The organism is Desulfobotulus pelophilus (assembly GCF_026155325.1).
Taxonomy (GTDB): domain Bacteria; phylum Desulfobacterota; class Desulfobacteria; order Desulfobacterales; family ASO4-4; genus Desulfobotulus; species Desulfobotulus pelophilus.
On sequence record NZ_JAPFPW010000021.1, the window covers coordinates 1 to 50,876 of the forward strand.

The 50,876-nt window shown below is 48.8% G+C and carries 47 protein-coding genes, 1 tRNA gene, 1 other RNA gene and 1 pseudogene; 44 read left to right on the forward strand and 6 right to left on the reverse strand.

Annotated elements, in window-relative coordinates; all coding sequences use genetic code 11:
- The 19 genes and pseudogenes from OOT00_RS13800 to OOT00_RS13890 form a co-directional block, all read left to right on the forward strand.
- Window positions 1–211 (forward strand): annotated as a pseudogene (locus OOT00_RS13800) (IS3 family transposase); the annotation flags it as partial.
- 122 nt (window positions 212–333) lie between these two features.
- On the forward strand, window positions 334–1,395 hold the full coding sequence (locus OOT00_RS13805; protein ID WP_265425974.1) for a hypothetical protein: 1,062 nt from the start codon (window positions 334–336) through the stop codon (window positions 1,393–1,395).
- Between the two features lie 31 nt (window positions 1,396–1,426).
- A complete protein-coding gene (locus OOT00_RS13810; protein WP_265425975.1) occupies window positions 1,427–2,095 on the forward strand; it encodes a GNAT family N-acetyltransferase in 669 nt (222 codons plus the stop codon).
- A 128-nt stretch (window positions 2,096–2,223) separates the two neighbouring features.
- Entirely contained in the window at window positions 2,224–3,264 is a 1,041-nt protein-coding gene (locus OOT00_RS13815) for a glycosyltransferase family 4 protein (protein ID WP_265425976.1), read from the forward strand.
- Window positions 3,265–4,332 carry a polysaccharide deacetylase family protein gene (locus OOT00_RS13820; RefSeq protein WP_265425977.1) on the forward strand — a complete coding sequence of 356 codons (1,068 nt, stop codon included), beginning with the start codon at window positions 3,265–3,267 and terminating at the stop codon, window positions 4,330–4,332.
- Between the two features lie 2 nt (window positions 4,333–4,334).
- A complete protein-coding gene (locus OOT00_RS13825) occupies window positions 4,335–5,486 on the forward strand; it encodes a glycoside hydrolase family 88 protein (RefSeq protein WP_265425978.1) in 1,152 nt (383 codons plus the stop codon).
- Window positions 5,487–5,502: 16 nt separating this feature from the next.
- Window positions 5,503–6,516 carry a DUF354 domain-containing protein gene (locus OOT00_RS13830; protein ID WP_265425979.1) on the forward strand — a complete coding sequence of 338 codons (1,014 nt, stop codon included), beginning with the start codon at window positions 5,503–5,505 and terminating at the stop codon, window positions 6,514–6,516.
- 1 nt (window position 6,517) lies between these two features.
- Entirely contained in the window at window positions 6,518–7,540 is a 1,023-nt protein-coding gene (locus OOT00_RS13835; RefSeq protein WP_265425980.1) for a Gfo/Idh/MocA family protein, read from the forward strand.
- Window positions 7,540–8,394, forward strand: a complete 855-nt coding sequence (locus tag OOT00_RS13840; protein WP_265425981.1) for a hypothetical protein — start codon at window positions 7,540–7,542, stop codon at window positions 8,392–8,394. The genes OOT00_RS13835 and OOT00_RS13840 overlap by 1 nt, the downstream gene beginning before the upstream one ends.
- A 39-nt stretch (window positions 8,395–8,433) precedes the next feature.
- Window positions 8,434–9,522, forward strand: coding sequence for a non-hydrolyzing UDP-N-acetylglucosamine 2-epimerase (gene wecB / locus OOT00_RS13845; RefSeq protein WP_265425982.1), 1,089 nt, complete (start codon window positions 8,434–8,436; stop codon window positions 9,520–9,522).
- Between the two features lie 201 nt (window positions 9,523–9,723).
- Window positions 9,724–10,101 (forward strand): PilZ domain-containing protein, encoded by a 378-nt coding sequence (locus OOT00_RS13850; protein WP_265425983.1) that lies wholly within the window; start codon window positions 9,724–9,726, stop codon window positions 10,099–10,101.
- Window positions 10,102–10,190: 89 nt separating this feature from the next.
- Window positions 10,191–11,033: a UTP--glucose-1-phosphate uridylyltransferase GalU gene (galU, locus tag OOT00_RS13855; RefSeq protein ID WP_265425984.1), complete on the forward strand. Its 843-nt coding sequence runs from the start codon at window positions 10,191–10,193 to the stop codon at window positions 11,031–11,033.
- Window positions 11,034–11,324: 291 nt separating this feature from the next.
- Window positions 11,325–12,764 carry a sugar transferase gene (locus OOT00_RS13860; protein WP_265425986.1) on the forward strand — a complete coding sequence of 480 codons (1,440 nt, stop codon included), beginning with the start codon at window positions 11,325–11,327 and terminating at the stop codon, window positions 12,762–12,764.
- A gap of 16 nt (window positions 12,765–12,780) precedes the next feature.
- Window positions 12,781–13,341: a hypothetical protein gene (locus tag OOT00_RS13865; RefSeq protein ID WP_265425988.1), complete on the forward strand. Its 561-nt coding sequence runs from the start codon at window positions 12,781–12,783 to the stop codon at window positions 13,339–13,341.
- A gap of 76 nt (window positions 13,342–13,417) precedes the next feature.
- Entirely contained in the window at window positions 13,418–14,695 is a 1,278-nt protein-coding gene (locus tag OOT00_RS13870; RefSeq protein ID WP_265425989.1) for an outer membrane beta-barrel protein, read from the forward strand.
- Between the two features lie 73 nt (window positions 14,696–14,768).
- Entirely contained in the window at window positions 14,769–15,581 is an 813-nt protein-coding gene (locus OOT00_RS13875) for an SLBB domain-containing protein (RefSeq protein WP_265425990.1), read from the forward strand.
- 96 nt (window positions 15,582–15,677) lie between these two features.
- Window positions 15,678–17,852, forward strand: a complete 2,175-nt coding sequence (locus OOT00_RS13880) for a GumC family protein (protein ID WP_265425991.1) — start codon at window positions 15,678–15,680, stop codon at window positions 17,850–17,852.
- Window positions 17,849–18,532 carry a tyrosine-protein phosphatase gene (locus tag OOT00_RS13885; protein WP_265425993.1) on the forward strand — a complete coding sequence of 228 codons (684 nt, stop codon included), beginning with the start codon at window positions 17,849–17,851 and terminating at the stop codon, window positions 18,530–18,532. Before OOT00_RS13880 ends, OOT00_RS13885 begins: the two co-directional genes overlap by 4 nt.
- Window positions 18,532–20,892: an O-antigen ligase family protein gene (locus tag OOT00_RS13890; protein WP_265425994.1), complete on the forward strand. Its 2,361-nt coding sequence runs from the start codon at window positions 18,532–18,534 to the stop codon at window positions 20,890–20,892. Before OOT00_RS13885 ends, OOT00_RS13890 begins: the two co-directional genes overlap by 1 nt.
- A gap of 31 nt (window positions 20,893–20,923) precedes the next feature.
- On the opposite strand, the gene OOT00_RS13895 is transcribed toward OOT00_RS13890, so the two are convergent.
- From OOT00_RS13895 to OOT00_RS13905, 3 genes are all read right to left on the reverse strand, one after another.
- Window positions 20,924–21,448: a hypothetical protein gene (locus tag OOT00_RS13895; RefSeq protein ID WP_265425995.1), complete on the reverse strand. Its 525-nt coding sequence runs from the start codon at window positions 21,446–21,448 to the stop codon at window positions 20,924–20,926.
- 76 nt (window positions 21,449–21,524) lie between these two features.
- Window positions 21,525–22,112 carry a hypothetical protein gene (locus tag OOT00_RS13900; protein ID WP_265425996.1) on the reverse strand — a complete coding sequence of 196 codons (588 nt, stop codon included), beginning with the start codon at window positions 22,110–22,112 and terminating at the stop codon, window positions 21,525–21,527.
- A 15-nt stretch (window positions 22,113–22,127) separates the two neighbouring features.
- Window positions 22,128–22,817 carry a hypothetical protein gene (locus tag OOT00_RS13905; protein ID WP_265425997.1) on the reverse strand — a complete coding sequence of 230 codons (690 nt, stop codon included), beginning with the start codon at window positions 22,815–22,817 and terminating at the stop codon, window positions 22,128–22,130.
- 145 nt (window positions 22,818–22,962) lie between these two features.
- Here OOT00_RS13905 and galE point away from each other — a divergent pair, with 145 nt between their 5' ends.
- The 3 genes from galE (at window position 22,963) to OOT00_RS13920 (ending at window position 27,185) form a co-directional block, all read left to right on the forward strand.
- A complete protein-coding gene (galE, locus tag OOT00_RS13910) occupies window positions 22,963–23,982 on the forward strand; it encodes a UDP-glucose 4-epimerase GalE (protein ID WP_438266401.1) in 1,020 nt (339 codons plus the stop codon).
- Window positions 23,983–24,050: 68 nt separating this feature from the next.
- Window positions 24,051–26,027 carry a U32 family peptidase gene (locus OOT00_RS13915; protein ID WP_265425998.1) on the forward strand — a complete coding sequence of 659 codons (1,977 nt, stop codon included), beginning with the start codon at window positions 24,051–24,053 and terminating at the stop codon, window positions 26,025–26,027.
- A 132-nt stretch (window positions 26,028–26,159) separates the two neighbouring features.
- Entirely contained in the window at window positions 26,160–27,185 is a 1,026-nt protein-coding gene (locus OOT00_RS13920) for an SPM autocatalytic domain-containing protein (RefSeq protein ID WP_265425999.1), read from the forward strand.
- 7 nt (window positions 27,186–27,192) lie between these two features.
- On the opposite strand, the gene OOT00_RS13925 is transcribed toward OOT00_RS13920, so the two are convergent.
- A complete protein-coding gene (locus tag OOT00_RS13925; RefSeq protein ID WP_265426000.1) occupies window positions 27,193–27,849 on the reverse strand; it encodes a hypothetical protein in 657 nt (218 codons plus the stop codon).
- A 390-nt stretch (window positions 27,850–28,239) separates the two neighbouring features.
- On the opposite strand from OOT00_RS13925, the gene OOT00_RS13930 reads away from it, so the two are divergent.
- Window positions 28,240–29,946, forward strand: coding sequence for an FAD-dependent oxidoreductase (locus tag OOT00_RS13930; RefSeq protein WP_265426001.1), 1,707 nt, complete (start codon window positions 28,240–28,242; stop codon window positions 29,944–29,946).
- Window positions 29,947–30,031: 85 nt separating this feature from the next.
- Here the strand turns inward: OOT00_RS13930 and OOT00_RS13935 are convergent, their stop codons facing one another.
- The gene (locus OOT00_RS13935) at window positions 30,032–30,355 is read right to left on the reverse strand and encodes a PilZ domain-containing protein (protein ID WP_265426002.1); all 324 of its coding nucleotides are present in this window, start codon (window positions 30,353–30,355) and stop codon (window positions 30,032–30,034) included.
- A gap of 219 nt (window positions 30,356–30,574) precedes the next feature.
- Here OOT00_RS13935 and OOT00_RS13940 point away from each other — a divergent pair, with 219 nt between their 5' ends.
- On the forward strand, window positions 30,575–31,333 hold the full coding sequence (locus OOT00_RS13940) for an SDR family oxidoreductase (protein WP_265426003.1): 759 nt from the start codon (window positions 30,575–30,577) through the stop codon (window positions 31,331–31,333).
- A gap of 51 nt (window positions 31,334–31,384) precedes the next feature.
- On the opposite strand, the gene OOT00_RS13945 is transcribed toward OOT00_RS13940, so the two are convergent.
- A tRNA-Pro gene (locus OOT00_RS13945) sits at window positions 31,385–31,461 on the reverse strand.
- 63 nt (window positions 31,462–31,524) lie between these two features.
- On the opposite strand from OOT00_RS13945, the gene OOT00_RS13950 reads away from it, so the two are divergent.
- From OOT00_RS13950 to tyrS, 20 genes are all read left to right on the forward strand, one after another.
- Window positions 31,525–32,481, forward strand: a complete 957-nt coding sequence (locus OOT00_RS13950) for a S66 peptidase family protein (RefSeq protein ID WP_265426004.1) — start codon at window positions 31,525–31,527, stop codon at window positions 32,479–32,481.
- Window positions 32,468–33,538, forward strand: coding sequence for a serine hydrolase domain-containing protein (locus tag OOT00_RS13955; protein WP_265426005.1), 1,071 nt, complete (start codon window positions 32,468–32,470; stop codon window positions 33,536–33,538). The genes OOT00_RS13950 and OOT00_RS13955 overlap by 14 nt, the downstream gene beginning before the upstream one ends.
- A gap of 377 nt (window positions 33,539–33,915) precedes the next feature.
- Window positions 33,916–34,959 (forward strand): rod shape-determining protein, encoded by a 1,044-nt coding sequence (locus OOT00_RS13960; protein ID WP_265426006.1) that lies wholly within the window; start codon window positions 33,916–33,918, stop codon window positions 34,957–34,959.
- A 4-nt stretch (window positions 34,960–34,963) separates the two neighbouring features.
- Complete coding sequence (gene mreC / locus OOT00_RS13965) at window positions 34,964–35,815, forward strand: rod shape-determining protein MreC (RefSeq protein WP_265426007.1); 852 nt, start codon at window positions 34,964–34,966, stop codon at window positions 35,813–35,815.
- Window positions 35,812–36,321 carry a hypothetical protein gene (locus OOT00_RS13970; RefSeq protein ID WP_265426008.1) on the forward strand — a complete coding sequence of 170 codons (510 nt, stop codon included), beginning with the start codon at window positions 35,812–35,814 and terminating at the stop codon, window positions 36,319–36,321. The genes mreC and OOT00_RS13970 overlap by 4 nt, the downstream gene beginning before the upstream one ends.
- A 15-nt stretch (window positions 36,322–36,336) precedes the next feature.
- Window positions 36,337–38,181 (forward strand): penicillin-binding protein 2, encoded by a 1,845-nt coding sequence (gene mrdA / locus OOT00_RS13975; RefSeq protein WP_265426009.1) that lies wholly within the window; start codon window positions 36,337–36,339, stop codon window positions 38,179–38,181.
- A 46-nt stretch (window positions 38,182–38,227) separates the two neighbouring features.
- The gene (rodA, locus tag OOT00_RS13980) at window positions 38,228–39,331 is read left to right on the forward strand and encodes a rod shape-determining protein RodA (RefSeq protein ID WP_265426010.1); all 1,104 of its coding nucleotides are present in this window, start codon (window positions 38,228–38,230) and stop codon (window positions 39,329–39,331) included.
- A 381-nt stretch (window positions 39,332–39,712) separates the two neighbouring features.
- The gene (locus tag OOT00_RS13985) at window positions 39,713–40,141 is read left to right on the forward strand and encodes a F0F1 ATP synthase subunit B family protein (RefSeq protein ID WP_265426011.1); all 429 of its coding nucleotides are present in this window, start codon (window positions 39,713–39,715) and stop codon (window positions 40,139–40,141) included.
- A gap of 2 nt (window positions 40,142–40,143) precedes the next feature.
- Window positions 40,144–40,704 (forward strand): F0F1 ATP synthase subunit B, encoded by a 561-nt coding sequence (locus OOT00_RS13990; RefSeq protein WP_265426024.1) that lies wholly within the window; start codon window positions 40,144–40,146, stop codon window positions 40,702–40,704.
- On the forward strand, window positions 40,701–41,252 hold the full coding sequence (atpH, locus tag OOT00_RS13995) for an ATP synthase F1 subunit delta (protein ID WP_265426012.1): 552 nt from the start codon (window positions 40,701–40,703) through the stop codon (window positions 41,250–41,252). Before OOT00_RS13990 ends, atpH begins: the two co-directional genes overlap by 4 nt.
- On the forward strand, window positions 41,252–42,769 hold the full coding sequence (gene atpA / locus OOT00_RS14000; RefSeq protein ID WP_265426013.1) for a F0F1 ATP synthase subunit alpha: 1,518 nt from the start codon (window positions 41,252–41,254) through the stop codon (window positions 42,767–42,769). Before atpH ends, atpA begins: the two co-directional genes overlap by 1 nt.
- 52 nt (window positions 42,770–42,821) lie before the next feature.
- On the forward strand, window positions 42,822–43,718 hold the full coding sequence (atpG, locus tag OOT00_RS14005; protein WP_265426014.1) for an ATP synthase F1 subunit gamma: 897 nt from the start codon (window positions 42,822–42,824) through the stop codon (window positions 43,716–43,718).
- Window positions 43,719–43,758: 40 nt separating this feature from the next.
- Window positions 43,759–45,174: a F0F1 ATP synthase subunit beta gene (gene atpD / locus OOT00_RS14010; RefSeq protein ID WP_265426015.1), complete on the forward strand. Its 1,416-nt coding sequence runs from the start codon at window positions 43,759–43,761 to the stop codon at window positions 45,172–45,174.
- 17 nt (window positions 45,175–45,191) lie between these two features.
- Window positions 45,192–45,614 (forward strand): F0F1 ATP synthase subunit epsilon, encoded by a 423-nt coding sequence (locus OOT00_RS14015; RefSeq protein ID WP_265426016.1) that lies wholly within the window; start codon window positions 45,192–45,194, stop codon window positions 45,612–45,614.
- 115 nt (window positions 45,615–45,729) lie between these two features.
- On the forward strand, window positions 45,730–46,509 hold the full coding sequence (locus OOT00_RS14020; RefSeq protein WP_265426017.1) for a sugar phosphate nucleotidyltransferase: 780 nt from the start codon (window positions 45,730–45,732) through the stop codon (window positions 46,507–46,509).
- Window positions 46,510–46,560: 51 nt separating this feature from the next.
- Window positions 46,561–46,791: a cell division protein ZapB gene (locus OOT00_RS14025; RefSeq protein WP_265426018.1), complete on the forward strand. Its 231-nt coding sequence runs from the start codon at window positions 46,561–46,563 to the stop codon at window positions 46,789–46,791.
- 49 nt (window positions 46,792–46,840) lie between these two features.
- Window positions 46,841–47,149, forward strand: coding sequence for a cell division protein ZapA (locus tag OOT00_RS14030; RefSeq protein WP_265426019.1), 309 nt, complete (start codon window positions 46,841–46,843; stop codon window positions 47,147–47,149).
- Window positions 47,150–47,152: 3 nt separating this feature from the next.
- A non-coding RNA gene (gene ssrS / locus OOT00_RS14035) (6S RNA) lies at window positions 47,153–47,331 on the forward strand.
- Between the two features lie 465 nt (window positions 47,332–47,796).
- Entirely contained in the window at window positions 47,797–49,359 is a 1,563-nt protein-coding gene (rny, locus tag OOT00_RS14040) for a ribonuclease Y (protein WP_265426020.1), read from the forward strand.
- Between the two features lie 117 nt (window positions 49,360–49,476).
- Complete coding sequence (gene tyrS, locus OOT00_RS14045) at window positions 49,477–50,757, forward strand: tyrosine--tRNA ligase (protein WP_265426021.1); 1,281 nt, start codon at window positions 49,477–49,479, stop codon at window positions 50,755–50,757.
- Window positions 50,758–50,876: the final 119 nt, after the last annotated feature.

Genomic DNA, 50,876 nt, shown 5'->3' on the forward strand with positions numbered 1-50,876 from the left:
CGGGGTTCACCGGATCAAGCGGATCCGCAGGAACCTGGGGCTTCGCTGCAAACAGGTTAAAAAATTCAAGGCAACCACGATTCAAACCACAAGCTGCCGATTGCCGAAAACCTTTTGGAGCAGAGTTTTGTAGCGGAGGCACCGAATCAGGTCTGGGTAACGGATATCAACGTACATTCCTACGGCAGAGGAGGCTTGGTTATCTCTCTCCTGCAGCCCATGAGAAACAATTTTTCAAAGCGCAGCAGGCGGCTTAAATATTTTGGTGTCCGCTATTGACGACCGACCCTAGAGGTTGTGTTTTGGATATGATTTTATAATGAGGCCATCGCAATGTATTTTAATACGAAATTGATGCAAATTGTGGTTTTGGGTTTGTCACCTCAAGGATTAGCGCTTTTGAGAGCATATGCAAGATCCGGTTTTAGCGTTGTTGCTGTCGGGTTCCCCGAAGATGTAGGTATTTATTCTAGATATGGTAAAGTTGTGGTTATACATCACTGTAGTGAAGTGCCTATGGTTTTGAGCCGATTTGCACGCAGTGGGTGTAAAATCCATATAACAAGTGACATTATGTTGAATTATATCATTGATAGTCTCGTTGAATTGTTTGATATATATAATATTTCTCCTCCTTTAAATGCAGCCATCTTGCTAAGAGATAAGGCAGAAACATATAAGTATTTTAGTGTCTATGGAGTTATCGCCTGTCCAAAGTCATATACATTAAACGATAGTATAAATTGGCATTTCCCAGTTATAGCAAAGTGGAATAGAACGAATAGAGTAACTTCATTTAAAACAGCGACAATAGAATCCCATAAAGATTTAACAAAATATCGATATATTGACGGTTTGATTTTTCAAGAATACATTGAAGCAGAGAGGAGTTCAAATGTAAGTTATTGTGGTTATTATGAAAATGGCACAAAAAAAATAGATGCTCTTGTTTGTCAAAAGCGCCAGTATCCAATCGGTATTTCTAGTTGTGTGGTCCTGCTGGGTAATGAGCATAGGATTGTAATTGATGTATCGAGGCGAATTCTTGAAGATCTCAGATTTGATGGTTTTGTTGAAATTGAATATAGAATTTCTTCTCTGGATCAGAAGTATTATTTGATAGAAGTTAATCCAAGGGCGTGTGGTTGGATTAAATTTTTAATGCCATCCTTTTCACATAAAATCTTGGGAAATAGTTCAGAAAAGTTTAATAGCAAAAAAGTTTGGATTAATATTATAAGGGATATAAGGGCAATATGGCACTCAAAAGAAATGTCTCTTAATAACCTGAGAATGTACTTCAGGGAATACTTTATTGATTCAATCAAGGATATATATGATGTTAAAGACTTTAAGCCTTTTCTTTTTCAATTTTTTAAAAGGCTAAAAAAATAAAATTATAATTTTGGCGAAGGAGGGAGGAGGAATGGTTTTTTTTTTGAAAAGAGCTTTTATAAGTATTAAAGATGAAGGGCTTCTGAATTTTTTAAAAAATATTATAAATTTCATTTTATTTCAAATGGGTATGCGTCCATCTCATACATTTTTTTTTGTTTACGACTTCCAAGATAAAGATTTAATCCCGACTGAACAGAATAATTTGCTTTGCTTAAATTTTTCCTTGTCTATAGTAAACACGGTAGATGCCTGTAATGATTATGAGATACCTGATAAGTTAAAGCAATTGCCTCTGAGAGAATGGTTTGAAAAAAAATCTATTCTTTTTTTTGTCTTGCGCAACAATAAGATTGCCGCGTATGCGTGGGTTCACTTTGATTTTTATGATAATCTCGGTCCAGCTGGTACTCTCTACCTGGATTCTCAAGAAGTTTTCATAGGGCCATTTTTTACGGTAACAGAACATAGAAAAAAGGGGCTGTATGATTTGCTAATGAAACAGATACTTTGTTTTTTGAGAGTGCAAGGGATTCAAAAAGCCTATGGGTCGTCAAATATTGAAAATATGGCCACCGTTCGTGTTTTATTGGTTAAGAATAAATTTAAATTGATAGGGCTTGTTACTGCAGGATCCCAAAAAAAGAACATTATTGATTTTGCAGCTTCTGATAAACCTTTTTCAGAGAAAGTCATATAATTGTCATGATAAGAATCATTTTTACTAGATCTTTTGAATCCTTGAGGATCGGAGGGGTAACCGTTTATGTCAAGATGTTACTGAAACAATTTGATGATAGCAAGTTCAAGGTCTTGAATTATAATAGTATGAATAAAGAATCTTTTCTTGCTGATGAACCTTTAACAAGATGGAATGAAAAGGTTGTTAGAATAAGACTTCTTTTTTTTATGCTGTTGTTCCCATTTAGGCTGGTTTTTCAAGGTGCTGATATAGTGCATGCAAATCCATCTATGAATCAAAGAGCTATATTAAGGGATGGTATTTTTATTTTAATGTCTAAGATTTTTAGAAAAAAAATCCTTGTATTTATTCATGGGTGGGATGATCGAGAGTTTGAGAAAATCAGTACCTGCAGGTTAAGAAAGTTTCTTTTTTTAAAGGTTTATAATTATTCGGATCTTTTGGTCGTTTTATCGGAACAGTTTTCAGAAAAGTTGTTGAAAATTGGCATAAATAAAGAAATTTCGGTAGAAACTACGATGTTGGATGAATCTTTTATTGTAGATGCAGAGATTAAAAAAAAGATTGATAATCTTTTTGATAAAAAAACAATTAATATCCTTTTTTTATCCCGTATAGAAAAAACGAAAGGTATTTATGAGGCTATTGATGCCTATACTATTTTAAAATCAAAGGGTTTTGATGTTGCTCTGACTGTTGCTGGAGACGGGAATGAGCTTGCAAAGATTAAACTATATGTGTCAGGAAAAAAAATTCAAAATGTTACTTTTGCAGGGTTTGTTTCTGGGCGAGATAAGCATCGGGTTTTTATGCGGGGGGATGTATTTCTATTTCCAACTTATTTTGAAGGTATGCCGATATCTATGCTTGAGGTAATGGCTTATGGAATGCCTGTCATTTCAAGATCTGTAGGCGGTATTCCAAGCGTTTTGTCTGATGGAATCAATGGATTTATGACTTATTCTAAAGATCCTGAGATTTTTTCTTCGTTTGTAATTAAATTATTAGAAAACAGGTGTCTTTTTCACTCGATTGCACGGAACAATGCTAGGCTGGCAAAAGAAAAATTTTATTCTGCGGTAGTCGGCAAAAGAATTGAAAAAAGATACGAAAACCTTCTTGGCGAAAACATACCTAAATCATCTGAATGTAAGCGATTGTCATAAATGTTAGAATTGATAATTAGCCTTGATTATGAAATTCTTGGTAACGGCGGCGGTGATGTCCGCACCATGGTTATTGAGCCTACCCGTCGTATTTTGGATATCTGTGACCGGCATGAAGCTAAATTGACTATCATGTTTGAAGTTGCAGAATATCTTGCTTTTAAAGCGGCTTCTTTAAAAAAAAAGAGGGCCTTTGGGTATGATCCGGCATTTTTGATGGAGGAACAGGCCAAGGATGCAATACGCAGGGGGCATGATGTTCAGCTTCATATACATCCACAGTGGATGGGAGCTGAATTGCATGATGGATTATGGCATTTAAATATGCAGCATTACCGAATTGCGGATTTGCCAAATGGCTATGGTAGTGAGGAAGACCCTTTATCTATTCTTGGTGCTTTGTATATTGGACGCAAGACCCTTGACGATATGCTCAAACCAATTAAGCCTTCCTATGAGTGCCGGATTTTTCGTGCGGGAGGTTATTATGTGCAGCCTGCTTCTTTAGTAATTCAAGCCATGCGCCATGCCGGTTTATGGGCGGATAGTTCTGTGGTTAAGGGGCTGCATATAACAGAACCATGGGAACTGGATTATAGAACCGCAGAAAGTTGCTGTAATTATTGGTGGACAGGGCTGGATGATGTGGCTGTTAAGGGTGAAAAGGGTAAAGGGGTTCTTGAGTTTCCAGTTTATTCCTTTGCTGCTCCTTATTATAAAAACTTCACATTCCCTAAGCTTTTTTCTACCCTTAAACGCAGAACCATAGAAAAAAAAGACCCTCATTTAAAAATAAATAAGTTTCAAAGCACACCGCCAATAAACTCTTTGCGGGATAGATTCTTTGGTGAGCATACCCATGTTTTTGATTTTTGTAAGCTTTCAGCGTCTGTCATGGTAGATATTGTGAAAAAAGAACATGAATCAGAAATACTTGTGGTTAATGGGCACAATAAGGATTTCTGGAATGACAAAAATTTTGACAGGTTTCTTTATGAAGTAAAAAATATGAGCCTTGTTCGTTTTGCCACGTTCTATGAAAGTGTTTACCCGATTTATAATGGATGAAAATGGAAATTAAAGAGTTAGTAACAGAACTTTCTGACTATTGCCGCTCCTACAGCTACGCAGGCCATGACCCCTACGATGCCCTGAACAGCCCACTTATCCAGCGTCTGACTTTTAAAAACAAGTATCTGCGTATCATCGCAACCCAGCTTGTCCGGCGTTCTCCCATAAACATCCGTCCGCTTCTGGGTATTCAAAAGGGTGAAAACCCCAAAGGCATCGGTTTGTTTCTGTGGGGCTATACCAAGCTTCACCGCATGGATCCAAAGAAGGAATATAAAGAAGAGATGGGCTATCTCTTCTCAAGGCTGGAAGCTTTGGAATCTCAAGGATATTCTGGTAGCTGCTGGGGTTATAATTTTGACTGGCAGTCTCGTACTTTTTTCAGGCCCAAGGGTACTCCCACCATAGTAAATACATCCTTTATCGGTCATGCCCTTCTGGATGCCTATGAAACCTTTGGTGAAAAGACTTATCTGGAAAAAGCTCTTTCCATAAGGCATTTCATGCTGAAGGATCTTAAGCGCACCCGTCTGGATGAGGACAGTTTCTGCTTTTCCTATACGCCAGTGGATACCGCTGTGGTGCATAATGCCAACATGCTCGGCGCATCCCTTCTCATCCGCCTTTATGCCCATTGCAGAGAAGAAGAGGTGAAGGTTGCCGCCCTTTCTGCCCTTTCCTATTCCATGAAACATCAGCGTGAGGATGGTTCATGGTATTATGCGGATACATTTTCAGAAAAATGGATAGATTCCTTTCATACGGGCTTTAATCTCCAGGCCCTTCGTTGGTTTATTCAGGAAGGTCACGGAGAAAGCTACCGGGAAGCTTATAATAAAGGGGTGGATTATTACGCTAGTAATTTTTTTCTGGAAGATGGAACGCCCAAGTACTTCCACAATCAGGTGTATCCCATAGATGTCCATGCCCCTGCCCAGGCCATCGTCTTTTTTTCCGGTGAAGGTGAAGAATATCGTGACCTGACGGAAGGAATACTCCGTTGGACAGTAAGGCATCTTTATAGTGGAGAAGGTTGGTTTTATTTTCAGAAAAACCGCCATTGGATGAACCGGATTTCCTATATGCGCTGGACACAGGCTTGGGCCTTTCATTCTTTGACTGAGTATCTTCGTAGAAAGACAATAACATGAAATGATAGGTGTTAGAATGAAGATTTGGTTTGAAATAACAAACTCACCACATATCAATCTTTTTATCAATATCATGAAGGAATTAGAAAAAGATCATGAAGTGATGATAACATGTAGGGATCTTGCCAATACTATAGATCTTTTAAAACTGCACGAGCTAAAATTTGAAATAGTCGGTTCGCATTATGGCAAAAGTCTATTTAAGAAAATTTGGGGTTTTCCTATCCGTGTTTTAAATCTGATATCCTTTATTAAAAGAAAAAGGCCTGATGTTGCCATAGGGCAAAGTTCGTTTCAGCAGCCAATAGCTGCAAGATTAATGGGTGTGCCTGTCATATACATGAACGATAATGAGCATGCGTGGGGCAACATACCGTCATTTCTTTTTGCGAATAAAATACTGATCCCTGAATATTTAAGCATGCAGACGGTAAAAAAGCAGCTCGCCTTTCCAGGAAAAGTGACGAAATACCCTGGCTTGAAAGAAGGGATTTATCTTTGGCGATTAGTGTCCAATCGCAATAAGGCAAAAAAGAACGGCAGAAAAGTAGTCTTTTTTAGGCCAGAGCCTAGGACAGCCCAGTACTATCATGGTGATACCTCTGATTTGGATGCTTTTCTTATCAAGCTTAAGGATATTTTTGATGTTGTGATTTCTCCAAGGGATTTATTCCAGAAACAGTATTATGAGCAGGAAAAGTTTTATGGAATTTATGTTCTGGATAAACCCTTGCCAATAAAAAAAATAATAGAAATATGTGATGTGTTTATTGGTGCTGGCGGGACTATGTCCAGAGAAATGGCCGTAGCGGGCATTCCAACAATATCCGTTTACCACGGTGCCATGTTGGAAGTGGATAGTTATCTTTTGAAAAACAAAATGCTGTTGCATAAGACATCGCTTGACATTGATTTTTTTCAATCGTTTATTGCTGAATATAAAGAAGATAAGAATTTTAAGCTTTTAGCAAAAGGGAAAGAAGCAGAAATGCTTATAATAAAAATAATTTTGAATAAAGGAGACGTTTAATATGCTTAAGGCGGGGGTGGTAGGTATAGGAAAAATGGGACTGTCCCATTGTGCCATTTTGAGAGCGCATTCTGATATTGGCTCTCTCGCAGTTTGTGATACTTCAGGTTTTTTATTGTCTGGAATAAAAAAATATACAGACTTCAGTTGTTATACTGATTATAAAAAAATGATTAAAGAAAATAAGCTTGACTGTCTTTTTATTTCGACGCCTTCTAAATTTCATAAAGAAATAATTCTATTTGCGTTACAGAATAATATCAACGTTTTTTGTGAAAAACCATTAACTCTTTCCCATGAAGATTCTGAGGAAGTTTCTGAACTTGCTGAGGCCAGGGGGCTTGTGACTCAAGTTGGATATCATAATAAGTTTATAGGTACGTTTCAGGCAGTTAAGAGATTTCTTGATGCAGCACTTATTGGCGATGTCTATCATATTAATGGATCTGCCTATGGTCCAGTGGTTATAAATGAGGAAGGTGAAACGTGGCGCTCTGACCCGAAGGAAGGGGGGGGGTGTCTTCTTGACTATGCGGCACATGTCGTTGATTTAATGATTTACATGGTTGATATGCCAGAAAAGGTTTCTGGTACGATTTTAAAAAAAGTGTACTCTAAAAAAGTAGAAGATGCTGTTTATTCGAATCTTTTCTATGCAAATGGCATGACGGGCCAGCTTTCCGTAAACTGGAGTGAAGAAACGTACCGGAAAATGACTACAAAGATAGAAATTCTTGGGAAGAGAGGGAAAATTGTTTCCGATGCTCAGGAATGTCAGGTGTATTTAAAGGATCAATCACCATGCGGTAAATTTGAAAAAGGTTGGAATAGTTTTTGGATAACGGATCAGACGGAGCCTGTATGGTTTAATTTAAGAGGTGAAGAATATTCCGCACAGATTGATTGCTTTGTCAAAAGAGTTGTTGAGAAGAATTCGGCAGGGGTGAATTCTTTTAAGAACTCTTTAAAAACGGACAAGGTTATTTCAATGCTGCAAAATGACGGGGCAGGGGGGAAAGCTTGATGGATAAAGTTATTTTTGGTGATAACCAGTTTTTTGGTGTCAATCATCTGTCGGAGGAAAAAGCCAGGCAGCAGATGAAAAAATTTAAAGATATAAAGAATATATTGAGAGTTCTTGATGATGTAAATGATATGGGAATCAAGACTTTTATGGTGACAACCTATGAAAGCGTAGAACAGATTTGTGACCATGTCCGGATTAATTCGGATCAGTATAAAGATTTTAAAATTAACCCCTGCCTTCCTTATGCCCATAAATATGCTAATTCCGTTGCAGCTATGGGCATTTTTGGTACTTTAAAGAAATATTTAAAAGGAAATATTGTTCAGTCAATTTCAAAGGGGGGGGTTGCCTTAGCTAGAAAAGATTTTGAGAAAATAATGGAAATTCTAATAGATGCGGAACTTTCGATTTTTAAGGGAGTCACTGTAGAGGCTGTCTTTTTGCAAAATGTTGTGACGGATCTTTTGCTTGGTCTTGGTATGTTCGATTTTTTTGAAGCCTTTGTTCGTTATGTCGAAAACAGATATAAGGTCAGGGCTGGATTTATTACTATGAATATGCCGATGCTGTACGATGTTCTTGAATCCAGGGGTATCAGCAATCCTGTTATTTGTTCTTCCATCAATAAAATAAACTTTAGGATGTCGGGCGGTATAGAACAATATAAAACATATCTGGCTGAAAAAGAGTTCCATGCCATTGCCATGCAGGTCTTGGCAGCAGGTGCCTTGAGGCCTAAAGAAGCAATGGAGTTTATTGGAAGCCTTGAAGGGGTAGATTCTGTGCTTTTTGGTTCATCGACAAAAGAACATATTTTGGATACCAAGCTGCTTATAGAGCAGTACCTATAATGCAATAATACTATGACGATATAAGGATTTGTAATCAAAATGAAAATCTGCATTATAGCCGGTGCCAGGCCCAATTTTATGAAAATTGCTCCCCTGATCCGAGAGATTCAGCGTCATGATACCTTGGATTTTATTCTGGTCCATACCGGCCAGCATTATGATTATGAAATGTCCGAGGCCTTTTTCAAGGATCTTGAAATTCCAAGGCCGGGTTATTTTCTGAATGTGGGTTCTGCCAGCCATGCAAAACAGACAGCCGCCATCATGTCTGCTTTTGAAGATGTCTGCCTTGCGGAAACGCCGGGTCTTGTGCTTGTGGTGGGCGATGTGAACTCCACCATGGCGGCCTCCATTGTGGCCAAAAAGCTTGAAATCAAAGTGGCGCACATAGAGGCAGGTCTGAGAAGCTTTGATCTTTCCATGCCCGAAGAAATCAACCGCATGGTCACCGATGCCATCACGGATTATTTTTTTACCACGGAAAAAGCGGCGGATGACAATCTTGTCAGGGAAGGCAAGCCCCTGTCTGCCATCCATTTTGTGGGCCATGTGATGATTGATAATCTTCTCTATCAGAAAGAACGGCTTGGAGATCTGCCGGGTTTTTTGGGTAAGGAATTTAAGGAAAAGTATCCGGAATATTTTTTCATGACCCTGCACCGGCCTTCCAATGTGGATGACAAGGCGGTTTTGCAGGGCATTTTTGATGCCCTGAATGAGATTGCAGAGGAAACGCCCTTTATTTTTCCCGTGCATCCCAGAACAAGAAAGCAGCTGGATGCCTTTGGTATAAGGGTTTCGGAGCGCATAGAACAGGTTCCTCCTTTGGGCTTTAAGGAATCCTTGTATCTGTGGAAGGATGCAAAGGCGGTGTTTACGGATAGCGGCGGTCTTCAGGAAGAAACCACAGGCCTTGGGGTACCCTGTTTCACCTTGCGGGATAACACGGAGCGACCTGTCACAATTGAGGAGGGAACCAATCTGCTTGTGGGTAGTAAAACGGAAGATATTCTTAAGGCATGGCAGGATATGAAGGAAGGCCGGATAAAAAAAGGCCGGATTCCTGCCTTGTGGGATGGCAGGGCTGCGGAGAGGATTGTGGATGTTTTGTTTGAGCATAAGGTATAGGTCGTATTTTTGTGTGCTGGTCTTTTGGTTGCCGGGGTGAGTTTTCGAAAAAAGAAGTGTTCAAAAATAGGGTTGTGCTTTTAACATAACATGATAAAAATACTTCATTGTGATTTGGTTTATAATTTTTTGTTGTAAAATAAGGTAGCGTTTGAATTGCTGTATCCCTTCCAATTTTTGAGATAGAGAAAGGGTAAAGACATGACCGAAGCTGGATCGTCTGGCGTGGAAAGGCGGCGGGCTCCGCGTTTTGAGGCTAAGCACAAAGCCATTGCCGTTTTGAACGCAAAACCGGTTCGCATAGGGCAGGTGCTGGATATCAGCGATATAGGGCTTGCCTTTTCCTATATGGAAAATATTGAATGGCCCCCTCTGCCCTATTACGATGATGCTTATCTGGAGTTGAGTTGTGAGGATCTGTATCTGAGCATTCCTTCTTCTCAATATCGTGTAGTGGCGGATATGCCCATGAAGCCACAGAGCCCGGCATGCAGCATACCCATGCGCAGGGTATCCATCGCGCTGTGCGATCTTGCTCCTGAAGATACGGCCTTCCTTGCCTGCTACAGAAGCTATTGATTCACGCTGCTAAGGGGTCCGGAGTTGTGGAGCCGGAGTTCTCCTGTTCTCTTTTGCGTACTGTTTGCTATAACAAAGAAAGGTTGCTCATGATTCAGAAGTGTCTGTTTCCGGCTGCTGGGTACGGAACCCGTTTTCTTCCCGCAACCAAAGCCATGCCCAAAGAAATGATGCCCGTTGTCAACAAGCCGCTCATTGAGTACGGTGTTGAAGAAGCACTGCAGGCCGGTATGGTGGATATGTGTATTGTGACGGGGCGGGGTAAAAATGCCATTCTGGATCATTTTGATATGAATTATGAGCTGGAGCACCAGATCTCCGGCACCAGCAAGGAAGACCTTTTGGCCGGTATTCGTGCTGTTATTGAGAAAGCCAACTTTACCTATATCCGTCAGCGGGAAATGAAGGGGCTGGGGCATGCCATATTAACAGGCCGCGCCCTGGTTGGGGATAACCCCTTTGCCGTGGTACTGGCGGATGATCTCTGTATTCATCCGGAAGAAGGCGTGCTGGCCCAGATGGTTGGGCTGTACAGGCAGTTCCGGTGCTCCATTGTGGCCGTGGAGGAAGTGCCGGCGGATGAAACCCATAAATATGGTGTTATTGCGGGGAAGGCACTTACCAACTCCCTTGTGTGTGTGGAAGATATGATAGAAAAGCCGGAGCCGGGCAAAGCCCCCAGCAATCTTGCCATCATCGGTCGCTATATTCTTACGCCGGATATTTTCGATATCCTGGAACAGACCCCACCCGGTAAAAATGGTGAAATACAGATCACAGACGCCCTGCTGCAGCAGGCGAAAACGGGGTGTGTGCTTGCGTACAAGTTTAAGGGAAAACGATTTGACTGCGGAACCGTAGACGGCTTTATTGCCGCAACCAACTATTGTTATGAAAGATTTTGTTCCTGTCGGCCGAACGGACACGGCTAGTTTTTCTGGTAGTTTTTCCTGCCTCCCATTATTCTGATTTTATGATTGACATGCTGCCTTCTTTTGCATTATCGTCATGGTAATCAATGTAAAAAGTGCGCTGAAAAGGTTCGTTTGCGTACAATAAAAACTTCTGAATGGTTTTCTATAGCCCTGAAACGGCATCTGTCCTGTTTGATGTATACATCCTGTGCTGGCGGTTTGTTGGTCGCCTGTGCCTGTAATGCCTTTGGGAGAGCTTTCGCCGTGTGTTGTTTTTTTGTCGTAGCCTGGAAGTGAGGGTGCTGGCTTATGCTGCGTGAAAATTCCGATACCTTGAACAGCTTTCACAGGCTTGCGGATCTCGTTTTAACGGCGTTTTCGTTTTTGATTGCCTACGGGATTAAAAAGAACGGATTTTTTGGCTTGGGAGGCCTGTCTCAGGAGCCGGATTACAGGCTCGTAGTGCTGTTTATTCTTGTGATATGGTATTTTGTCTTCGATTGGAACCGGGTGTATGCACCTTTCAGGAATCAGAATATCGCAGAAATTCTCCTGCGTCTTTATAAATCTGTTTTTGTTTCGCTTATGGTGTTTTCTCTTGCGATCTATCTCTTGAAAATAGAGGGGTTGAGCCGGGCACTGATTCTTCTTTTTGTGTCTGTGAACCTGACCCTTCTGACCTTTTCTAAGGTTGCCGTATTTCGCATGCTGGCATCTGTGCGATCAAACGGATATAATTATAAAAATATACTGGTGGTTGGCAGCAGGACAAGGGCAGCCATCTTCATGCGTTCCATTCTGGATAAGGCGGAGAAAGGGTACAGGATCTGCGGGTGTCTGGAAACAGACCGCGACCGGCTGGGTGTCTGGGTTGCCGGTTCCATTCATGTGACGGCCCACGTAGATGAGCTGAAAAACATTTTGGAAACCCAGGTGGTGGATGAGCTGGTTTTTGCCATGCCCCTGAAAAAAATAGACAACGCGGATGAGCTGATTGTCATGGCAGAGGATATGGGAGTAAAGTGCCGTATCATCCCGGACTGGCAGCTTCATTATCTTATGTATAAACCGGATACGGCAACCATACGATTTGAGTCCTTTCTGGGAACTCCCAGTATTGCCCTGCACATGATCACCGGTAATGACAGGTTACTGATGTATAAAACGGCCATTGATTACATATTCTGTGTTCTGGCCTTTATCTTTTTGCTGCCCCTTTTTGTGCTGATCGGGGCAGCCATCCGAATTTGTTCGCCGGGCCCGGTTTTCTATAAACAAAAACGGATAGGACTGCACGGCAGGGTATTTGAGGTCTATAAGTTTCGGACCATGGTGATGGATGCGGATGCCATGCTGGATCAGTTGAAAGACCTCAATGAGGCGGATGGACCGGCTTTCAAGATCAAAAACGATCCGCGAATTATTCCATGGGTAGGAACCTTTCTGAGAAAAACCAGCTTGGATGAATTGCCCCAGATTATGAATGTGCTGAAGGGAGAAATGAGCCTTGTTGGGCCACGTCCGCCTTTGCCCTCAGAGGTAGGCGAATATTCCGTGTGGCAGCGCAGACGCTTATCCATGAAGCCGGGGCTTACCTGCATCTGGCAGATCGCGCCCGGAAGAAATGATATCCGGTTTGACGACTGGATGCGGATGGATCTGGAATATATCGATAACTGGTCCTTGTGGCTGGATATGAAGCTGGTGATGAAAACCATTAAGTCCGTGCTGTTGGGTGCGGGGAGATAAAACAAGGGAGGTAGTTATGAAACAGTTTATCGTCATACTGGCCGTGTGTTTTTTGGTTGCCGTACCGGTTTGGGCGGCGGAAACCTGGCAGCAAAATTTTTTTAACACGGTGCAGACGGAAGGCTATGATGCAGCCCTTATCAATGCCATTCAGGATGGTGTGCCATTGGAGGACGTGTGCCAGCTTTCTTCGCAGCTGGGGTTCGATAAGGTCTATATTCTTGCCAAGGTTGTTGTGATTACGGAAAGCATGGGTATGGATTCCACCGCTGTTCTTGCAGGCCTTCTGAACTCAGACTTTGGAGCGGGCGTGGATGCGGTTGCGGTGACGTCTCTGGCCGCTTCCAATATTGAGTCTGCTGTGGCCGCTGGTGTGGTCCGTGCCCCCAGCAGCAATGAGGTAGCCATGAACTTTGCACGGTTTTATGGCGATATGGGAATGGGCGAAGGAGCACCCGGTGGAGAGCAGGGCCTTGGGTTTGGGGATGAACCGGGGCTTGGTTTTGGAGATCTTGTCATGGGTGAAGTGGGTTTTGGTTCCGGTGGTAATATTGAGGCATCGCCCTCGGCATTCTGAGTGCGTTTTGCCTGCTGAGGCATGAGGGCAAGGGCCTTACAATCAACGGCTGGATTTATTGGGGAAGGAAGCTGGGATGAAAAAGTTAATGATAACAGGTCTTCTGGCCTTTATCTTTGTGCTGCCCGTTATGGCGGAAGAAGGTCGTTTTCCGGGTGTTTCCGGTGATGGCATCTCCGGTGATGTATTGGGCATGCAGCGGCGGAATGTGCATTCTGCCGTGGCCCTGGGTTTTCAGTATACGGATAACCTGTATAATTCTAAAAATAATAAGGAAGCTGACACATCCTTTATTTTTTCACCTTCCATCGCCCTTGCATTGCCGGGAACCCGGCGGGTGGATGTGGCTCTTTCACCGGATACGGCAGCACCGGGGGGGCTTGGTTTCTCCAGAGAACGGGTAGATTCCACGGACCGCTACCTTGCCTACCTGGTGTATAACCCCAAGGCGGAGTTTTATGCGGATAACAGTGATGAAAATTTTACCAGCCACAATGTGAAAGGTGCTGTGCAGTACAATGCTCCCGGAGGGCTCACCCTTGATCTGGCAGCCAAATATGCCAAGGCCAGTGAAGCCAGGGGAGAGGTGGGTAACCGGTATCTGGATGAGTATGAGGACATGCTTTATGATTTTATTGTTCGCTACGATTTTTCTCCCAAACTTTTTGTAAGGGGCACGGCATCCGGTTATAATCTGGAATATGACCGCACGGAATCAGACTTTAGAAACCGTACGGACATGGCCTGGTCCATGGCAGCGGGTTACAAGTTCAGCCCGAAAACCGAGCTTTCCATGGAATACCAGAAGGTCTGGGTGGATTATGATAAGCTGCTGGAGAACCCCGGTACCCATTTCCGTAGAGACAGTGATGAACAGCGGTATGCTCTGAATCTGGCATGGCGCATGACAGCCAAATCCCGTGGTCGCTTTAAGATTGGTCAGGTGGAAAAAAGTCTGGATGGAGGCAAGGATGATACGGCCCTTTTTATGGAGCTTCAGCTGGTCCACAACATAACCACAAGATCCCAGATTATGCTGGAAGCATCCCGGCGATTTTATGAAACAAACTTTAAGGAAGCCAGTTATTATATTTCTGAAAGAATCAACCTGGCCTATCGCCAAGAGTTTACACCGCGCATCACCGGCAAGGTTCGCCTGGGCTGGAGTGCGGATGATTATTCCGGAATTACCCTTGAAAACGATACCTATCGTTTCAATCCTTCCTGCGAATACAGTTTCAATAACTGGCTGGCCATAGAAGGCGGGTACTCCTATGTAAAAAGAACTTCCGACAGGAATGATCTGGAATATGACACCAATACCTTTACCCTGACCGTAATCGGGCGTTTTTAAAATGCCGTGAGGGTTATGAATGATCCGGCTTGCCGCACGTTCTGCGGCAGGCTTTTTCTTTTAAGGAACAGGCATGTACGTGAGATGGAATGTAGTTGTTTTTTGTGTGCTGTTGTGGTGTTTGGGCTTTTCCGTTCCAGCTCCGGCTGATGATTACACCGTTGGCCCCGGAGATACCCTTGACATCCGTGTGTATAATCACGCGGATCTTTCCGTAAAGGCCAGTGTTTCCGGAGAGGGAACCATCCGTTATCCCCTGTTGGGTGAATTCAGAATCAGCGGTAAAACCCCTTCAGAAATTTCTGTGCTGATCGAAAACATGCTGGCAGACGGGTACATCCTGAATCCCCAGGTATCGGTGTTTCTGAACGAGTACAGAAGCCGGAAGGTAACCATTCTGGGCGAGGTGGATAAGCCGGGACTCTATGAACTGGCGGGTCGTATTTATCTTCTGGAGCTGATTTCAAGGGCGGGCGGCCTGACTCTGGATGCCGGGCGCTCCGTTTACGTTACGCGCTCCAACGGGACAACAGAAAATGGAGATGCCGGGCAGGAAGTGCTGCATGTGGATCTCCACCAGCTCATTGAGCAGGGTGATGTGGGCCAGAATATCCTGATACGAAACGGAGACAGTGTTTTTATTCCCAAGGTGGAAAAGATTTATGTGACCGGCGAGGTCCGGCGACCGGCTGCCTACAGTTACGATGCGGATCTTACCCTGATTAAGGTTCTGACCAATGCAGGCGGTTTAACGGATAAGGCCTCTTCCAGAAACATACGGATCATACGGGATGTGAATGGAGAAAAAGTGGTGCTCCAGCGGGTCTCCATGGATCAGAGGGTGCAGCCCAATGATGTGATTGTTGTGCCGGAAAGTTTTTTTTAGTCGGAAGTTTTTGTATTCCCTGCCCGCTGGAAAAGGTTCCGGCCTGAAACCGCTGGAGCTCAACTGGTCTTGATCAAATAAGGATGTGTTCTGATTATGGAAGTGAAGGAAAAGGAAATTCATTTAAAGGATTATCTGCGGGTTGTGATGAAAAGGAAAAAAATGATACTTCTTTTCTTTTTCATTACGGTGGTCACCGTAGTTCTGGGAACCATAGGCACAACCCCCCTGTACAAGGCATCCGTTAAGCTGAAGGTGGAAAAAAATGATGCCAACCCCCTTTCCGCAAACTATGGATATTCCCGATATGATCCGGAGTTTCTGCAGACACAGACAGAAATTATCCGCTCCAAGGCCGTTGCCGAGAAGGTGGTGGCCTTTCTGGATCTTGAAAACACCTATGGCTCCTTTTTTCCGGAAATGGAAAATCCACCCTTTTCCCTGAGCGTGTTTGTGAAAGATCAGATCCGGATGGTGAAGGGGTGGCTGATCAGTTCGGAAGAGGAGGAAGGCGCTGCACGGAACCTGCGGGCCCTTTATTTCGGGGAAGAAGCTTCCCCTGCCTCTGTCATTGCCGAAGCCTTGCGGGAGAATATTCGTGTGGCACCCGTAAAAATGAGTCGGGTGATAGATGTTTCCTATGCATCGGAACATTCTGTCTTTGCCGCTCTTGTGGTGAATTCCATTGCCAGGGCCTATATAGAGCGCGTTCTTGAAATGAGAATGGAGAATATCGGGTATACGCTGGACTGGATGAAGAAAAAGGCAGAAGAGGAAAGGGGGCGGCTGGAAAAATCCGAAAGACGCCTGCAGGAATATCTGAAAGATAATAATATTATAACCATAGAAGACCGTATTGCCATTATTCCTCAGAGAATCAACCAGCTGAGTGCCGAGTTGACCTCCCTTGAGTCCGAGCGGAAACGGCTGGCAACGGTTCTGGATATGATTGCCGCCACCTCTGCGGATATGCTGGAATCCATTCCTGTGGTAGCGGCCAATCCGAGATTTCAGGAAGTGAAGGCCAATCTTTTTACCAAGGAGCAGGAGATTCTGGAGGCCAGCCAGCAATATGGCCCGCGTCATCCCGTGATGATGCGGCTGGAAAAGGAGATTGCTGCACTGAAGGCCAATCGGGATCAGGAAGTAAGAATGATACTGCAAAAATTGAGAAACGAGTATCAGCTCACCCTGGCCAATGAAAAAAATCTGGAAGAACAGTTTAAGCGAACCACGTCCGAAGCCATGAGGCTGAATGAGGCCTTTGGTCAGTATAAGATTCTGCAGAGGGAAGTGGAAACCAACAGCCAGCTCTATCAGGCCCTTGTGGCAAGAATAAAAGAGCAGACCATTACGGAGCAGATCCGCGATGTGGATGTATGGGTGATTGAAAATGCCGAAGTTCCGGAGCATCCCTTTAACCGGGGATTGAAAAAGAATTTTCTTCTGGCTCTGGTTCTCGGTGCCTTTGGCGGTATTGGGCTGGCTTTTTTTCTGGAGTATCTGGATAACCGAATCTCCCTTGCCGAAGATGCCGAAGAAAAAACAGGTCTCCCGGTTTTCGGTTCCATAGGCATGCTGACCGGTGATGAAATGGCCAGGCAGAAGGTTCTTATCGAAGCGCCCCATTCGGTGGAGGCGGAAGCCTATAAAGCCATTCGGGCCTCTCTTTTACTGGCTACCTCAAAGGGGCTTCCTTCATCCATCATGATTACAAGTTATACTTCCGGGGAAGGAAAAACCCTTACCTCTTCCAATCTGGCCGTTGCCATAGCCCTTTCCGGTAAACGAGTGCTGCTGGTGGACGCGGATATGAGAAAACCGAAATTGCATAAGGTGTTTAACCTCAGCAATGAGAAAGGGTTTTCCGGTATTCTTGCTGGTGAAGACTGTAAGAAAGGTTTTATTGTGAATACCGGTGTGGAAAACCTCTATGTCATTCCTTCCGGTAAAAAACCAGTGAATCCATCGGAACTCATTTCCTCGGATCTGGTAAAAGATATGGTTGCCGCTTTTGAAAAGAATTTTGATGTGGTCATTTTCGATGCTCCGCCGGTGGGACTGGTCTCTGATCCCATTGTGCTGGGGCAGAGGGTGGAATCCATTCTTCTTGTAACGAGGTCTGAGGTTACAAAGTATGATGATGTGAAAACCTGTATCCGGAAGCTGGGCGGTCTGGAAACCAGGATACTGGGGCAGATTGTGAATGCCGTGGACCTGAAGAAGCAGGGGTACTCGGAGAGTTATTACTATTCAGAATACTACAAATGATTGATATACACTGCCACATACTGCCCGGTCTGGATGATGGCGCAAAAGATATGGCAACGGCCATTGAAATGGCTGCCATTGCCGTCCGTGACGGGATAGATACGGTGATTGCAACGCCCCATGTGAACCCTTCCCTTTCTCTGGAGAAGATCCATGGGGCGGTTGCAGGCCTGCAGCAGGTTCTGGATGGGGAGGGGATTCCCCTGAAGCTGCTGTCCGGCGGAGAAGTTCCCTTTGGTCTGCTGAGAGAAGAAAAAAGCCCTCTGACTCTGGGGGAATCCAATGCCATTCTGGTGGAGTTTTTGCCGGATTTTATACCTGACGATGCAGAAGATGTACTGATGGGTCTGATTCGCCGTGGTTATGTCATCATTATAGCCCATCCGGAACGAAACAGGGTCTTCATGCGCCATCCGGATACCTTGAACCGTCTTCTGGTTCCTGGCGTTTTCCTTCAGGTAACGGCCATGGGATTCAAGGGAAGTTTTGGGCCGGATGTGAGCATATTCGCCCATACCCTGCTTAAAAAGGGGATGATCCGTTTTATTGCATCCGATGCCCATGATACGGCGTTTCGGAGGCCGGAATTTTCCTGGCTTCTTTCTTCTGCCAGTAAGAAAAAATACAGGCAAGCCCTGTATGCAATCATTCACCATCATCCGGAGACGATGTTCTGCTGATGCAAGCTGCCCGTACAAGAGCCTGGTTTTTCTATATGCTCTCCCTCATGTTTGCCCCTCTGGCCTTCGGAACCACCGAAGAGTGGTCTTTTTTTCTGCTGCTGCTGTTTCTGGGGCTTTCTTTTGTTCTGTATATGGTTGCCATATGGAAGGAAACGGGTACTTTATACCGGGTACCGGGTACCCGGTTCTTTGCTCTGGGCTTTCTGTATGTTGCGCTGCAGCTTCTGCCCATGCCCGAAGGGGTGCTGCGACTTCTTTCGCCTTCCGCATCGGATATCTGGTGGGGGCAGCTGGGGGAAGATATTTCCGGAACTATGGGAACCCTTTCCCTGCACATCCATGGAGGCTGGATCACCCTATCCCTGCTGACAGCTTTTTTTCTTGTTTATTTTCTTACCATTCAGTTCTGTGCCGACTACAAAACCCTGAAAAAGACCCTGCACATTCTGGCTGTCTTTGCCGGTCTTCTTGCCATTTCCACCATTTTTCAGGCCTTGTTTACCAAAGACACCGCTTTATGGTTTCGACAGGTGGAGCGCCATTCCATGGTGTTTGGTCCTTACGTGAACCATAACCACTATGCCGGTCTCATGGAAATGCTGCTGCCTCTGGTTCTGGCACTGTATCTTCTCCATAAGCCGAGCTTTGATCAGCTTTCCCTGCGCGAAAAAATCATTCTTTTTTTTGAAGGGGAAAGGGCTCATATTTATATTTTATACCTGTTTTTTGCGGTTATGATCATGCTGTCCGTATTCATGAGCCTTTCCCGTACAGGTATTGCCGCCATGCTGGCATCCCTTTGTCTTTTTGCCATACTGATAGGGAGAGTGGGCGGAAGAAAAAAGCATGCGGCGGGGTCTGTGATGTTTCTTTTTGCCGCCATGATGATAACCCTTTCCTGGTATGGATGGCAGAGTTTGGATGTGCGTTTTGGAAAGGGTATCGCCCAGTTTCAAAATGATCATTTCTGCCGGATGAATTTTTGGGTTGATGCGGTGAGTATCTGGAAGGATTTTTTCCTTACCGGAAGTGGAGCGGGTAGTTTTCGTGAAGTTCATCCGGCCTATCAGTCCTATGTCTCCAGTGTTCTGGCCGGTTATGTCCACAACGATTATCTGGAGCTTTTGTCTGATACGGGTCTTGTGGGCTTTGGACTTTTCTTCTGTTTTCTGTTGTCTGTTCTGCGGAGCATTGTCAAAAAACTGCGCACCCGCAAAGAACCGTATGCTGGGATGGGAGTGGCGGCGGTGCTGACCGGTGTTGTGGCCATGGCCATTCACAGCGTGATGGATTTTAATCTGCAGATACCAGCCAATGGTTTGATCTTTATGGTACTGCTGGGCTTGGGTGTTTCCTTTTCCCACACAAGGTTCCAAAGACGCCTTATACCCAGTTATCTTGCAAAATCAGACGGTCCCTATGCCGTATGGCTTCCCCTTGTGTTTTTTGTGCTGCTATGGACCCCCGCTGTTCTCTTCAGTGGCAGCTCTGCCATGGCCAGGGCCTTTGCCTCTGGCCTGCCTGCCGAAAAGGTCACAACCGGTCTTTCGGCCGAGGTTCTGCAACGATATGCCATCTCTGCCGGGAAAGCGGCTTCGTTTAATCCTGTTTCGGCGGATTATGCGGTTGCCATGGGGGATGTGTATTTTTTCACCGGTGATTTTTCCGCTGCAGGAAGGGAGTATGCCCGCGCCATCAGGCTGCAGCCCCTTTCCGGAGATCTTGTGCAGAAACTGGGGCTTGTGGAGTATTCGGCGGGAAACAGGGAAAAGGGAGAAAAGCTTCTGGAACTGGGGCTTGTGTTTCGCCCAATGGATGTTGCCATGTACCGCAGGCTGGCAGCTTTTTATCTGGAAACAGGGGAAAAGGAGAAAGCGCTGGCAGCCATTGCCCGTGGCATTACCATGCGTCCGGGCAGTACCGGATCCTTTCTGGAAATTATGTGGAGGGCTGGCTTGAGTTTTACGGATATGGGCAGGGCCATGCCGGATCTTTCCGAGGCATGGTTTCGTTATTATGCCTTTCTCCATGGCAAAGGTTACAGAACGGCTTATCTTACGGAGCTTCTTGAAAAAGGGTTCCGTGCCGCGCGGTCTGAAGAGCGCCCCCACAGAAATCTGTATTCCCGGCTTTCTGCCCTGTATCTGGAAGGCGGCAGAGGAGATGATGCCTTTTATGTCATTGAGGAAGGGGTGCGGCTCTACCCGGAAGATCCCTGGATACTGTATCAGGCAGGTCTTGTCTGTGAACGCCTGCATCTGTATGCGCGGGCAAGGGAGTATTACCAGAGAGCTTTGAACATACGGCCCGCCATGACACAACCCATGCAGAGACTGGAGCGTTTGCGGGATACCTGAAAACGCAGTACGAAGAAAATGGGGTGGAAACCTAGTTTCCGAGATGCCTTTCCGCAAACTGGGCCAGTACTTCGTGAATTCTTTCCGGCGGGCTGATATCAAAAAAATTCTCCACCACAACATGGCCGATTTCATGGGCCAGGATGGTGATATTCAGCCTGTCTGGAGAAATATATACCGTATTGAGCTGGGGAGAGTAAAAAGCCGTGAAGTTTCTCTGGCTCCTGTAAAGGGTCTGGTAAGTATCCATAACCTCTTTTTGATTCGCCAGCAGATAGATATTGTATCTCATCTGGTCCGGGTACATGTCCAGCACGCTCTGAACCCTATGGGTGATGAGGTCCACTTTGGCCTTGACCTCTTCCATTGTGCTGCCGTCTGTCTGGGGCATGTGAAACCTCAGGCGACCGAGGTTGATGCGTCTGTTGAACCGTTCCAGTGTTTCCATATCCTGGTAGATGATATTGGCATAGGCTGTTTTCAGCTCATAGGCCAGGGTGCGGGGAGCCGTTATCCAAAAGAAGCAGGGGCTGAGCAGGAAAATGAAAAAAAGCAAACCCCGTTTTCTTTCCGCAAAAGGCGGGTGGCCGTATGTCAGGTAAGCATCTGTGTGCATAAAGGTCTTTCGTCCTTCATTGGAGAGGCCCTGGATCCTGTGCATGAAAAGCCTGTAGGATGGTTTCCACTTCTTTGTTTTTGTCCATAAGAGCAGCCTTATCTTCTTTGTTCAGCGGCATGGCCTGTATGCGTTCTTCCATTTCTCTGTTATGTTTTCTCAGGTCGTCCTGCCTCTCTGCGATGAGAATGGAAAGGGCTGTCACCTGCCGGGCAATGGGCTTTAATTCGTCATATTGCCGTAAAATGGTTTTTCTGCCAAAGGAGCCTGCAAGCATTTCGCTGAGGGATTTTTCGATTCTGTAGGCAGGCCCGGCAACCCTGTGAGTCATGAGGATGGAAAAAAGAAAAAGAAGAAAACCGCCAATGGTAACAACAATCCAGCCGGATCCAAGCATTCTGCTCAGAAGTATATGGGGCGTGCTACCCACGCTGATCTCATTGTTGGCATAGACTATGGTGGTTGTGTTCATGGACATAAAACTGAAAAGACAGGAAAAAACAAGAAGACTCAGGCAAAAGAGAATGAAGTAGGAAAAAATATATTTGGGTTGGGATGTCTGCGCCAGTATGTACGTTCGCCTTTTGTGTCCTGTAACGGCCATGGTTCACCTTTTTCCTTACTCTGAAATGATAATGGAAGCTCTGGCTTTGAGATCGTCAATCCATGCGTCCCAGAGCTGTCTGTTTTTCATATCCTCCATCTTCATGAAAAGATCCTGCTGGTGGAGGCCTTTTGTCATCTCTGCCTTGCTGTCCGTGAGGGTATAGAGCAGGCTGTGGTTTCCGTCCGGATCTTCCTGCTGAACTTTTCTTTCCGGAGAGTTGAGAATGCGGTATTGAAGATGGCTGGGTAAAAAGAGGAACGGTTGTGCAGCAGGAGATATGGCCGGGTTATCCGGGCTTGTGATGAGCACTTCCTTGTCGGCCGATGCCATAAAGCTGCTAAGAATAGGGTCCGGAATCTGGATGGAGGCGAATTCTTCATATTTTATTTCCATGAGGAGCTGGACAAGATTTTTTTCATAAAAGTTTTTAACCGTTACGGCAAAGGCATCGTTCTGGTGCAGTTTTTTTTTCATGGCGCTCTGCACCAGAAGTTCCGTTTCTATGAACTGCTCCATAAAAGCCCTGTCCGAAAGGTAGTAGGGTTTGTGCTTTCGGGCTTTTTCATAAACATCATGGGAAATTTTTTTTCCATTGATGACGATAAAGGGATCGGATACGCTGGGTTTTTCATAAAAAAGGAAAAAAGCACTTACGGCAGAAAAAAGGATGACAATAAGATGGATGGAGACAATATGTTTCATCTTTCCCTGCTTTCATCATTTTTCAGGTTGGACAATTTGTATGAAAAGTAACAGTATTTATAAAACAAAAGTCTTGAATGCACAAGAAAGAGTTGGCCGGAGATATTTTTTTGGCCGTACGTGTACCCTTATAACGACAGGTTGAATGATGACAATACTGATAACGGGTGGTGCCGGTTATATCGGTACCCACACATGTGTGGAACTTCTTCTTGCAGGCATTCATGTTGTGGTGGTGGATAACCTTGCCAATGCAAGCAGGGAAGCTCTTTCCCGAGTGGAAAGCATTACGGGTAAGGATGTTGATTTTGTCTACGGAGATGTGCGGGATAAAAAGATGCTGCAGCAGGTTTTTCGGGACCATGCCGTGCAGTCCGTGATTCATTTTGCAGGGCACAAGGCTGTGGGAGAATCCACGGAGCGTCCGCTGATGTATTATGATAATAACGTTGGTGGCACCCTGTCTCTGCTGGAGGTGATGATGGCAGAAGGGGTGAAGAATATGGTTTTCAGTTCTTCCGCTACCGTGTATGGAGATCCCCGGACCGTTCCCATCAGGGAGGATTTCCCCTTGATGCCTTATAATCCTTACGGAAAAACCAAAAGGGTTGTGGAAATGGTGCTGGAGGATGTGCATGCAGCCGATCCAACCTGGAATATTGCCCTGCTGCGATACTTTAATCCCGTAGGAGCTCATGAAAGCGGGCTGATCGGTGAAGACCCCAGAGGCATTCCCAACAACCTTACACCTTATATAACGCAGGTTGCCGTGGGGAAGCTGGAAAAACTGGCTGTTTTTGGCAATGATTATCCCACTCCGGACGGAACGGGAGTAAGGGATTATATTCATGTAAAGGATCTGGCAAAAGGCCATGTGAAAGCCATCGAAAAACTGCAGGGAAAACCGGGCTTTTTTGCATGCAATCTTGGTACGGGTCAGGGTTACTCTGTGCTGGAGGTATTGGCGGCTTTTGAAAAGGCCTGCCAAAGGCCCATTCCCTATGAGGTGAAGGCGAGAAGGCCCGGTGATATTGCCATGTGCTATGCAGACACCACCTTTGCCAGAGATTTTCTGGATTGGGAGGCGGGTTTTGGCATAGAAGAAATGGCGGCCCATGCCTGGAACTGGCAGAAACAGAATCCGGGAGGCTACGGTGCACAGTAAAGGGTTTTCCTTTCCGGTGTCTCCGTGAAACAGGAATTTTGTGTGACCTTTGGTCCTGAAAGATAAAAATGATGTCGGATGAATCTTCGGATGTACCTCTTATTCTGGCTCCTGCCGGAGACAGAGATAGTTTTCTGGCGGCTCTGGCTGCGGGAGCGGATGCCGTATACTGCGGCCTCAAAGCTTTTTCCGCCCGTATGGAAGCGGATAATTTTTCCCTTACGGAACTGGCAGGGCTGACGGCCCTTGCCCATGCACGGAATGTTCGGGTCAACGTGGCCATGAACAACATGATACGCACCGATGAAGTGGAAAAGGCCTTTCATCTTGTCCAGCGTCTTGTCCGGGATGTAAAGCCCGATGCCCTGATTGTTCAGGATCTGGCCTTTATCCCCCTTGTGCGTCAGGCAGGCTATGCAGGGGAACTGCATCTTTCCACTCTGGCGAACCTGAGTTTTCCGGATGGGCTCAGGGTGGCAGAAATGCTCGGTTTTTCTCAGGTGGTAGTACCCAGGGAGCTGGATGTGGATGCCCTGCGGCTCATGGCCGCATCCTGCCCGAAAGGACTGAGGCTGGAGAGTTTTGTTCATGGAGCTCTTTGTTATGCTGTCTCCGGGCGTTGTTACTGGAGCAGTTATCTGGGAGGAAAATCTGGTTTGCGTGGGCGCTGCGTGCAGCCATGCCGACGCCTGTATCGCAGTGAAAAAGGGGAAAAGGGCGGATATTTTTCCATGCAGGATCTGAGTCTGGATGTTCTGACCAAGGTGCTGGCTGATATTCCGGAGGTCGCCTGCTGGAAAATTGAGGGAAGAAAAAAGGGGCCGCATTACGTTTCCTATACCACCACGGCCTATCGTATGTTGCGGGATGAGAGGGATGTGCCGGGACGTAAAAAAGATGCCCTTGCCCTGTTGGATATGGCGTTGGGGCGGCCAGCCATGCATTATCGTTTTCTTCCTCACAGGCCATGGCAGCCCATTTCTCCGGAGGGAGAAACCGCTTCCGGTCTCCTTGCCGGAAGGGTGAAGGGCGGTGCGCGGGAGATGTTTCTTGCCCCGAGAATTCCTCTTATGGCCGGAGATCTTCTGCGCGTAGGGTATGAGGGAGAGGGGGGGCACATCATGGTCCCTGTGCGGCGCAGTGTTCCCAAGGGGGGGAAGCTTCATCTCAGGGGAAATGGTACTGTGAGGCCAAGGAGTGGTGCTCCCGTTTTTCTGGTGGACCGGAGGGAGCCTGAGCTTATGGCTTCCATAAGAAAACTGGGTGAAGAGCTGGCTGTCATGCCGGAGTGTGCACCTGCGGCGGTGGAAAAACCCCTTGTCTTTCCGGTTCCCCTGAAAAAAAAGGATCCGTCACGGGATCTTATGCTTCGGAGGCGGCCCGGAAAAGCAGGAGAAAAGGGCTATGAGTCCGGATTATGGATAGATCCTAACAGAGCCCCGGGAATTCCGGATGGAGCCGTTCGTCATGTGTGGTGGTGGCTGGATCCGGTCATCTGGCCCGAATCTTCGGATAGCTGGAAAAAAGCCATTGCCGGATTGATTCGCAGGGGAGCACGTCGTTTTGTTCTCAATGCGCCATGGCAGATGGGTCTCTTTGACAAACCAGATGGACTGGCACTGTGGGCCGGGCCTTTCTGCAACGTTGCCAACCCCATGGCTGTGGATGTGCTGGCCGGGCTGGGTTTTTCCGGTGTAATTGTCAGCCCGGAACTGGGAGAGGAAGATTTTCTGGCCCTGGGGGCTAAAAGTCCTCTGGCGCTGGGCGCTGTTCTGTCCGGATTCTGGCCCCTTGCCATTTCGCGGGTGGGTACCCTTGGGCCGGGAGAATCCCTGACAAGCCCCAAGGCGGAAAAGCTGTGGGGACGCTCCTATGGCGACAACCAGTGGCTTTTCCCGGACTGGCCTTCTGATATCCGTGAAAAAAAACCTCTTCTTGAAAAAGCAGGCTACAGGCTTTTTGTTCATATGGAGGAAACGTTGCCGAAAGGTATGGAGGCCAGAAAACGGCCGGGGCTCTGGAACTGGAACCTCAGGCTGCTGTAGCCTCTTTGGGCTTCTGTCCTTACCGGGTTCTGTGCGGTACGTTTCAGAGCTTTTTTCTTCTCCTGTTCAGTTTTTTCCAACGGTCGCCGATAAGAAGAATCAGGAAGTTATGGAATCGGAAAGGAGGCGGCCATGCAGATTGTTTCTTCATCCCTTCAAATGGTGGGTATATCCCGTAAGGAAGTGCAGACAACGAGCAGTCTGCGGATGGTACTGGAAAACTCTGCTGAGGAAAAGCAGGCTTCCCGAAGCCGCCAGCAGCTTCCCGTTGTGAGGGTCCGGGAGCCTGTCTCGGAGGACAATACCAGAAACGCAAGGCGCTTTTTGAAAGATCAGGATTCTTTTCTCAATCTTTCCGGTGTCCGGGATTCCGGCTATGCCCGGATCGACCTTGATATGAGCAAGCGTCTGGTGCAGATGATACTGGAAGCCCTGACAGGCAGAAAGGTGGAAACGCCATTTTTTCGTCCGGAACCTGTGGCAGAGTTCCCTAAGGATATTCTTTCCGGAGGAACCGGTACGGCTTTTCGCTTTGAGGAGAGGGTGCATACCCGAACGGAGCAGGAAAGTATCTTTATGGCTCAGGGTGAGGTGGTGACCGCTGACGGCCGTACGATCACCTTTTCCGTGGTGCAGATGCAGTACCGCAGGGAGGAAAGTTTTTTGGCAAGGGAAGTGAACCTTGTGGATCCCCTGGTAATTTCCCTCAACGGCCCCGTAACCATGGATAATGCCCGTTTCACCTTTGATCTCACGGCCAACGGAGAGCAGGAGTCTCTGTCCATGCCCTCAAAAGGAGCGGGTTTTCTTTTTCTGGACAGCAATGGCAACGGTCGTCTGGATGATGGCAGGGAACTCTTCGGGACCCAGTCCGGAAACGGGTTCGCGGACCTGGCCCTGCATGACAGCGATGGCAACGGGTGGATTGATGCGGGTGACCCTGTATTTTCTAAACTGAGAATCTGGCATCCCGAAGATGGTACGGATGGAAGGGGAGTATCCCTGGAAGAAGCAGGAATCGGTGCGATCGGTCTTGCCAGTGTTGCCACTCCCATGGACGTGGGGGGTACCATGGGAGGCCGGATTCAGGCTACGGGCATTGTGCTTACAGAAAAAGGTGATGTCGGCACGGTACACCACCTGGATCTGAAAGTATGAGCTGACCTTAGGATGTCTCCCCCGGATGCTTGAAAGCAAAATCGCTGTTCTGACCGCGGGCCTGAATCAGAATGGCCTGCAGGGGGTCCGGGTTTTGTCGCAGGGCATTGTATTCCTGTACGATGGATGAAAGAGACCGCTCCTCACCCGTGTCGGAAAAAAGCGAAAGGTTCGTGCTTTTATGGCTTTCGCTGGAGATGAGGCCGTTCAGCCGGGAGTGCATGCTCAGGCTGGCAAGGGCTTCCTTGAAACCCGCATCCTCCTGCAGATCCTTTTCCAGCTCCCATGAGCCTTTCACCCCGGAGTTTACCCGGATTTCTCCCTTGCCCGTAAGCCGAACCGTAACTTCTGCCTCATCGGGAATCCCGGCATCATAGCGTGCCTGCCTGAGCTGGCTGTTCACCGCGTCCAGTGATTCCTCATACCTTGTTTCCAGCATGGCTTTGGTGATTTTACCCTGTATGGGGAGCCCCAGGCTTTCTCGCAGTCTGGCAGCTTCGACTTCCGGCGAAAGACTGACTCTGTCGTAGCGGTTGGCGGCAGAGTTGGTTTCGGTGGTCCTGCTGGCCGTTTCCGATGATTTCACGCCCTGGATGCGCCGGTCTTCACTTCGTTCCATCAGGGGGTTTTCATTTCTCTGGTATGCCTGTATTCCTGAAATCATGGACTCTCTCCTTTTTTGTATCCTTCGCAGCCCATCGGGCTCTTTTATAAAGTTTGAGAAAGCAAGGATCGTGCCTTTTTGTATGGCAAGGTCTTTTTCTGCTGAATCCCCTCGTCTGTTCAATGGAGCTGGATCTTTTTTATGGGCGGTGTGGAAAAAATGGGAAAATTATGTGACCGGAAGTGGGTAAAAAGTGCCGTGCAGGACTTTTTTTCCGGGGTTTGACAGGTGGCAGGCAGGGTTGTAGTCTTTCCCACGATGCGCCGAAAGTCTTTGGCCGTCGCTATGCCGTACATGAAGCTCCGGTGGAAACATCCGGATAGAAAGGTTGCTGGTTTGTAATTGTTTATGATTCAGCCACCTACATAAACAGGGAAAGGAATAGGGAAAATGGGAAAAAGAGTGCTGGTGGTTGGGGCCGTGGCTTTGGGATCCAAGGCTGCCTGTCGTCTGAAGCGGCTGGAGCCGGACGCAGAGGTTCTTCTCATTGATCAGGATGAGCACATTTCTTATGGAGGATGCGGAATTCCTTACTATGTGTCCGGGGATGTTGCCGATGCATCAGAATTACAGAGTACAAGCTTTCATATGCTCAGGGATGAGCGTTTCTTTAAAGACTGCAAGGATATTGACGTGCTGACCCGAACCCGGGTCACAGCCATTAATCGCAAAGGGAAAACCATTGATATTGTACGTCAGGATGGTAGCAAAGACTCCCTTGCCTATGACAAGCTTGTGATCGGGACCGGATCGCGGGTCAGGGATCTGGCCATTAACGGTCAGAATCTGAAGGGAATCTTTTCAGTGGGATCTCTCCGCGATGCCATTGCCATTAAGTCAACCATTGCAGCTGGTCAGGCGGGAACGGCTGTAGTGGTGGGTGGTGGCTTCATTGGTCTTGAAATGGCGGAAGCCCTGGCAGACATGTGGGGTATTGAAACCACTGTGGTGGAAATTGCCGATCAGATCATGCCGGGTTTTGTAGGGCCGGAAATGGCCCACATGGCCCAGCAGCACATGGAAGGGCAGGGTGTTTCCTTCCGGCTGGGAGAGAGGGTTATCCGCTTTGAAGGGGAAGACGGTACGGTTGCCAGGGTTGTCACGGATAAGGAGTCTCTGGAGGCCGATCTTGTTATCATTGCTGCCGGTATTGTGCCCAATGGCGAGCTGGCTGCGGATGCGGGTCTTGAAGTGGGGTGGAACGGCGGGATTGTGGTGGATGCGCATATGCGCACCACAGATCCGGATATTTATGCAGGGGGTGACTGTGTACTGGTAGCCAACGCCCTGACGGGTAAGCCGGGCTATTATCCTCTGGGCTCTCTTTCCAACCGTCAGGGCCGTGTGATCGGAGATAATCTGGCCGGCAAAGAGTCTGTGTCTCCTCCCGTGGTGGGTAGTTTCGTGGTTAAACTTTTTGAAACCTGTCTCTGTGGCGCAGGTCTTACCCTGAAGCGTGCCCTGGAGGAAGGTTTTGATGCGGTGAGTGTTCGTATGTGCCAGCTGGACAGAGCCCATTTTTATCCCACCAAGGAACTGATGTACCTGGAGCTGGTGGTGGATAGGAAAACGCGACAGATTCTGGGCATACAGGGCTCCGGCAGCAAGGGGGACGCGACCGTGGGGCGGATTAATGCCGTAGCGGCTCTGTTGCCCCGTAAGCCTGTAGTGGAAGATATTTCCAACATGGAGTTTGCCTACTCCCCTCCTTTTTCCTCGGCCATGGATATTGTCAATGCCCTTGGCAATGTGGCGGACAACCTGCTGGATGGCCGCATGCACCCCATCGGTTGCGAAGAATTTGCGGAAAAATGGGAGGCCATTCAGAAAGGAGACATCTGTCTCATTGACTGTCGGGCCAGGGCGGATGCCAAGGTTTACGAGGAAAAATATCCTGCTTTCTGGAAGGGAATCCCACAGGATGAACTTTTGCAAAGGTTGGATGAGCTGCCCGAAGGCAAACCCCTTGTACTGATCTGCAACACGGGAGTGCGTTCCTATGAGGCTCAGCTGAATCTGAGGGCCAAGGGTCATACGGATAATGTGACGGTTTTTGGTGGAGTTGCCATGCTGAAGCACTGGGGAATGGATATCTGACAGGGCAAACCCCGTGCAGAGTGACGCTGCCATGGAGCAGCCCTTTTGGGCTGTTCCACAGGCTTCTTTTTTTCGCGCAGTATGTCTATTCCTCAAGAACGCGAATGTTGCGAATCATATTACGGAGGGAGTGGATTATTTCCATATCGTCTTTGCAGAACTCAACGGCAATACCTTTTTCGCCGGAGCGGACCACCACACCGATAAGGCTGATGTAGTTATCGCCCGGAAAGGGCAGGAATAGCCTGATCTCGGTGTCAGGAGGAAGAATGTGGCGGGTTTTGATAAAAACACCGCCACCGCTGATATCAAGAATATACTCCCTGTATTCCTGATCCTCACTTGTATATACCACTGGTTTGAAGACGGTAAGGCGCGGATTTTTCCGTTTTTCTCTGAAATCATCCATAGGCGCAGATCCTCAAGGGTATAAGTAAAAGAAAAAGGGGCGATCCGCTGAAGCAATCGCCCCGCACAGCAATATGGGAGGGAGGAGGGAGGTATGAAAACGTAAGAAACACCCTATAGAACATTGTTTATCATAGCAATGAGTGATTCGTATTATTTGGTCGGGAAAATTTCCCTTGTGTCTGGGGCCAATGCAGGTCCTCAAAAAAGGAGATGGTTTATGCAAAAAAAAAAGGTGCTGATAACCGGGGCCTCGTCCGGATTTGGTGAGGCCTGCGCCCGCTGGTATGGAGAAAGAGGGTGCTCTCTGATTCTTTGCGCGAGGCGAAAAAACCGCCTCGATTTCCTTGCTGGCGATCTGAATGTTCCCGTTTTTACCGTGGAGCTGGATGTGCGTGACAGGACAGCCGTGGACAGGGTGGTGAGCCGTTTGCCGGAGGATTTTGCGGATGTGGATATTCTTGTAAACAATGCGGGTCTGGCACTGGGGCTGGAGCCTGCTCCCAGAGCCAGTCTTGATGATTGGGAAACCATGGTGGACACCAATGTCAAAGGGCTGATGTATCTCACCAGAGCTATTTTGCCGGGCATGGTAGCCAGAAAAAAAGGGCATATCGTGAACATGGGTTCTGTGGCGGGGAGCTGGCCTTATCCGGGCGGTAACGCTTACGGGGCTACCAAGGCTTTTGTAGAGCAGTTTTCAAGGAATCTGCGTTGTGATATCCTGGGGAGCGGAGTGCGGGTGACCAACATTGCGCCTGGAATGGCGGAAACGGAGTTTTCTCTGGTGCGTTTCAAGGGAGAAGCGGACAAGGCCAGTGGAACATACCGGGGGGTGAAAGCTCTGACAGCAGAGAATATAGCAGAAATTGTGGGATGGGTGACCATGTTGCCCGCCCATGTGAATATCAATCATCTTGAGGTGATGCCCACCCAGCAGGCCTGGTCTCCCTTTGCCGTTTCCAGAGACGGGGCATGAAAAGACAAAAGCCAATCCCAAAAAAGGATTGGCTTTGATTTTGAATCTGTTTGGTCGGGGCGAGAGGATTTGAACCTCCGACCCCTAGCACCCCATGCTAGTGCGCTACCAGGCTGCGCTACGCCCCGACACAAAACGAAAGATTGTCTACACCACACTCCCTCACGCTGTCAAGCAATAAGGATAAAAAAATGGCGGAGCCAGAAAAAAAAGAAGGTACAGGAATGGCTGGTAGCCTGTCTGCCGGGTTTTGGTCACTGTCGGCACCTGTTCTTCCGGGCAGTTGCATTGGTGTGGTGGCCCCTTCCGGTATTCCGGATCCAGAGGCACTGGAGGCGGGGCTTGATGTGATCCGCTCCCGAGGTTACAGGCTGAAGGTGGCGGAACAGGTCTATATGAAAGATACCCATGGTTTTGCGGGTTCCGACAGTATCCGTGCCCGTACTCTCACAGAATTTTTCAGAGATCCTTCCCTGGATGCACTGTGGATGGCCCGGGGGGGATACGGGTGTACCCGGCTTTTCCCCTTGTTGGAACCGGATCTGCTGAAACATTTCCCCAAGAGAATTATGGGCTTCAGTGATGGAACCGCACTTCTGGCCTTTCTGGGGGAACGCTGCCATATGACAGCGTTGCATGGGCCGGTGATCACCCAGCTGGGCAGGCTTACCCATGAAGGCAGAAATGCTGCATTCAGGGCTTTGACATGGGTTGGTGAAGTTCAGTCCATGGGCTGGCAGAGGGTGCTTTGTGAGGGCAGGGCTGAAGGGCATCTGGTGGGGGGCAATCTTTCTCTTCTTACCCGACTGCTTGGCACGCCCTGGTGTCCTTCTTTCGCGGGTAGTATTCTTTTCCTTGAAGATGTGAATGAAGCCCCTTACCGTATCGACCGAATGATGTGTCATCTGTCTATGGCCGGCGCGCTGCAGGCCGTGAAGGGGGTGATGCTGGGTGCCTTTATGGGTTGCGGATGCATGCAGGAGGTTTGTGATCGTATCCTTTCCCACCTTCCCGGTGGCATTCCCGTTGTCTGTGGTATGCCATTCGGGCATGGTGAGAGCAATCAGCCGCTCGCTCTGGGAGCAAAGGGGGTGCTGGATACGAAAAAGGGATATGTTGAATGGAGCTGGCCCTGTGAAAGTGCTTGATGAGTTGCTGCTGGACGGTGTTCAGCAAAAGGTTTTTTCCGGAGTGACGGCCTGGGTTGGCGTTGGGGGGTATTGTGTCTACGAGGGGGCGGTGGGCAATGCTGGCGGGCCAGGTGCTCCTGAGGTAAAACCTGAAACGTTGTTTGATCTTGCTTCCCTCACAAAAATTCTTGGAACGGGTCTTGTTATGATGCGTCTGGTGGCTGCCGGACTGCTGAAGCTGGAAACGCCCCTGTGGCATATTCTGCCGGAGTGGCGGGACGGTATGGACCGGGAAAAAATATCTGTCCGCCACCTTCTGGAACACAGCTCCGGTCTGCCTGCCCACAGAGCCTTTTACAGGGATCTTGCTTCTGTCCCCCCTGGTTTTCGTGAAGGAGAGAGATTGCGTCGGATCCGTTGTCTGCCCCTTGAGTCCGTGCCGGGAGAAAGGGTCTGTTACAGTGATATCGCTTACATGCTGCTGAAGAGGGCGGCGGAGATCCGGGGGGGGGAGCCTTTTGCTTCTCAGGTAATGAAAGCTTTGCCCCCGGCTGTGCGGGACGATATTTTTTTTCTTCCGGCCCGGCCCCGTTCCGGGCAGCCTGTATCTTTTGCTGCCACAGGCTTCAGCTTTGATCGTCATTGTTTTCTCCAAGGAGAGGTGCACGACGAAAATGCTGCGGTTATGGGGGGGGTAGACGGGCAGGCCGGACTTTGGGGTACGGCCGCCGCAGTGGGGAAAGCGGGGTGTTCTCTGTTGGCTGCCTGGCAAGGAGAGGATGTATGGCTGCCGCCTTCCGTTGTGCAGAGCTTTATCTGTTGGCCGGAGGAGGGCAGGCGTCCTCCGGCCTTTGACAGGCCTTCAGGAACCTTATCTGCCTGTGGTCGCTATTTCTCACGAAAGACGGTGGGGCATCTGGGTTTTACCGGTACCTCTCTCTGGATGGATATGGAAAAAAAAATAGTGGTGGTACTTTTGAGTAACCGGGTTTACTATGGTAATTTGAATTGGAAAATACGGTCCTTTCGTCCCCGGTTCCATGATAAGGTAGTGGAAGCCCTTGGAAAGGGGTAATTTTGCTTGTAAACAGGTGTTTTTTTTGGTAGCGAAAGTTGGCATCAAGGTGGATATCCATGGGGGCGATATCCTGTATCCGGATCACGGGAAGCTGTATTTTCCGGATAGGGTCAGCCTTGCTTGCAAGTTCCCATGACGATGTTTCCTGCCCTTTGTCTGCTACCTTCACAGAACGGAAAAGAGCTTGAGCCTGCTAAAAGAGGGATCTGGGCGGTTTCCAGCCAGGCTGCTGTTCCGGTCTCCGGAGGTAACTGTCAGAATGTGTCAGAAAAAAAGTCAGAGAAGAAAAAATGTTGGATTTTTGCTTCTGTCAAGGTCTTTTCCCTGTCCTGCTTCGGGAATCAAAGCCATATTTATTGTAGAAAAGAGGGAGAATGAATCTTTTTCTGGATTCCGTCTTGGGTGTTTTTTCCAGTGATCTGGCCATTGATCTTGGAACAGCCAATACACTGGTTTATGTTAAGGGCAAAGGAATTGTCCTGAGTGAGCCTTCCGTTGTGGCGGTACGCACGGATAATCGTCATAAAAACAGGGTTCTGGCCGTTGGTCAGGAAGCCAAGAACATGCTGGGGAGGACACCTGGGAATATTGTGGCCATACGCCCCATGCGGGACGGTGTGATTGCAGATTTCGAGGTAACGGAGGCCATGCTCCGTCACTTTATTCATAAAGTGCATAATCGCCGAACTTTTGTTCGGCCAAGAATTATTATAGCCGTGCCCTCGGGGATTACTCCCGTTGAAAAAAGGGCTGTGAAAGAATCGGCGGAATCCGCAGGTGCACGGGAGGTTTTTCTTATTGAAGAACCCATGGCAGCAGCCATTGGTGCGGGTCTTCCCATTACGGAGCCTACCTGTAATATGGTAGTGGATATCGGCGGCGGAACAACGGAAGTGGCCGTTATTTCCCTGGCGGGCATTGTGTACAGCCGATCTCTTAGGGTGGCCGGAGACAAGATGGATGAAGCCATCATGCAGTACATTAAACGTAAATACAATCTTCTGATTGGCGAACGAACATCGGAAATCATTAAAACTACCATCGGAAATGCCTACCCCGATCCAGAAAATCTGGAAACCATAGAGGTAAAAGGGCGGGATCTTGTTTCCGGTATCCCCAAGATTCTTGCCATTGATTCAGAGGAAATACGTGTTGCCATCTCTGAACAGATAGAGGCCATTGTAGAAACCGTTAAAATTGCTCTGGAACGAACGCCGCCGGAACTTGCGGCGGATATAGTGGACCGGGGAATTGTTCTGACTGGTGGTGGGGCCTTGTTAAAAAATCTGGATAAACTGCTGCGGGAAAAATCCGGCCTGCCCATTACGGTAACGGAAGATCCTCTTGCCACCGTTGCTCAGGGCGCAGGACGGTCTCTGGAAAGCATCGACATCCTTCGGCAGGTGATGATTACCTGATACTATGTTTTCTCGTAAATTTATTCTGGTATGCTTGTTTTTTGTCCTGCTGGCCGCAACGCTTGCGTCGTTGGTTCTGAGCGGGAGACATCCCCGCCCTGCACAGGGACCGGGCGGGGTGGCCCTTACCCTTATGGGGCCTTTGCAGCATGCCGCTTCCCGGAGCATTGCGGCGCTGGGATCTGTCTGGCAGGTTTATTTTGACTGTGTCCGTCAGGCCCGGGAAAACAGGGAGCTCAGAAAAGAACTGGCCCTGGCCCGGGAGAATGAGAATTACTACCTTGAGCTTTCCATTGCCAATGAACGGCTCCGGAGTTTTCTGAATTTCAGGGAAACGCTGGACGGTGAAGTCCTTGCCGCAGAAATTGTGGGGAAGGATCCGTCACCGTGGTTTAAAACGTTCATTGTTAACCGGGGTCGGGCAGACGGGGTTCGTGTGGGCCTGCCCGTTGTGGTACCCGAGGGCATTGTGGGTCAGGTTGTGGAGGTGACGGGAAAGTATGCCAAAGTTTTACTGATCACAGACCGCATGAGTGGCGTGGATGCTCTGGTGCAGCGTACCCGTGCCCGAGGAGTTGTGAATGGCTCCGGAGCCTCTTTCTGTTCCTTTGCCTATGCCCTGCGCCGTTATGATGTTGCGGAGGGGGATGTGGTGGTGAGTTCCGGGCTGGACGGTATCTATCCGAAGGGGCTGCGTATTGGCATGGTGGAAGCGGTTGTCAGGGGGGATGAGGGCATTTTTCAGGATGTCCGTGTCCATCCCTTTGTCGATTTTGAACGCATTGAAGAGGTGATGATTCTTCTCATAAGCCCTGCTGAGGCCATGGAAGAGGACGAAGAAGAGGACGTTGCATGAGCCTGCTGCTGCACTATATTGTGATTTCCATGCTGACCCTTGCCATGACCGTTTTTTTTCCCGGGTACCCCTTATGCAACCCTATGCTGGTTTATACGGTCTATCTCGGGCTGGAGTCTGATCTGTTTCAGGGGCTGGTGCTGGTGCTGGTGGCCGGGCTGGTACTGGACGGTCTGACAGGTGGTCCTTTTGGGGTCTTTATTTTTTCGTTTCTGTGGGTTTTCTGCATGGTCCGTTGGCTGGGTGGCTTTCTGCGGACCTCCAGTCCTCTGTTTTCCCTTCTTGCCGTTCTTTCAGGTGTTCTTCTTGAAAATATGTTCACGATTCTCACCCTGGCATCCGGGACCCATGCTGCGGGAGCTTTGCCTGCGGCAGGTCGTTTTCTTGTCATTCAGATGCTGAGTGCCCTGGTCTTGAGTCCTCTTCTGTTGCGTTTTTTTCGGAAAGTTCACCATTGCCTGTTTCCGGTCAAGGCGGTGGGGCCTTTGCGATCCGCATCCCTCTAGTAAGAAGGAACGGTCATGGCCCCCGGTATGAACTATCTGAAAAGTACGGAATCGGACGGATATCGCCGCAGGCTCATGCTTCTGTTCTGGGTGGCAGCCTTTTTTTTTCTGGTTCTTCTGGCCAGGCTTTTCTATCTGCAGATTTTCCAGGGGCATGAATATGCCCGTCTTTCAGAGAATAACTGTATCCGTCTCCAGAGTATTCTGCCCCACAGGGGTTTGATTTATGACCGGCATGGCAGGCTTTTGGTGGATAACAGGCCGGCCTACGATCTGCTCATTGTCCCTGGTGATGTGAAAAATATGGATGAGGTGCTGGAACGACTGGCTGCTCTGACAGGGATTGCTGCGGATGAGTTTCGGGATCGCTTGGAAAGAAACCGGGGGCCGGGATACAGGGCCGTGCTGCTGCGTCAGGATCTGGACAGGGATGCGGTGGGCCTGATCAGTGCACGACGCTACGATCTTCCGGGAGTCCGTATTGATGCGAAGCCACGGCGCCAGTACATGTACCCCGGCCTGGGAGCCCATCTCGTGGGGTATCTGGGTGAGGTGAGCCTGCTGGAGTTGCAGCGGCCAGAAAATGCGGATCTCCGGGGAGGAGATTTTGTGGGCAAAACAGGTGTTGAGCGGGTCTACGACGGGGTTCTCCGGGGCGAGCGTGGTGGTCGGCAGGTAGAGGTTAATGCGCGTGGGCAGGTGATCCGTATTCTTCAGACCGTTCCGGCAAAACCCGGTGCCAGCCTCTACCTTGCCATGGACCGGGATCTGCAGGAAGAGACAGAAAAACTGATGGAAGGAAGGGTGGGAGCGGTGGTGGCCATGGATCCCAATAATGGTCAGGTGCTGTCCATGGTTTCCAGCCCTTCTTTTGATCAGAATCTTTTTGCAAGGGGAATCCGTTCGGACGAATGGCGGGCTCTTGTCAATAATCCCCACAGGCCCATGGAGAATAAAGTGATTCAGGGTCTCTATCCTCCGGCATCCACCTACAAGATGATTTCAGCCATAGCGGCTTTGGAAGAAGGTGTTGTGGATAGCGAAACCCGTTTTTTCTGTTCGGGCTCCATTCGGTACGGGGATCGTGAATTCCGGTGCTGGAGGAGGGGCGGCCACGGCAGTCTGAATTTAAAAGAGGCTTTGGAGCGGTCCTGTGATGTGTATTTTTATCATGTGGCCCAGCGTTTGAGCGTGGACAGGCTGGCCTGGTATGGAAGGGCTGCGGGCTTCGGGCGCAGAACCGGAGTGGATCTGGACCATGAAGAGGCGGGTCTTGTGCCTACGGCCGCCTGGAAGAGGCGGCGGACGGGGGTCCCGTGGCAGGGAGGGGAAACCCTTTCGGTTATTATTGGCCAGGGTTATAATCTGGCAACCTGCATGCAGGCAGCTGTCATGATTGCCGCACTGGGTAATGGGGGTACCCTTTACCGGCCTCAGGTTGTGCATGAAATCCGTAAGGCCGGAGGCGGTATTCTCCGGCCATTTACACCGGAAGTGACCGGTCGCCTGCCCGTGGAAGAGGCGCACCTTGAGCTGGTACGGAGCGCCCTGCGGGATGTGGTGAGCAGCCGTTCCGGAACGGCAAGGCGGATAAACGATCCGGAGCTGGATATTGCCGGAAAAACGGGTACGGCACAGGTTCTCAGTCGCAAAAGTGATGATGATGAAACGTCTTCCCGTCCTGGATTTGAGCCCCATGCCTGGTTTGTGGCTTTTGCACCCTATGAAAAGCCTCGCATTGCTGTAGCTGTCATTGTTGAGCACGGGGAAGGTGGGTCCACTGTGGCAGCTCCCATCGCTGCGGATGTCATTCGCTTCTATCTGGAAAAACAGATGGCCGATGATAAGGCACTTGAATAGGTAATGACAGGGGGAGCCGTTTTGACTGATGAGGTGAAAGGACCCCATGTTTGATCGTAGACTGATAACATATTTTGACTGGGGGCTTCTGGCCCTGACCGTGCTTCTGGGAGGCATGGGAGTGGCCGTCCTCTACAGTGCCGTTAATGCCGGAGGCCATGTATCACAGGAAGGCCTGCTTCTGAAGCAGCTTTTGTGGTTTGCCATTGGCGGTGGGGGAATGCTCCTGTCTTTTTTTGTCAGTTATAAGAAATTCGACCAGTGGGGGCTTGTCATCTATGCGGGCTGCATTCTTCTTCTGGTGGCCGTTATGGTTTTTGGCCGTTATGGAGGAGGTGCCAGACGCTGGTTGGTTTTGGGTCCTGTTTCCGTTCAGCCTTCGGAGCTGATGAAGATAGCCATCTGTATCGTGCTGGCCCGCTATTTTGCCAGAAACTTCATGGGCCAGGGTATGGGAGTTAAGGATCTTGTACAACCATTTATACTTGTTTTAATACCGTTCATTCTTATCGTGCAGCAGCCGGATCTGGGAACAGCCCTGCTGTTGTTTGTGATTGGCGGAAGCCTGACTCTTTTTGTGGGAGTTCAAAAAAAGACCCTGCTGGGCTTTATTGCCGCAGGCATGGCTGCTGTACCCGTGGTGTGGTTGTTTTTGAAAGACTATCAGAAGCACAGGATTCTGACTTTTCTGGATCCGGGCAGGGACCCCCTGGGTACGGGTTATCATATTATACAATCCAAGATTGCCATCGGTTCAGGGCAGCTGTTTGGTAAGGGCTTTCTTGGAGGAACGCAGAATGCTCTGGATTTTCTTCCTGAACAGCATACGGATTTCATTCTTTCTGTCCTGGCAGAAGAGTGGGGGTTTGTAGGCTGCAGTCTGCTGCTTCTTGTGTATCTGCTTTTTCTTGCGTGGAGTCTGAATGTCGCTTATCGCTGCCGGGATCCCTTTGGAACCTTTCTGGCTGTCGGTATCACAATCATGAATTTCTGGCATATTTTTATCAACATGGGAATGGTCATGGGATTGTTGCCCGTTGTGGGGGTGCCTCTTCCCATGGTAAGCTATGGCGGATCCTCAGTGGTGACGACCCTTCTGGGTGTGGGGATTCTTTTGAATATAAGTATGCGGAGGTTTCTTTCAGACTGAAATTTTGAGATCTCTGTCCTTTACAGAAAAGGGTGGCTTGCGGAGAAGAACCGGTCACCGTTGAAGCGAATGAATGGCAATGGCGAAGTCTGCGGTTGTAAAATAGAATAGTTTTTTTTATATGAATGTATAGTTTTAGTTAAGAATAAAGACTGAACTCTTTAAAAAAGTTTGAAAAAGGAGGGTGAATGGCAGAATATGCTTAAAATATCAGGATTTTTTGAAAAACACTTTGACTTTTTTTGCTTTTCGGTGGTAATTAGCCCGGATTAAGTTTATGGCTGTGCACATCGACAGATGTTCGGCAATCCGTATATCCGTCCGGTAAAGGCACAGGTAGGCAGAAAAAGGTCTGGGACGCATGAATTCTGGAGGGCATTTATGAACATCAGCGTGGACGGATCCTTAGGAATCCAGATCCTCAACTTTGTTGTGCTGATCGTTGTGCTGAACGTGGTGCTGTATAAACCCATTCGTGGGATTCTGGCAAAACGCAGACAAACGGTGGAGGGGCTTGAGTCATCAATTTCACGGATGAGATCCGAGGGTGACGCTTGTCTTGAGGCTGTGAAGGCGGGAATCAAAGAGGCCAGAACCAGCGGTGTAAGGGAAAAAGACGCCGTCGTTGAACGTGTCAGTGCGGAGGAAAAGAAACGGATAGCTGAGATTCAGGAAGGTATCCAAAAAGACCTTGAAGCCTTCCGTGTACGTATTGCTGCGGAAGCTGAAGAGGCCAGGAAGGCCTTGACTTCCCGGGCGGATGTATTTGCTTCTGCCATAGCGGAGAAGATTCTGGGGAGGGCCATTTGATTATGAAGGCAAAGAGAAGAACGCTCCTGTTTACGGGGCTGTTTTTTTTCATGGGTACAGGAGCTGCTCTGGCAGCAGGTGGTGAGTCGTGGAGTGCCATTGACACCTATCGGGTGATGAATTTTACTGCCCTGGTGCTGATTTTGTTTTTGCTTCTGAGAAAACCTGTTGCGAAATTTCTGAATAGCCGGATTCAAGGCATTGAAGTTCAGCTTGCGGAGCTGGAAGAACGGAAAGAAGCAGCTGAAAAAGAGCTGGCTGAGTACAAGCTTCAACTGGAACATATGGATCAGGAAGCGAAAACCATTCTGGAACAGTATCGCAGACAGGGAGAAGCAGCCCGGGAGCGGATACTCAAAGAGGCGGAGACTTCCGTGGCCAAAATGCGCGAGCAGGCCAGCCGCAATATTGAATATGAGTTCACCCGTGCACGGGCTTCACTACAGGCTGAAATCATGGAAAAGGCCCTGGATCGGGCAGAATCTCTGATTCAGGAAAAAATTCAGCCGGAAGACCATGAGCGTCTGACGCATGAATATCTTAAAAAGGTGGTGGCATCGTGAAAAATCTTGCGGTTGCAAGGCGATACGCCAAGGCTTTGCTTTTGATAGGAAAAGAGGACGGGCAGGTGGAAGCCTACAGAAATGAGCTGGCGGTTTTCTGCAAGGTTTTTCAGGAGAATGCTGGTTTGCGCCATATTCTTTCCAATCCCCTGCATGCCCGGACAGCGAGGCGGCAGATACTGGATGCGGTATTGCAAAAGCTTTCTATGTCTTCCATTACCCGGTCTTTTGTCTTGCTGCTTTTTGATAAAGGTCGGCTTGCCAGGATCATGGATGTGGAACGGTCCTACAAGGAGCTTGCCGATGAGTTTCAGAATATTGCCCGCGCGCGGATTGTCTCAGCTGTTACCCTGAGTGATACGGCTGTCACGGGCATCCGAGAAGCCCTTGTTCGGTTGACAAGCCGTGAGGTGGTCCTTGATGTGAATGAGGATCCCCGGATTATCGGTGGCATTGTCACTAAGGTCGGGGATCTGGTCTATGATGGTAGTATCAGAACCCAGTTACGGAATCTGAGAGAATCTTTTAAAAGGGGTGAAGGTATCTGATGGAAATCAAAGCGGAAGAAATCAGCCAGATCATCCAGGAGCAAATCAAGGATTTCGACCAGAGCGTTCAGCTCAGCGAAACCGGTGTTGTCCTGTCTGTTGGCGACGGAATTTCACGTGTGTATGGCCTTGAAAAAGCTATGGCCCTTGAACTTATTGAATTTCCGGGAAATGTGTTCGGTCTTGCCCTGAACCTTGAAGAGGACAACGTCGGGATCGCTCTTATGGGGCCGGATACTGGCATCAAGGAAGGTGATGTGGTCAAACGTACGGGACGTATTGCACAGGTTCCCGTAGGTGAAGCCCTCCTTGGTCGTGTGGTGGATACCCTTGGGCAGCCCATCGACGGTAAGGGGCCTGTTGAAAGTAAAGAATCCCGTCGCCTTGAGGTTGTGGCACCGGGTGTTGTTGACAGAAAAAGTGTTCATGAGCCCATGTATACAGGGCTGAAGGCCATCGATGCCATGATTCCCATTGGTCGTGGCCAGCGTGAGCTTATTATCGGTGACAGGCAGATCGGCAAAACGGCTGTAGCCATCGACGCCATTATCAACCAGAAGAACAGTGGTGTTAAATGCGTTTATGTGGCCTGCGGTCAGAAACAGTCCACGGTGGCTCAGGTTGTTGCGGTTCTTGAAGAAAACGGAGCCATGGAGTATACTACTGTTGTATCCGCCTGTGCTTCTGATCCTGCTGCCCTTCAGTACCTGGCTCCCTATGCCGGGTGTGCCATGGGTGAATACTTCCGGGACAAGGGTGAGCATGCCCTGATCATTTATGACGACCTTTCCAAACAGGCGGCCGCATACCGGCAGGTTTCGCTTCTGCTGCGCCGTCCGCCGGGACGAGAAGCATTCCCCGGAGACGTTTTCTATAACCATTCCCGTCTGCTGGAACGTGCTGCCAAGCTTTCCGATGAGCTGGGTGCCGGGTCCCTTACCGCTTTGCCCATTGTTGAAACACAGCAGGGTGACGTTGCGGCATTTATTCCGACTAACGTTATTTCCATTACAGACGGTCAGATTTATCTGGAACCCAACCTGTTTTTTTCCGGTGTTCGCCCTGCGGTTAACGTGGGGATTTCTGTTTCAAGGGTGGGGGGGTCTGCCCAGGATAAAGCCATGAAGCAGGTAGCTGGAACTCTGCGCCTTGATCTGGCCCAGTACCGCGAGCTTGAGGCATTTGCTGCTTTCGGCTCAGACCTGGACGCCGCAACCCAGCGTCAGCTGACGCGTGGTGCCCGCTTGGTTGAAATTCTGAAACAGCCGCAGTTTAAGCCCCTTAAGCTGGAAAATCAGGTAGCCATCATCTACGCCGGAACAAAGGGCTATCTGGATAAGTATTCCCTTGATATGATAGCCAAATATGAAGCCGGTCTCCATGCCTTCCTGGAAACCCGGTATGCGGGCCTGATGAAGGGCATTGCCGAAGAAAAGAAACTTTCCGATGAGTTGGAAGCGAAGCTGACCGAAGCACTCAAGGCTTACGGTGATGAATTTCAGGATACCATCAAGTAGGGTGTTCCCGTTTTTTTCATCAGCAAACACTGACTCGAAATAAGGTGATTTCATGGCAACGCTCAAGGAAGTCAAAACGAAGATCTCCGGGGTCAAAAAGACCAAGCAGATCACCAAGGCCATGAATATGGTCGCGGCTTCCCGGCTCCGGAGTACGCAGCGGCGGATGAGTGCTTTCCGTCCCTATGCGCTGAAGTACGGAGAAGTGCTGGGAAGTCTTGCGGGAAGAGCAGGGGAAGGTGCCAGCCCTCTTCTGGTGCCCCGTGAAGAGGTGAAGAAAGTTCACCTTGTAATCTGTACGTCGGATCGTGGCCTTTGCGGCGGATTTAATAACAATATTCTGGAAGCAGCTGCGGCATGGGTGCAGGCCCTGGAAGAAGGTGTTGAGGTTTCTTTCACAGCCTTCGGGAAAAAAGCGCGGGAATGGGTGCGGAAAATCAAAGGTGAGCTGACAGATGTTCATCTCGGTGTTGTGGGAACGGTATTCGGTTTCAACGTGGCCTCCACATCCGGCCACAAACTCATTACTGAATTTCTGGCGGGTACCTACGATGAGGTGCATATCCTTTACCCGGAATTCCAGAGCATGAGCCGTCAGGTGCCCTCTGTGCAGAGGCTTCTTCCGATTCCTGCCAGTAGCGTAGAAGAGGCGGAGGATTCAGGAGAGCGGGCGGACGATACCTACATTCCTGAACATATTTGTGAACCCTCACCGGAAGCCATGCTGAACGCCATGCTTCCGCGCAATGTCCATATTCAGATCTTCCGGGCCCTGCTGGAAACATCCACCAGCGAGCATGCGGCACGTATGGTTGCCATGGATAATGCGACACGGGCCTGCAACGACATGATCAAGGATCTGAACAGGGTCTTCAATAAGGCACGTCAGGCGGCGATTACCAATGACTTGATGGACATTGTCGGAGGGGCCGAAGCCCTGCGCGGTTAGGACCGGTACCGATATGTTTGATGCTACGGAGGCAAAGACGATGAGTAAAAATATTGGCAAGATCAGGCAGGTCATGGGGCCGATTGTGGACGTTGAGTTTGAACCGGGCAACCTGCCTACCATTCTGACGGCTCTCTTGATTACCAATCCCGCCATTAACAGCGAAGAGGATAACCTTGTTGTGGAAGTGGCCCAGCATCTGGGCGACAACATGGTGCGGACCATAGCCATGGACGTCACAGACGGCCTGGTTCGGGGTATGTCTGTAAAGGATACGGGAAGACCTATTCAGATGCCTGTGGGAGAAGCTGCCCTGGGTCGGGTTCTGAATGTTGTGGGGCGCCCGGTGGATGGCAAGGGTCCCATTGATATGTCCAAAACTTCGGATATCCACAGACCTGCACCGGCATTTACATCCCAGGATACCTCGGTCAGGGTTCTGGAAACGGGCGTCAAGGTTATTGACCTGCTGGTACCCTTTCCCCGTGGTGGCAAGATGGGGATGTTTGGTGGTGCCGGTGTGGGCAAAACCGTTATTATGATGGAAATGGTAAACAATATCGGTATGCATCACGGTGGTATCTCCGTATTTGCAGGTGTAGGGGAAAGAACCCGTGAAGGTAACGACCTTTACCATGAAATGAAAGATTCCGGTGTTCTTCACAAGTGCTGCCTTGTGTACGGTCAGATGACGGAGCCTCCTGGAGCCCGTGCCCGTGTTGCCCTTTCCGCCCTTGCAGAGGCGGAATATTTCCGTGATGTGGAAGGACAGGACGTTCTTCTCTTCATCGATAATATTTTCCGTTTCACCCAGGCTGGAGCAGAGGTTTCCGCTCTTCTTGGGCGTATGCCCTCAGCCGTTGGGTATCAGCCTACCCTTGCGGTGGATATGGGTGCCCTGCAGGAACGAATTACATCCACGGATAAAGGATCCATTACAGCCGTTCAGTGTGTGTACGTGCCTGCTGACGACCTTACGGACCCCGCACCTGCCACAACATTTGCCCATCTGGACGGTACGGTTGTTCTTTCCCGTGCCATTTCGGAGCTGGGCATTTATCCTGCTGTGGATCCCCTGGATTCAACATCCCGTATTCTTGATCCTAACTATATTGGAGAAGAACACTACAGGGTTGCCCGCACGGTGCAGCAGATTCTTCAGAAGTACAAGGATCTTCAGGATATTATTGCTATTCTGGGTGTTGATGAGCTTTCTGATGAAGATAAGCTCACCGTTGCCAGAGCCCGTAAAGTGCAGCGTTTTCTTTCCCAGCCCTTTCATGTGGCGGAGCAGTTTACCGGTATCCCCGGCTGTTATGTAAAAATTGAGGATACTATCCGGTCTTTCCGGGATATATGTGAAGGCAAGTATGATGATCTGCCGGAGCAGGCTTTCTATCTCGTTGGTTCCATTGAGGAAGCCGTTGCCAAGGCCGAACGTATGGCCGCTGAATAACAGACGAAGGGGGCCTTATGGCAGCCAGTATCAAGCTTGAGATCGTAACCCCCGAGCAGGTGGTGGTGGACGAAAGCGTACAGACTGTTGTCGCGCCGGGCTTTTTCGGGGAGTTCGGTGTGCTGTCCGGCCATACCTCATTTCTTACGGCGCTGAAGTTGGGTGCTTTGCGGTATGAGGATGGTTCAGGGAAAACAAGCTATGTTTTTGTCAAAGAAGGTTTTGCAGAGGTTCTGCCGGACAGGGTCACCGTGCTTGCGGAAGCCGCAGAGCGGCGGGAAAATATTGATCTTGCCCGGGCGGAAGCTGCTTATGAGCGTGCAAAAGAGCGTCTGGAGAAAAAAAGCAGTGAGGAAGCCGTGGACTTTGCCCGTGCCCGTGCTGCTCTGTCGCGTTCTGTAGGCAGGATTCGGCTGGTTTCCGGTCAGGACCCGGCCTGAAGCTTCAGAAAGTTGTTATGGGAAAAGGGGCAAGTCTCATCAGTGGGCTGCCCCTTTTTCTTGAATAAAAAGGAAAGACCATGTTTCCGTGTACTGAAAAAAAAGATGCTGCCGGATGGATGCAATGACAATCGTTTCGGGTGAGGCCCTTGCCTTTATTATTCTGGCGGCGGGCAAGGGAACGCGTATGCGTTCAGATATGGCAAAGGTGTTGCATTGTGTAGGGGGGCAGCCCATGGTTGTACGTGTAGCTGAAGCAGCTATGGGGTTGCATCCTGTAGCCTGCACGGTGGTTGTGGGCCATCAGGCTGAGGCTGTACGGGAGGCCCTGCAGGATTATCCCCTCTCCTTTGCCCTGCAGGAGGAGCAGCTGGGAACGGGGCATGCGGTTGCATGTGCTACGGATCACATTCCTCCAGGCTGTTCTCATATTCTTGTAATCTGCGGAGATACTCCTCTTATACGGAAGCAGACTCTTGCCCGGCTTTATGCGCATCATGTGCATACTGGGGCGACCCTGACTCTTTTGGCTGTCCAGCTTGAAGATCCCCACGGGTATGGCCGGATTCAGCGCGATGCAGCAGGTCAGATACGGGCCATTGTGGAAGAAAAGGATGCCAATGCGGAAGAAAAAAAAATAGGCCTTGTGAACACGGGGTTCTATTGTTTTAATCGGGAGTTTCTGGAACGAGAGATTAAAAATCTGCGTTCAGATAATGTGCAGAAAGAATATTATCTTACAGATCTTGTGGCGGTTGCCACGGCTGCCGGTGATAGAGTTGAGTGTGTCTGTGTGGATTCTCCTGAAGAGGTGATGGGAGTGAATTCGCCCGAAAACCTGGAAGAAGCCAACCGGTTTGCAGGAAGACTGACCTGTCTCCAGCAATTCCCTTGACTTCATTTCCGCTGGGTGATTATACTGGTAGTCAGGATAAAGAGGTGTAGATTGGAAAGAGATGTGGTTTTAAGCCGATTTGATGCAATAGAATCCAAGGTGGAGCGTTTGCTTGCGCATTGCAGAGCCCTTGAAGAGGAGCGCGAATCCCTGAAGGTGGAACTTGCGGACACGAATGCCCGGCTTGAAGAAATGATACATAAAGATTCTGAGCGGGTGCAGGATGAACAGGCAATGCAGAAAAAAATAGATGCACTCCTGGAGCGGCTTAATGCCTTTTAAAAGTGTAGATAAATCAAGCGTAACCCTAATGGTCTGCATATAGTGAACTTTGGATACCATCGTAACAATTCATATGTTTGGCGAGGTGTACAAGTTTAAGGCGGAGGCAGGTGTTGCCGATGCGAACGAGGTCGCCGAGTTTCTGATGGAAGAGCTTGCACGGGTTGAAAAAGACCTGGGGGCTCAGGCTAAAACCGTTACCAAGACGGCCAAGCTTCTGTTGGCCACCATGAATATTGCCAATACATATTTTAATCTTAAACGGCAGCATGTGGAAACGGTGTCAGAACTGGCGGAACGATCGGATGCCTTGCTGCTGGCTTTGGAGTCGGTTTCTGTTTCTCCGTCTGCAGAATGATAAAAGCCCCTGCTGTGTGCGTGATTGATATGCCCTTTGACCCAATGTTGTAAAAAAGGGAGCTTTCTCTGGTACTGGTGTGCATGTTCTGTACGCTGTCAGAAAAGCCTGAAGGTATCATAAGGCACCCACTTGAACCGAACGGTTCAAAGGTTTTCCAACACGGCACATGCGGGGGCATGCTTGATCAATCTCCTCCATCCTTTCTTTTTCTCCCCCTCCTTTCTTTCTTCTGAAAGCAGTCTTTTATGATGTTGAAGGATACAGCAGGGCATTGCTGTTTGTGCAGTAAAGGCTCTGGTTGTCTGGTGAGGTTTTTCGTTCTGCATAAATGAATAAAAAATCATACGGTGCGTGGTTTGCCGTAGCGGTGGCTTTTGGGGTGGGTCTGTGCTGGCTGGAGGAAGGTGTTCCGGACCAGAGCTATGACAGACAGGTAAAGTGTTTGCGTCTTTTTTTATTTTGATGCTTAGCACCTTGTCGGTGTCGGCATGTTCTGAATTCCAGGTAATAGGAAGGCGGCCGTTGAGCGGGTATGCTTTCATTTGGGAGTGAGGAGTTTTGCACAGGCACACCAAAGCCACTTGAAGGGATTGAAACTCCCGGCTCTGCGCATCACTGTGGTTTTTGAATGGGGAGATCGGGGAATGACAGGATATGGTATTCTGATAGGGTTTCTGGCTTTTGGAGCTGGTTTCGGGCTTGCCTACTGGGTTCGGCAGCAACTGGATGCCCAGAATGAAAGTGCCGCCAGAAATGAGGCTGGCCGTTTGCTTCAAGATGCGGCCAGGCGCTCGGAAAGTCTTCTGAGAGAAGCTGAGGTTGAAGCGAAAGACCGTCTTTTCAAGATGAAAAGCGAGTTTGATGCAGAAACCGCAGAGATCCGTTCTGAGTTGAAGCGCCAGGAACAGCGGCTTATTCAGAAAGAGGAGAATCTGGAAAGGAAGCATGACCAGAATGAACAGAAAGAGCAGGATTTACAGGCACAGGAACAAAAGTTTCAGATTCGGGAAGAGGCGTTTGCAAAGCGTTCCGAAGAGTTGGATGAGCTGATCCAGAAACAGCACAGCGAACTTGAAAAAATATCAGGGCTTACCAGTGAGCAGGCCAGAGAAATTTTGATACGGTCCATGGAAAACGATGCCCGGTATGAAGGGGCAAAGCTGGTCAAGCGTATTATGTCAGAAGCTCAGGAAGAAGCTGACAAGGAAGCCAAAAGAATTCTTGCAACGGCTATACAGCGCTTTTCCGGAGATTTTGTTGCGGAAAGAACGGTGTCGGTAGTGCCTTTGCCCAGTGACGAAATGAAAGGGCGGATTATAGGCAGGGAAGGCAGGAATATCCGCGCATTGGAAGCGGCAACGGGAATTGATCTGATTATAGATGATACGCCAGAAGCTGTTATTCTTTCGGGGTTCAATCCTGTTCGGCGTGAGGTTGCACGTCTTTCTCTGACCCGTTTGATTGCGGATGGACGTATCCATCCCGCCCGCATTGAAGATGTGGTGAAGGCTGTGGAAGAAGAAGTGGAACAGACCATTAAGGAAGCAGGTGAACAGGCCGCTTTTGATCTTGGAGTTCACGGTATTCACCCTGAGTTGATTAAGGTTCTCGGGCGTCTTAAATTCCGGACAAGCTATGCTCAGAACGTGTTGCAGCACTCCGTTGAGGTGGGTTTTCTTTGCGGGATCATGGCTGCGGAGCTTGGGCTGAATGTCAAGCTGGCTAAGAGAATGGGACTGTTGCATGATCTTGGAAAGGCTGTGGATCATGAGGTCGAGGGCCCCCATGCCCTTATCGGATCCAGGCTGGCAAAAAAATTTGGAGAGGCGGCTACGGTGGTTCAGGCCATAGCTGCTCACCATGAAGACATTCCGCCCGAATCTGTTTATGATCTTCTTGTACAGGCTGCGGACAGCCTTTCGGGAGCTCGGCCCGGAGCCCGCAAGGAGCTTCTTGAAAACTATGTGAAGCGCCTTGAGGATCTTGAAACTATTGCCTGTTCGTTCAAGGGTGTTGCTAATTCCTATGCCATACAGGCAGGTAGGGAGCTGCGGGTTATTGTGGAAAGTGATAAGATATCAGACGAAGAGTCCGTATTGCTGAGCAGGGATATAGCACGTAAAATTGAAGAAAGCCTGACGTTTCCCGGCCAGATTCGAGTTACGGTTATTCGTGAAACCCGTGCTGTGGGTTATGCGAATAAATAATTTTTTTTAAGATTCCGGCTATAGTATGATTCAGTTTTAGTGGGAGGAGGAGCTGTAGCTGTTGCAGCTACCTCCTTCAGGTTTATCAATGAAAGATCGGTAGGAAAGGGTTTAGGGATGCATGCTCTGGACGTTCTGAGGTCACGGGGATTTATCGAAAGTACAACGCATGAAGAGGAGCTGGCATCCTATTTGTCATCTCCCGGACGTTACTGCTACATCGGTTTTGATCCTACAGGATCCAGTCTTCATGTGGGACACCTGGTTACGGTTATGGCTCTTTCCCATATGCAGCGGTGCGGGCATCGTCCCATTGCCCTCGTGGGTGGCGGAACGGGAATGATTGGTGACCCTAGTGGAAAAACAGAGATGCGCCAGCTCATGACACCTGAAATTGTGGCTGAAAATAAGGCGGGTCTGAAGGGGCAGCTTTCTTCTTTTCTGGATTTTTCGGATGGAAAGGCTCTTCTGGTTGATAATGCAGACTGGCTTAGTGGCCTTCACTATATTCCCTTTCTCCGGGATGTGGGCAGCCACTTCAGCGTGAACCGAATGATCAAGGCAGAAAGCTATCGGGCCAGACTGGAATCCGAGGAAGGGCTGAGCTTTATAGAATTTAACTATATGCTGCTTCAGGCCTATGATTTTTACGTACTGGCAGAAAAATACGGTTGCCTTCTTCAGATGGGCGGAAGGGATCAGTGGGGGAATATTGTGGCCGGTGTGGAGCTTGTCCGTCGCAAGGCCCAGAAAACAGTTTTTGGTATTACTTTTCCCCTTATTATGACGTCTTCCGGTATAAAAATGGGAAAAACCCATGCGGGGGCAGTCTGGTTGGATCCTGAACGTACGTCGCCCTATGATTATTATCAGTTCTGGGTGAATACGGATGATGCCGATGTGGTTCGTTTTCTGAAGCTCTTTACCTTCCTTCCCATGGAGGAAATTGAGGAGGCATCCGCTCTTTCAGGTAGGGATCTGAATGGTGTGAAGGCGGTTCTTGCCTATGAGGCTACGGCCATAGTACATGGAAGTGAGGCTGCAGCGCAGGCGCATAGGGCTGCCTCTGCCATGTTTGGCGGGAGGGAAGTCCCCGAGGCTCTTTTCTCTTCCAGCCAGATATCCCGCAGCACCGAAGTGGATGGTGATGGTATGCCTTCTACTCAGATTCCAATCGGGGAGCTTGCTGTCGGAATATCGGCCGTCGACCTGTTCTGCCGTGTTGGCTTGTGTGCTTCCAGGGGAGCCGCTCGTCGTCTTATTGAGCAGGGAGGGGCGTATGTAAACGGACAGCGTGTGGAGGGTCTGGACGCTGTTGTTGTTGCTTCGGGTTCGGACGCTTCGGGTCTTGTGCTTCGCTCTGGTAAGAAGCACTACCATCGTATTGAAGCTGTATGATGTCAGTATTATGAGTTTTTTCATCGCCTTGATTCCATTGCTATCAGGGTGATGAAATTTTATTTGTGGGTTTTTAAAAAAACAGTTGACGTGGATGGCCCAGATCTGTATCTTAATCT

What these genes read in the sequence shown, in the direction of transcription:
- OOT00_RS13880 (WP_265425991.1), top strand. Translation starts at nt 15,678, where the DNA reads ATGGAAGTGAAGGAAAAGGAAATTCATTTAAAGGATTATCTGCGGGTT.
- OOT00_RS13835 (WP_265425980.1), top strand. Translation starts at nt 6,518, where the DNA reads ATGCTTAAGGCGGGGGTGGTAGGTATAGGAAAAATGGGACTGTCCCAT.
- OOT00_RS13990 (WP_265426024.1), top strand. Translation starts at nt 40,144, where the DNA reads ATGAAGGCAAAGAGAAGAACGCTCCTGTTTACGGGGCTGTTTTTTTTC.
- OOT00_RS13850 (WP_265425983.1), top strand. Translation starts at nt 9,724, where the DNA reads ATGACCGAAGCTGGATCGTCTGGCGTGGAAAGGCGGCGGGCTCCGCGT.
- OOT00_RS13860 (WP_265425986.1), top strand. Translation starts at nt 11,325, where the DNA reads ATGCTGCGTGAAAATTCCGATACCTTGAACAGCTTTCACAGGCTTGCG.
- OOT00_RS13840 (WP_265425981.1), top strand. Translation starts at nt 7,540, where the DNA reads ATGGATAAAGTTATTTTTGGTGATAACCAGTTTTTTGGTGTCAATCAT.
- OOT00_RS13890 (WP_265425994.1), top strand. Translation starts at nt 18,532, where the DNA reads ATGCAAGCTGCCCGTACAAGAGCCTGGTTTTTCTATATGCTCTCCCTC.
- atpD (WP_265426015.1), top strand. Translation starts at nt 43,759, where the DNA reads ATGAGTAAAAATATTGGCAAGATCAGGCAGGTCATGGGGCCGATTGTG.
- rny (WP_265426020.1), top strand. Translation starts at nt 47,797, where the DNA reads ATGACAGGATATGGTATTCTGATAGGGTTTCTGGCTTTTGGAGCTGGT.
- OOT00_RS13985 (WP_265426011.1), top strand. Translation starts at nt 39,713, where the DNA reads ATGAACATCAGCGTGGACGGATCCTTAGGAATCCAGATCCTCAACTTT.
- rodA (WP_265426010.1), top strand. Translation starts at nt 38,228, where the DNA reads ATGTTTGATCGTAGACTGATAACATATTTTGACTGGGGGCTTCTGGCC.
- OOT00_RS13940 (WP_265426003.1), top strand. Translation starts at nt 30,575, where the DNA reads ATGCAAAAAAAAAAGGTGCTGATAACCGGGGCCTCGTCCGGATTTGGT.
- atpG (WP_265426014.1), top strand. Translation starts at nt 42,822, where the DNA reads ATGGCAACGCTCAAGGAAGTCAAAACGAAGATCTCCGGGGTCAAAAAG.
- OOT00_RS13825 (WP_265425978.1), top strand. Translation starts at nt 4,335, where the DNA reads ATGGAAATTAAAGAGTTAGTAACAGAACTTTCTGACTATTGCCGCTCC.
- OOT00_RS13970 (WP_265426008.1), top strand. Translation starts at nt 35,812, where the DNA reads ATGAGCCTGCTGCTGCACTATATTGTGATTTCCATGCTGACCCTTGCC.
- OOT00_RS13930 (WP_265426001.1), top strand. Translation starts at nt 28,240, where the DNA reads ATGGGAAAAAGAGTGCTGGTGGTTGGGGCCGTGGCTTTGGGATCCAAG.
- OOT00_RS13950 (WP_265426004.1), top strand. Translation starts at nt 31,525, where the DNA reads ATGGCGGAGCCAGAAAAAAAAGAAGGTACAGGAATGGCTGGTAGCCTG.
- OOT00_RS13885 (WP_265425993.1), top strand. Translation starts at nt 17,849, where the DNA reads ATGATTGATATACACTGCCACATACTGCCCGGTCTGGATGATGGCGCA.
- OOT00_RS13905 (WP_265425997.1), bottom strand. Translation starts at nt 22,817, where the DNA reads ATGAAACATATTGTCTCCATCCATCTTATTGTCATCCTTTTTTCTGCC.
- OOT00_RS14020 (WP_265426017.1), top strand. Translation starts at nt 45,730, where the DNA reads ATGGATGCAATGACAATCGTTTCGGGTGAGGCCCTTGCCTTTATTATT.
- mreC (WP_265426007.1), top strand. Translation starts at nt 34,964, where the DNA reads ATGTTTTCTCGTAAATTTATTCTGGTATGCTTGTTTTTTGTCCTGCTG.
- tyrS (WP_265426021.1), top strand. Translation starts at nt 49,477, where the DNA reads ATGCATGCTCTGGACGTTCTGAGGTCACGGGGATTTATCGAAAGTACA.
- galE (WP_438266401.1), top strand. Translation starts at nt 22,963, where the DNA reads ATGATGACAATACTGATAACGGGTGGTGCCGGTTATATCGGTACCCAC.
- OOT00_RS13875 (WP_265425990.1), top strand. Translation starts at nt 14,769, where the DNA reads ATGTACGTGAGATGGAATGTAGTTGTTTTTTGTGTGCTGTTGTGGTGT.
- OOT00_RS13870 (WP_265425989.1), top strand. Translation starts at nt 13,418, where the DNA reads ATGAAAAAGTTAATGATAACAGGTCTTCTGGCCTTTATCTTTGTGCTG.
- OOT00_RS13815 (WP_265425976.1), top strand. Translation starts at nt 2,224, where the DNA reads ATGAATAAAGAATCTTTTCTTGCTGATGAACCTTTAACAAGATGGAAT.
- OOT00_RS13915 (WP_265425998.1), top strand. Translation starts at nt 24,051, where the DNA reads ATGATGTCGGATGAATCTTCGGATGTACCTCTTATTCTGGCTCCTGCC.
- OOT00_RS13960 (WP_265426006.1), top strand. Translation starts at nt 33,916, where the DNA reads ATGAATCTTTTTCTGGATTCCGTCTTGGGTGTTTTTTCCAGTGATCTG.
- OOT00_RS14015 (WP_265426016.1), top strand. Translation starts at nt 45,192, where the DNA reads ATGGCAGCCAGTATCAAGCTTGAGATCGTAACCCCCGAGCAGGTGGTG.
- OOT00_RS13810 (WP_265425975.1), top strand. Translation starts at nt 1,427, where the DNA reads ATGGTTTTTTTTTTGAAAAGAGCTTTTATAAGTATTAAAGATGAAGGG.
- OOT00_RS13865 (WP_265425988.1), top strand. Translation starts at nt 12,781, where the DNA reads ATGAAACAGTTTATCGTCATACTGGCCGTGTGTTTTTTGGTTGCCGTA.
- galU (WP_265425984.1), top strand. Translation starts at nt 10,191, where the DNA reads ATGATTCAGAAGTGTCTGTTTCCGGCTGCTGGGTACGGAACCCGTTTT.
- OOT00_RS13830 (WP_265425979.1), top strand. Translation starts at nt 5,503, where the DNA reads ATGAAGATTTGGTTTGAAATAACAAACTCACCACATATCAATCTTTTT.
- OOT00_RS13925 (WP_265426000.1), bottom strand. Translation starts at nt 27,849, where the DNA reads ATGATTTCAGGAATACAGGCATACCAGAGAAATGAAAACCCCCTGATG.
- OOT00_RS13900 (WP_265425996.1), bottom strand. Translation starts at nt 22,112, where the DNA reads ATGGCCGTTACAGGACACAAAAGGCGAACGTACATACTGGCGCAGACA.
- OOT00_RS13820 (WP_265425977.1), top strand. Translation starts at nt 3,265, where the DNA reads ATGTTAGAATTGATAATTAGCCTTGATTATGAAATTCTTGGTAACGGC.
- wecB (WP_265425982.1), top strand. Translation starts at nt 8,434, where the DNA reads ATGAAAATCTGCATTATAGCCGGTGCCAGGCCCAATTTTATGAAAATT.
- OOT00_RS13920 (WP_265425999.1), top strand. Translation starts at nt 26,160, where the DNA reads ATGCAGATTGTTTCTTCATCCCTTCAAATGGTGGGTATATCCCGTAAG.
- OOT00_RS13935 (WP_265426002.1), bottom strand. Translation starts at nt 30,355, where the DNA reads ATGGATGATTTCAGAGAAAAACGGAAAAATCCGCGCCTTACCGTCTTC.
- OOT00_RS13805 (WP_265425974.1), top strand. Translation starts at nt 334, where the DNA reads ATGTATTTTAATACGAAATTGATGCAAATTGTGGTTTTGGGTTTGTCA.
- mrdA (WP_265426009.1), top strand. Translation starts at nt 36,337, where the DNA reads ATGGCCCCCGGTATGAACTATCTGAAAAGTACGGAATCGGACGGATAT.
- atpA (WP_265426013.1), top strand. Translation starts at nt 41,252, where the DNA reads ATGGAAATCAAAGCGGAAGAAATCAGCCAGATCATCCAGGAGCAAATC.